General features: G+C 51.1%; 60 protein-coding genes and 1 tRNA gene. 28 read left to right on the top strand and 33 right to left on the bottom strand.

What is annotated here, in order from left to right; translation table 11 throughout:
• Positions 1 to 55 precede the first annotated feature (55 nt).
• Entirely contained in the window at positions 56 to 406 is a 351-nt protein-coding gene (locus tag HAP95_RS13915; protein WP_215884756.1) for a hypothetical protein, read from the top strand.
• A 160-nt stretch (positions 407 to 566) separates the two neighbouring features.
• Positions 567 to 779 (top strand): AbrB/MazE/SpoVT family DNA-binding domain-containing protein, encoded by a 213-nt coding sequence (locus tag HAP95_RS13920; protein WP_215884757.1) that lies wholly within the window; start codon positions 567 to 569, stop codon positions 777 to 779.
• A gap of 147 nt (positions 780 to 926) precedes the next feature.
• Here HAP95_RS13920 and HAP95_RS13925 read toward each other — a convergent pair whose 3' ends face one another.
• The 5 genes from HAP95_RS13925 to HAP95_RS17560 form a co-directional block, all read right to left on the bottom strand.
• The gene (locus HAP95_RS13925; protein WP_215884758.1) at positions 927 to 1136 is read right to left on the bottom strand and encodes a hypothetical protein; all 210 of its coding nucleotides are present in this window, start codon (positions 1134 to 1136) and stop codon (positions 927 to 929) included.
• Between the two features lie 353 nt (positions 1137 to 1489).
• On the bottom strand, positions 1490 to 2038 hold the full coding sequence (locus HAP95_RS13930; protein WP_215884759.1) for a DUF4158 domain-containing protein: 549 nt from the start codon (positions 2036 to 2038) through the stop codon (positions 1490 to 1492).
• 36 nt (positions 2039 to 2074) lie between these two features.
• Entirely contained in the window at positions 2075 to 2407 is a 333-nt protein-coding gene (locus tag HAP95_RS13935) for a type II toxin-antitoxin system RelE/ParE family toxin (protein ID WP_215884760.1), read from the bottom strand.
• Entirely contained in the window at positions 2400 to 2660 is a 261-nt protein-coding gene (locus HAP95_RS13940) for a type II toxin-antitoxin system Phd/YefM family antitoxin (protein WP_215884761.1), read from the bottom strand. The genes HAP95_RS13935 and HAP95_RS13940 overlap by 8 nt, the downstream gene beginning before the upstream one ends.
• A 33-nt stretch (positions 2661 to 2693) precedes the next feature.
• The gene (locus HAP95_RS17560; RefSeq protein ID WP_215884762.1) at positions 2694 to 3047 is read right to left on the bottom strand and encodes a cupin domain-containing protein; all 354 of its coding nucleotides are present in this window, start codon (positions 3045 to 3047) and stop codon (positions 2694 to 2696) included.
• A 355-nt stretch (positions 3048 to 3402) separates the two neighbouring features.
• On the opposite strand from HAP95_RS17560, the gene HAP95_RS13950 reads away from it, so the two are divergent.
• The 12 genes from HAP95_RS13950 to HAP95_RS14005 all read left to right on the top strand — a co-directional run bounded on the left by HAP95_RS13950 (position 3403) and on the right by HAP95_RS14005 (position 11260).
• Positions 3403 to 4617 (top strand): tyrosine-type recombinase/integrase, encoded by a 1215-nt coding sequence (locus HAP95_RS13950; RefSeq protein WP_215884763.1) that lies wholly within the window; start codon positions 3403 to 3405, stop codon positions 4615 to 4617.
• Positions 4610 to 4864: a DUF4258 domain-containing protein gene (locus HAP95_RS13955; protein ID WP_215884764.1), complete on the top strand. Its 255-nt coding sequence runs from the start codon at positions 4610 to 4612 to the stop codon at positions 4862 to 4864. Before HAP95_RS13950 ends, HAP95_RS13955 begins: the two co-directional genes overlap by 8 nt.
• The gene (locus tag HAP95_RS13960; protein ID WP_215884765.1) at positions 4861 to 5049 is read left to right on the top strand and encodes a DUF2283 domain-containing protein; all 189 of its coding nucleotides are present in this window, start codon (positions 4861 to 4863) and stop codon (positions 5047 to 5049) included. Before HAP95_RS13955 ends, HAP95_RS13960 begins: the two co-directional genes overlap by 4 nt.
• A gap of 39 nt (positions 5050 to 5088) precedes the next feature.
• A complete protein-coding gene (locus HAP95_RS13965; RefSeq protein ID WP_215884766.1) occupies positions 5089 to 5289 on the top strand; it encodes a hypothetical protein in 201 nt (66 codons plus the stop codon).
• Positions 5290 to 5393: 104 nt separating this feature from the next.
• Positions 5394 to 6224 carry a hypothetical protein gene (locus HAP95_RS13970; RefSeq protein WP_215884767.1) on the top strand — a complete coding sequence of 277 codons (831 nt, stop codon included), beginning with the start codon at positions 5394 to 5396 and terminating at the stop codon, positions 6222 to 6224.
• 104 nt (positions 6225 to 6328) lie between these two features.
• A complete protein-coding gene (locus tag HAP95_RS13975) occupies positions 6329 to 6589 on the top strand; it encodes a helix-turn-helix domain-containing protein (protein WP_215884768.1) in 261 nt (86 codons plus the stop codon).
• 3 nt (positions 6590 to 6592) lie between these two features.
• Entirely contained in the window at positions 6593 to 7564 is a 972-nt protein-coding gene (locus HAP95_RS13980) for a hypothetical protein (RefSeq protein WP_215884769.1), read from the top strand.
• Complete coding sequence (locus HAP95_RS13985; protein WP_215884770.1) at positions 7557 to 9380, top strand: AICE element replication initiation protein; 1824 nt, start codon at positions 7557 to 7559, stop codon at positions 9378 to 9380. The genes HAP95_RS13980 and HAP95_RS13985 overlap by 8 nt, the downstream gene beginning before the upstream one ends.
• Before the next feature lie 155 nt (positions 9381 to 9535).
• Entirely contained in the window at positions 9536 to 10054 is a 519-nt protein-coding gene (locus HAP95_RS13990; RefSeq protein WP_215884771.1) for a hypothetical protein, read from the top strand.
• Positions 10051 to 10452 carry a single-stranded DNA-binding protein gene (locus HAP95_RS13995; RefSeq protein ID WP_215884772.1) on the top strand — a complete coding sequence of 134 codons (402 nt, stop codon included), beginning with the start codon at positions 10051 to 10053 and terminating at the stop codon, positions 10450 to 10452. Before HAP95_RS13990 ends, HAP95_RS13995 begins: the two co-directional genes overlap by 4 nt.
• Complete coding sequence (locus tag HAP95_RS14000; protein WP_215884773.1) at positions 10449 to 10757, top strand: hypothetical protein; 309 nt, start codon at positions 10449 to 10451, stop codon at positions 10755 to 10757. Before HAP95_RS13995 ends, HAP95_RS14000 begins: the two co-directional genes overlap by 4 nt.
• Complete coding sequence (locus HAP95_RS14005) at positions 10754 to 11260, top strand: hypothetical protein (protein ID WP_215884774.1); 507 nt, start codon at positions 10754 to 10756, stop codon at positions 11258 to 11260. Before HAP95_RS14000 ends, HAP95_RS14005 begins: the two co-directional genes overlap by 4 nt.
• A gap of 582 nt (positions 11261 to 11842) precedes the next feature.
• On the opposite strand, the gene HAP95_RS14010 is transcribed toward HAP95_RS14005, so the two are convergent.
• The 11 genes from HAP95_RS14010 to HAP95_RS14060 all read right to left on the bottom strand — a co-directional run bounded on the left by HAP95_RS14010 (position 11843) and on the right by HAP95_RS14060 (position 23478).
• Positions 11843 to 11918 (bottom strand) — tRNA-Lys (locus HAP95_RS14010).
• A 55-nt stretch (positions 11919 to 11973) separates the two neighbouring features.
• A complete protein-coding gene (locus tag HAP95_RS14015; RefSeq protein WP_010639029.1) occupies positions 11974 to 12399 on the bottom strand; it encodes a Fur family transcriptional regulator in 426 nt (141 codons plus the stop codon).
• A gap of 53 nt (positions 12400 to 12452) precedes the next feature.
• On the bottom strand, positions 12453 to 13556 hold the full coding sequence (locus HAP95_RS14020; RefSeq protein ID WP_215884775.1) for an NAD(P)/FAD-dependent oxidoreductase: 1104 nt from the start codon (positions 13554 to 13556) through the stop codon (positions 12453 to 12455).
• 20 nt (positions 13557 to 13576) lie between these two features.
• A complete protein-coding gene (locus HAP95_RS14025) occupies positions 13577 to 17128 on the bottom strand; it encodes a translocation/assembly module TamB domain-containing protein (RefSeq protein ID WP_226832801.1) in 3552 nt (1183 codons plus the stop codon).
• Positions 17128 to 18780 (bottom strand): autotransporter assembly complex protein TamA, encoded by a 1653-nt coding sequence (locus tag HAP95_RS14030; RefSeq protein ID WP_215884776.1) that lies wholly within the window; start codon positions 18778 to 18780, stop codon positions 17128 to 17130. The genes HAP95_RS14025 and HAP95_RS14030 overlap by 1 nt, the downstream gene beginning before the upstream one ends.
• Before the next feature lie 260 nt (positions 18781 to 19040).
• Positions 19041 to 19301: a hypothetical protein gene (locus tag HAP95_RS14035; RefSeq protein WP_215884777.1), complete on the bottom strand. Its 261-nt coding sequence runs from the start codon at positions 19299 to 19301 to the stop codon at positions 19041 to 19043.
• Between the two features lie 102 nt (positions 19302 to 19403).
• On the bottom strand, positions 19404 to 19751 hold the full coding sequence (locus HAP95_RS17565; protein WP_215884778.1) for a DUF3293 domain-containing protein: 348 nt from the start codon (positions 19749 to 19751) through the stop codon (positions 19404 to 19406).
• Between the two features lie 16 nt (positions 19752 to 19767).
• On the bottom strand, positions 19768 to 21291 hold the full coding sequence (dacB, locus tag HAP95_RS14045; RefSeq protein WP_215884779.1) for a D-alanyl-D-alanine carboxypeptidase/D-alanyl-D-alanine endopeptidase: 1524 nt from the start codon (positions 21289 to 21291) through the stop codon (positions 19768 to 19770).
• Positions 21292 to 21315: 24 nt separating this feature from the next.
• Complete coding sequence (locus HAP95_RS14050; RefSeq protein WP_215884780.1) at positions 21316 to 22539, bottom strand: MFS transporter; 1224 nt, start codon at positions 22537 to 22539, stop codon at positions 21316 to 21318.
• A gap of 46 nt (positions 22540 to 22585) precedes the next feature.
• Positions 22586 to 23140 carry a c-type cytochrome gene (locus HAP95_RS17200; RefSeq protein ID WP_226832793.1) on the bottom strand — a complete coding sequence of 185 codons (555 nt, stop codon included), beginning with the start codon at positions 23138 to 23140 and terminating at the stop codon, positions 22586 to 22588.
• Between the two features lie 47 nt (positions 23141 to 23187).
• On the bottom strand, positions 23188 to 23478 hold the full coding sequence (locus tag HAP95_RS14060; protein ID WP_215884781.1) for a hypothetical protein: 291 nt from the start codon (positions 23476 to 23478) through the stop codon (positions 23188 to 23190).
• 233 nt (positions 23479 to 23711) lie between these two features.
• Here HAP95_RS14060 and HAP95_RS14065 point away from each other — a divergent pair, with 233 nt between their 5' ends.
• Positions 23712 to 24824, top strand: coding sequence for a fatty acid desaturase (locus HAP95_RS14065; protein ID WP_215884782.1), 1113 nt, complete (start codon positions 23712 to 23714; stop codon positions 24822 to 24824).
• Here HAP95_RS14065 and HAP95_RS14070 read toward each other — a convergent pair whose 3' ends face one another.
• Genes HAP95_RS14070 through rfaD form a run of 3 tightly spaced genes read right to left on the bottom strand, consistent with a single transcriptional unit; the run spans position 24825 to position 27221 of the window.
• Positions 24825 to 25232 carry a hypothetical protein gene (locus tag HAP95_RS14070; protein WP_215884783.1) on the bottom strand — a complete coding sequence of 136 codons (408 nt, stop codon included), beginning with the start codon at positions 25230 to 25232 and terminating at the stop codon, positions 24825 to 24827.
• A complete protein-coding gene (locus HAP95_RS14075) occupies positions 25222 to 26232 on the bottom strand; it encodes an NAD-dependent epimerase (RefSeq protein WP_215884784.1) in 1011 nt (336 codons plus the stop codon). The genes HAP95_RS14070 and HAP95_RS14075 overlap by 11 nt, the downstream gene beginning before the upstream one ends.
• Positions 26232 to 27221, bottom strand: coding sequence for an ADP-glyceromanno-heptose 6-epimerase (rfaD, locus tag HAP95_RS14080; RefSeq protein WP_215884785.1), 990 nt, complete (start codon positions 27219 to 27221; stop codon positions 26232 to 26234). The genes HAP95_RS14075 and rfaD overlap by 1 nt, the downstream gene beginning before the upstream one ends.
• A gap of 158 nt (positions 27222 to 27379) precedes the next feature.
• Here rfaD and HAP95_RS14085 point away from each other — a divergent pair, with 158 nt between their 5' ends.
• The gene (locus HAP95_RS14085) at positions 27380 to 29368 is read left to right on the top strand and encodes a monovalent cation:proton antiporter family protein (RefSeq protein WP_215884786.1); all 1989 of its coding nucleotides are present in this window, start codon (positions 27380 to 27382) and stop codon (positions 29366 to 29368) included.
• A 106-nt stretch (positions 29369 to 29474) separates the two neighbouring features.
• A complete protein-coding gene (acs, locus tag HAP95_RS14090) occupies positions 29475 to 31445 on the top strand; it encodes an acetate--CoA ligase (RefSeq protein WP_215884787.1) in 1971 nt (656 codons plus the stop codon).
• Positions 31446 to 31642: 197 nt separating this feature from the next.
• Here acs and HAP95_RS14095 read toward each other — a convergent pair whose 3' ends face one another.
• From HAP95_RS14095 to xseB, 11 genes are all read right to left on the bottom strand, one after another.
• Positions 31643 to 32005, bottom strand: a complete 363-nt coding sequence (locus HAP95_RS14095; RefSeq protein ID WP_215884788.1) for an SdpI family protein — start codon at positions 32003 to 32005, stop codon at positions 31643 to 31645.
• 23 nt (positions 32006 to 32028) lie between these two features.
• Entirely contained in the window at positions 32029 to 33738 is a 1710-nt protein-coding gene (locus tag HAP95_RS14100) for an alpha/beta hydrolase (protein ID WP_215884789.1), read from the bottom strand.
• A gap of 54 nt (positions 33739 to 33792) precedes the next feature.
• Positions 33793 to 34452 carry an SdpI family protein gene (locus HAP95_RS14105; RefSeq protein ID WP_215884790.1) on the bottom strand — a complete coding sequence of 220 codons (660 nt, stop codon included), beginning with the start codon at positions 34450 to 34452 and terminating at the stop codon, positions 33793 to 33795.
• On the bottom strand, positions 34449 to 34799 hold the full coding sequence (locus HAP95_RS17570) for a metalloregulator ArsR/SmtB family transcription factor (RefSeq protein ID WP_215884791.1): 351 nt from the start codon (positions 34797 to 34799) through the stop codon (positions 34449 to 34451). Before HAP95_RS17570 ends, HAP95_RS14105 begins: the two co-directional genes overlap by 4 nt.
• 439 nt (positions 34800 to 35238) lie before the next feature.
• Entirely contained in the window at positions 35239 to 37836 is a 2598-nt protein-coding gene (gene clpB, locus HAP95_RS14115; protein WP_215884792.1) for an ATP-dependent chaperone ClpB, read from the bottom strand.
• Between the two features lie 40 nt (positions 37837 to 37876).
• Entirely contained in the window at positions 37877 to 39043 is a 1167-nt protein-coding gene (locus HAP95_RS14120; RefSeq protein ID WP_215884793.1) for an MFS transporter, read from the bottom strand.
• A gap of 3 nt (positions 39044 to 39046) precedes the next feature.
• A complete protein-coding gene (gene aroC / locus HAP95_RS14125; protein ID WP_215884794.1) occupies positions 39047 to 40138 on the bottom strand; it encodes a chorismate synthase in 1092 nt (363 codons plus the stop codon).
• 3 nt (positions 40139 to 40141) lie between these two features.
• Positions 40142 to 40936, bottom strand: coding sequence for a GTP cyclohydrolase FolE2 (gene folE2, locus HAP95_RS14130; protein ID WP_215884795.1), 795 nt, complete (start codon positions 40934 to 40936; stop codon positions 40142 to 40144).
• 40 nt (positions 40937 to 40976) lie between these two features.
• The gene (gene dxs / locus HAP95_RS14135) at positions 40977 to 42851 is read right to left on the bottom strand and encodes a 1-deoxy-D-xylulose-5-phosphate synthase (RefSeq protein ID WP_215884796.1); all 1875 of its coding nucleotides are present in this window, start codon (positions 42849 to 42851) and stop codon (positions 40977 to 40979) included.
• The gene (locus HAP95_RS14140; RefSeq protein WP_215884797.1) at positions 42848 to 43768 is read right to left on the bottom strand and encodes a polyprenyl synthetase family protein; all 921 of its coding nucleotides are present in this window, start codon (positions 43766 to 43768) and stop codon (positions 42848 to 42850) included. Before HAP95_RS14140 ends, dxs begins: the two co-directional genes overlap by 4 nt.
• A 3-nt stretch (positions 43769 to 43771) precedes the next feature.
• Positions 43772 to 44008 carry an exodeoxyribonuclease VII small subunit gene (xseB, locus tag HAP95_RS14145; protein WP_215884798.1) on the bottom strand — a complete coding sequence of 79 codons (237 nt, stop codon included), beginning with the start codon at positions 44006 to 44008 and terminating at the stop codon, positions 43772 to 43774.
• Between the two features lie 137 nt (positions 44009 to 44145).
• Between xseB and HAP95_RS14150 the strand changes: the two genes are divergently transcribed.
• The 3 genes from HAP95_RS14150 (at position 44146) to HAP95_RS14160 (ending at position 46496) form a co-directional block, all read left to right on the top strand.
• Positions 44146 to 45366 carry an MFS transporter gene (locus tag HAP95_RS14150; protein WP_215884799.1) on the top strand — a complete coding sequence of 407 codons (1221 nt, stop codon included), beginning with the start codon at positions 44146 to 44148 and terminating at the stop codon, positions 45364 to 45366.
• 68 nt (positions 45367 to 45434) lie between these two features.
• Positions 45435 to 46301, top strand: coding sequence for an energy transducer TonB family protein (locus HAP95_RS14155; protein WP_226832794.1), 867 nt, complete (start codon positions 45435 to 45437; stop codon positions 46299 to 46301).
• A 21-nt stretch (positions 46302 to 46322) separates the two neighbouring features.
• Positions 46323 to 46496: a hypothetical protein gene (locus HAP95_RS14160; protein WP_215884800.1), complete on the top strand. Its 174-nt coding sequence runs from the start codon at positions 46323 to 46325 to the stop codon at positions 46494 to 46496.
• 191 nt (positions 46497 to 46687) lie between these two features.
• Here the strand turns inward: HAP95_RS14160 and trxA are convergent, their stop codons facing one another.
• Complete coding sequence (gene trxA, locus HAP95_RS14165) at positions 46688 to 47065, bottom strand: thioredoxin (protein WP_193649340.1); 378 nt, start codon at positions 47063 to 47065, stop codon at positions 46688 to 46690.
• A 130-nt stretch (positions 47066 to 47195) separates the two neighbouring features.
• Here trxA and xseA point away from each other — a divergent pair, with 130 nt between their 5' ends.
• Positions 47196 to 48545 (top strand): exodeoxyribonuclease VII large subunit, encoded by a 1350-nt coding sequence (xseA, locus tag HAP95_RS14170; RefSeq protein WP_215884801.1) that lies wholly within the window; start codon positions 47196 to 47198, stop codon positions 48543 to 48545.
• 44 nt (positions 48546 to 48589) lie between these two features.
• Here xseA and HAP95_RS14175 read toward each other — a convergent pair whose 3' ends face one another.
• On the bottom strand, positions 48590 to 48883 hold the full coding sequence (locus HAP95_RS14175; RefSeq protein WP_215884802.1) for a BrnA antitoxin family protein: 294 nt from the start codon (positions 48881 to 48883) through the stop codon (positions 48590 to 48592).
• Positions 48884 to 49223: 340 nt separating this feature from the next.
• Here HAP95_RS14175 and HAP95_RS14180 point away from each other — a divergent pair, with 340 nt between their 5' ends.
• From HAP95_RS14180 to HAP95_RS14210, 7 genes are all read left to right on the top strand, one after another.
• A complete protein-coding gene (locus HAP95_RS14180) occupies positions 49224 to 49736 on the top strand; it encodes a peptidylprolyl isomerase (RefSeq protein WP_215884803.1) in 513 nt (170 codons plus the stop codon).
• Between the two features lies 1 nt (position 49737).
• Positions 49738 to 50514, top strand: a complete 777-nt coding sequence (locus HAP95_RS14185; protein WP_215884804.1) for a UDP-2,3-diacylglucosamine diphosphatase — start codon at positions 49738 to 49740, stop codon at positions 50512 to 50514.
• A gap of 33 nt (positions 50515 to 50547) precedes the next feature.
• Positions 50548 to 53001 carry a cation-translocating P-type ATPase gene (locus HAP95_RS14190; RefSeq protein ID WP_215884805.1) on the top strand — a complete coding sequence of 818 codons (2454 nt, stop codon included), beginning with the start codon at positions 50548 to 50550 and terminating at the stop codon, positions 52999 to 53001.
• Positions 53002 to 53066: 65 nt separating this feature from the next.
• Positions 53067 to 53285 carry a hypothetical protein gene (locus HAP95_RS14195; protein WP_215884806.1) on the top strand — a complete coding sequence of 73 codons (219 nt, stop codon included), beginning with the start codon at positions 53067 to 53069 and terminating at the stop codon, positions 53283 to 53285.
• Positions 53269 to 54102 (top strand): hypothetical protein, encoded by an 834-nt coding sequence (locus HAP95_RS14200; protein WP_215884807.1) that lies wholly within the window; start codon positions 53269 to 53271, stop codon positions 54100 to 54102. The genes HAP95_RS14195 and HAP95_RS14200 overlap by 17 nt, the downstream gene beginning before the upstream one ends.
• A 33-nt stretch (positions 54103 to 54135) precedes the next feature.
• The gene (locus tag HAP95_RS14205; RefSeq protein ID WP_215884808.1) at positions 54136 to 54909 is read left to right on the top strand and encodes a TSUP family transporter; all 774 of its coding nucleotides are present in this window, start codon (positions 54136 to 54138) and stop codon (positions 54907 to 54909) included.
• Positions 54910 to 55093: 184 nt separating this feature from the next.
• On the top strand, positions 55094 to 56659 hold the full coding sequence (locus tag HAP95_RS14210; RefSeq protein WP_215884809.1) for a DHA2 family efflux MFS transporter permease subunit: 1566 nt from the start codon (positions 55094 to 55096) through the stop codon (positions 56657 to 56659).
• On the opposite strand, the gene HAP95_RS14215 is transcribed toward HAP95_RS14210, so the two are convergent.
• Positions 56604 to 57290 carry an ArsR/SmtB family transcription factor gene (locus HAP95_RS14215; RefSeq protein ID WP_215884810.1) on the bottom strand — a complete coding sequence of 229 codons (687 nt, stop codon included), beginning with the start codon at positions 57288 to 57290 and terminating at the stop codon, positions 56604 to 56606. The two genes, HAP95_RS14210 and HAP95_RS14215, sit on opposite strands and share 56 nt — an antisense overlap.
• Positions 57291 to 57407 lie beyond the last annotated feature (117 nt).

Genomic DNA, 57407 nt, shown 5'->3' on the forward strand with positions numbered 1-57407 from the left:
TAACTTGTCATATAATATGAGGTGTTAAAAAACTAAAAAAAAAGAATATACTTCATTGATTAATCCGCATCAAAATGAAAATTTTACCTCTATTAATATTATGAGTATTTACTCACTTTTAATTTTATTTGGGGATATTTTCATGAGTAAACCACTAAAAGTTTATTGTTGTCGTGATTGCGTTGAGCGTATGCCGCTCTACTACAAAAAAGATCAACATTGTCGTGATGATGATTGGCAATTTTGTTTTCCTGTAAGAGTCGGAATATTTTTTCAGAAAGAAGTCTGGGACTACAAGCGGGAGCAGGCTACTAAGAATGCTTATACCTTAGAGCAAAAAAACTCTGTGCTAAAATCAGCCAAACTCTGGGGTAACTTTCAGTGCGGAGTGAGTGAGGATTGGTGAGGTATTGTACGTTGACTGAGATGACACTTGCCAAAGGAGTGGCGACCCAGGCAGGGTGGCACTGTGGATGCCCCTGCTTGATCGTTGAATTTGCGTGGTATTGCGATTTGATATTAGGTATTCTTACTAGAAGTTGATCGATCAGCACGGAGTATGAACCATGAATGCCACAGCTACTTTATCGAGCAAGTTCCAGATTTCCATTCCCAGGGCCTTGCGTGATGAACAGCATTGGGAAGACGGACAAGAGTTCGTCTTCATCCCCAAAGGTAAGGGCGTCCTGGTGCTATCCGTGCCCGAGAAAGAACAGTTGGTCGGCATTGCTAAGGGGGCTCGCATTGAAGATTTTCGTGATCGCAACGATCGATTCTGATGGATTTAGTGCCTTGCGTGGTCGATACCTCAGCATGGATTGAATGGCTTGCTGACATTCCCACCGGGAGATGCCTGGCAGATCACTTCCCGGAAAAAATCTCAATGTATCGTCCCCACCATCGTGCAACTGGAACTATCGAAGTGGTTAGTGCGTGAAGTTGGCGAGGAACAGGCCGATCAATTCGCCGATATAGCTGTTTTCCTTGTAGTACTCCAGCTTCACCGTTGTAAATATCGGGCGCAGGTACAACGAGAATATGCGAGACGATTTTCCTTCCAGAAATTCTGCCATAGCGGAAAACTGTTTTTTGGGTAGCAGTCTGTAGGCCGTTTCATTCAGTTCGTCCTGGCTCATGTTAGGGCTCCGGTTCGGAAACCACTTTAAAAACTTCGCCAGTTTGGGAAAGTCTGTGACCACCTGGGAGCTGTGCTCCATGTGCGCCATCGGGACGCGGCATATTGCTCAGCAATTTCAGCGTAGTAATGAACGGCATTTTTTGATAAGCCCAGTGACGGAATGAAGCCCTTGGCAAACTCATAAAGCTCCTCGATGCGTAGAGCTTTGTCCACTTCCGTTTTGACTGCCGTGTACTGAAAATCTTTCTGATCAGCGCGAATGATATTGAGCGCTGTGATGCCATCATTCCGATGCACTAAAGCCGCAAGCTGTTCTGAAATTGATGCAGGTAACGTGGAGACAGCGACATCTCATCGATTTTCCTCCTCGGCATATCCACGACTGAATATATCCTGAAGCGTGGTATAGGAAGGAATAACAATTCCTTTATGATCAAGATAGACCAACAACTGACGAAATGCGCTATGGCCTTTGGGGTAGTAGCGAAGCAAATCACCGATATGAGTTGTAATCTCGGGGACAAAGTCAGACGTCCAATTGCGATAATTGAACATTGGTAGTATTATTTGCCTCTTGATTCGCACATAGTCACGAGAAATTCGTCCCGTGAAAGGCATTCCTGCTGATTCGGTATAATAGGTATCCACGATGAATTTAACATCGCTATTGACCTCATCAAGCGTGAAGTTGAAAAACTGCTGTTTGGCTTTGAAATAGCCCAACTGAAGAATGAAGAAAATGCGCGTTTTCGTTTGGCTGAATTGCGTTAAGGCTTCGCGCTCCAATGGCGTCAGAGCGAAATAAAGATACTGTTCGTGGGTATTGAAATCAGGACGAGCATATAACTCTTCAACTTCCGTGCTGGATAACAGTTGAATACGCTTGATATTTTCCATCATCTGTACCAATTTAATGAGGCCGAACTGTCAGCCACATCAAATCACCTCGCGTCCATCTAAGTGATTTGCCGGTTCCATGCGTTTGTGTAGCAAACCAAACACGACCAATTGCCGTTCATGAACCAAATAGTAAATGACGTGACTGACATGAGGAAAACTCAAAACGTCCTCGCCAACGTCCGGCCTGGACTTACCCAGGGAAGGCGTTTCGGTCAGCAAGCGAATAGTCTGCCGGAGTTCGGACAGGTATTTTTGCGATTGAGTCGCCCCCCATTGCTTGAGGGTATACCGGCGAATGTCGATGAAATCAGACTGTGCGTCCGGTGTTAAGCGATAATTTAACATTGGCGGGATAACGTGGTCAGTCATGCTCGCCTTTTTCAAGCGCATCAAAAAAGGACTCGCCATCGACAGTGTTGCCTGCTTTGATGTCAGTCATTGCCTGGGCCACCCTCGATTGCAATAGTCTCAGCTTGAGCGTCTCAATACTCTCGTACTCGTCCATTGAGATAACTACGGCAACAGGTTTGCCATTCCTATTAATCTGGACCGGGGCGCGCTGCGCTTTTAGCAGCATGTCTCCAAATTGTGTTTTGGCTTCATTGGCAGAAAGTGCGTCCATTGATTGTTACCTCTTCAATATCGTTCGATTCGTTCAGTGTATACGATTCAATCCATACCCGTCAAAATTATTATCCATCTCCAACGGAGCGCCCTTGTAAAAATGCCAGAGTTCAGTTGATTGGATCACATGCCAGCGGGACAAATGATTTTTTGCTAACAGGTAAAAAATGCTGGTTAGGGTAGGGCGGTGTCCCTGTAGCGTGGACAGCATTGCTGGCGACGTAGAGGTACGCCGATACCAGCCACCTTCTGGGTGGGGTTGAAGATCAAGCTGGTGGATGATTTTCTGGGCTGACATTATGTATGAGGGGATATTGCCAGAGATGTTTCTGAAATCACCAAGGCAGAAAACCACTGCTTTGGTCAAACTGGTAGAACGTAACATGGATAAAAGGCAGCCAGTTGAACCACACTTTTCCACGCCAAGACCCCACCTATAGGCACAAGGGGTATTATTTTTGATTGTTACCCAGAATGTTACCCAGAAAATAAAAAATGTTCAAAGGCAATATCTAGGTAGTTGTTTTATTTGGTGGGTTGTGAGGGGATCGAACCAACGACCCGCTGATTAAGAGTCTCAAAGTCGGGCATTTATGGCGTTTTATCTACCCCCATGTATCTTGACGCATCAAACACTTAGGCAGATACTACCTTTACCGATATTCACCGATTTACCGGAAATAGGTTAGCCCAGGGTTAGCCCGGCTAACTGGAGTCTCAAGGCCCAAAGGGAGCACGCCATGCCCGAAAAGATGCAATTCACCAAGGCCCGCCTAGCGGCGCTGGAGCCGGTCCCCGGCAAACGGATCACCGTCTATGACCTGGAACAGAAGGGACTCTGTATCCGCGTTACACCAGCCGGAGCCAAGACGTTCTATTGTGTCCGTAAGGTGGAGGGAAAAGTGGAGTGGGTACGCATAGGCGATGCCGCCGCCGTGACCATTGAGACAGCACGAACCACCGCCGCCGGGATCATCAACGACATTGCCAGAGGAACCAACCCCGCCGAGCAGAAGCGTATCAAGAAAGCGGAGATGACATTCTCTGATTTGTTCGCTGAGTGGGTACAGGAATGTAAAGCCAAGGGCAAAAAGAGCCTGGGCAACGACGAGCGCAACTACCGTCTGCACCTGGGCACCCTGGCGAAAAAGAAGCTATCCGATATAGAGCGCCAGCATATCCGCACGTTACACCGGAAGATCGGCACCGCGTCCGGTATCTACCAGGCCAACAGGGTTTTAGCCCTCACCCGCGCCGTGTTCAACTTCGGGATCAAGACGCTGGATATACCGGGACTGACCAACCCCGCAGCCGGGTTGAAGATGAATCGAGAGGAAAGCCGGGATCGTCGCCTGCACCCCGACGAAATGCCCAAGTTCTTCGAGGCGCTGGCCGCCGAGGAAAACCCCGATATGCGGGATTACGTCATGCTCTCACTGCTGACCGGAGCGCGTCGCTCCAATGTGCAAGCGATGACCTGGGAGGAAATCCACCTGGACCGCAGGACGTGGACCATCCCCGGCTCAAAGGCGAAGGCTAAGGACAATATCACCGTACCGCTGACCACCGCCGCCATAGAGGTGCTACAGGCCCGCGCAGAGGCCAATGGAGCGCAAGGGTGGGTATTCCCCGGCGCAGGCAAGACAGGCCACCTTGTAGAGCCTAAAAAGGGCTGGCAACGGCTATTGCAGCGGGCAGGCATCGAGGACTTGCGCTTGCATGACCTGAGACGTTCCCTGGCGTCATTCCAGATCGACGCGGGGGTGTCTCTGGCCGTCATAGGCAAGGGGCTAGGGCACCACTCCCAGCAAACCACCGCCGTGTATGCAAGGCTGGCGCAAGACCCTGTTGCCGACGCCTGGCAGAAGGGTACCGATGCCATTCTGGTGGCCGCTGGTGTTAAGCCCACTGCTGAGGTTGTGCCGATGGGCAAAAAAGGCAAGCGCAGTGCATAGCCGCCGCTTTGAACGCCCGGTTGTGCTGACTCACCATGCCCGGAACAGGATGCAGGAGCGCAATATCAGTGACGCTGAGATCATGGAAATTGTCGAGACAGGCACTATCCGCGCCAAGGATGAGCGCCGCGCATGGATATACCGAGAGTTCCCGGATCGGCAAGACAATTTATTGTGCGTGGCTGCTCTGCTGGATGACGTTATCATCATCAAAACCATCATGACCTTTTGGGAGGTATCCCCATGAAAACCGACTATGACCCGACCGATGACATTCTGGTGTTGCACTTCACCGACAAGCCCGTCACTCGTGAGGTGTCGCAAGACTGGAACCTGAATATTGCCTATGCCCATGACGGAAGTATTGTGGAGATCGTGATCCTGGACGCCAAGGCATCCGGCGCATGGCCGATACCACAGCACGCCGCCTGATGATTTGAGTTGTACCGCCATAAAGTTTAAGGAGGATGTATGAACGCTGAAGATCTGATCGAGGCAATACGCGATGCAGGAGCAAGTACCGATGAAGACGTAAAGGCTGCTCTGGAGGATGGGGAAGCCTTGGGACATATCATGGGCCTTGCGCCTTTGGACCCAGACGATGCCGCGAGTGTAGCCGCCCATGCCGAAGCACAAGGCATTGTCGAGGAAGCTCACGCTTCAATGATTTGAGTTGTACCGCCATGCTCTAGGCTGATCCCCGAAAAGGTGGGCACCCTTCCCACTCTGAGCATGGCACCTATTTTTGAGGGGGCGCAGATAGGGAGCGCGATGTTATGGCTATAGATTCCGATATTACGTGGAGCGGATACCGCATTAAATCTGTAATAGAGTGGCTTAATGTTTCGTATGCTGAACTAATGAAGCATGGACACAATGGGGAGTTAAAATTAGGAATAGAGGCATTCCAGATGCCACAGTTAATCATCTTCCGTGAAGTAGATGGGGATGACTGCGAAGTATCCGAAGAAGAATTAAAGCGCAAAGGAATTGAGCAGCCTAAAAACATTGGCGTTATGGATGCGGTTGTGACGAAAAGAAAGTTACTCATTCACCCGCGTGACATCCCTGTTCTCGACACCCCAAGCCTGCTGCCAACACGCAAGGGGTATTTGATAGATGATCGTTTCTACCCAGCAACCAAGCCCTTTTATCCATTACGGTTCCTTCCTTGGCCGCCTGATGAATTACCTGAAGGTTGGTACTATATGCCACTCAAGGAATTACAGTCTGCCGGACCTGAGGAGCCTGTAACGCTTACGGACATTTTAGCCGGAGCGCCCGCCAGACGCCGACCAATTCCTGTAAGGCTTGACGGTTTAATTATACCAAGGGCAGAAATTGAAAAGATTAAAAATCGAAATTATGCCACGAAAGAAAAACCTGCCGACGACGATGACCTGAATACCAAAACAGAAGAAAAATATCAGGCCATGATCGCAGCTATGGTTCAGATCATCGCCAGTAAATTCCCCGGCTACAACAATGGAAGCACACCCAACGCCGCACAGATTGCCAAGGCAATAAATGACACCAAGCTAGTGGATCGCCAGCCTGGAACCATAGAAAAAACAATCAGCGCAGCATGGGATAAGTTCGGGAAGTAGTCTGCATTTTCTGTAATTGCAATCTGCATTTTGCATTTCCCCGACTTCCCCGAAATACCCCCGCAACATAAGCGCCATCATCCATCACCGATAGGCGCTTAACCATGTATCCCGAAACCGAAACGGTACACCAGATCATCGCGGAGATTGGCCGCACCCTGGGCTGCCCCGCCGATGCCATCCCCACACAGGTTGATGAACAGAAAGCTTCCATTGTTCTGGACGTGAAGCCCGCGACCCTCTGTAACTGGCGCTGTACTGGCCGCTATAACTTGCCCTATGTGAAGACTGGCCGCCTTGTCCGTTACCGCGTCGCTGACCTGGCCGAATGGATCGCCAAGCGTCGCACTGGCATGGAGGGGTAAGCCATGCAGACACAAAAAAGCCGCCCCGGAGCAGGGACGGCATACGCAAGATCGAACGTCTCCAATCATATCACCATCGGCGTGGTGCGTAATGCCCATGATCCCCGGATCACCCCCCGCGCTTTGCCCTGGAGCGAGTTCTGCCAATACCTGAGCAGGGCAGAGGTACGGGAGACGAAAGACGGCACCGGCTTTGTGCTGGCGCAGTTCAACACCATGCACCGCGCTGGCAAGAATGTTGCCGCAGTCTTGGCGCTGGGCTTCGATGTGGATGGCAAGGATCAGGCCCCGCTGCCGCCTCTTGTCGCGCATGAAGAGCTATCCCGTAAGGGCTGGGCGCATGTGGTTTATTCCACCTGGAGCCATAGCGCCAAGTCTCCCCGGTATCGGATCATCCTTGCTCTGGATGCCCCGCTGCACCCCGACGCGCTGAGGGACGCGCAATCCTATGTGGTGGACCAGTTGCCCGGAGCCATCGCACAGGCCATTGATCGCGCCTGTCTGGGGGATCGCGCCCGGCTTTTCTATGCACCAGCCACTCCACCAGATCGCGCAGGAGAGTATGAGTTCTACGCTGGAGGATCAGCCCCGCTGAGTGCCCGGACGTTGACCCTAATCGCCGCCGCCATGCAGCGCAAAAGAGAGACCCAGAAGGAACAGGCCAAGGCGATGGCAACACGGATCGCGGCGCGTGGTGGCGTCTCGGTCATCGCACAATTCAATGAACAGCACACCATCGAGGAAGTGCTGGAAAATGGAGGCTATACCAGAAAGGGCAAACGCTGGGTATCACCCCATAGTCATAGTGGTACGCCTGGGATCGTGGAGATCGAGGGGCGCATCTTCTGCCACCATGCCGATGACCCCATGCACAACGGACATGCGCTGGATGCCTTTGACGCCTATGCAGCGATATACCACAACGGAAGCCTGAGCGCCGCTGCCGCTGCTGTTCGTGGGGCGCACCATGATTGACCTGACCGGCGTTATCGACCCACGGGAAGCATTGGAAGCCGTCGCGGGCGCAGCTACAGAGCAGCACACGGAGCAGGAAAACGCCCCGGCTAATGCAATGGCCGAACTGCTGGAGATGGCACAGGCTGGAGACGCGCCGGCATTTTGGCGAGCACTCAAGACCAAGACCGATTTGCTCAGACCTATAATGGATGATGACCCTGCCGAATATCAGGCGTGGCGTGCAGAGATCAAGGGCGCATGTTCTAAGATCAACATTCAAAGTTTGGACGGGTTTATCAGTCCTTCCGGTGGTGATGGTGGCGAAGTATCGAGTGCCGCCACAGAGTTGGCAGATTTGGCCGCATCCCGTTGTGAACTCTGGCACGATACCGAGAATAACGCCTATGCCACCATCAACGGCGATGAGCACCGCGAGCACTGGCGCATAGACTCTACAGGCTTTAAGGATTGGTTATCCTGGCTGGCGCATAGAGAACTGCAATCGGCACCATCGGCGGAAACGATCAAGGCCACATGCAACGCTCTGGCCGGACAGGGCAAGTTCGACGGTGAAGAGCATGAACCCCGCCGCCGCGTCGCCAAGGATGAGGCCGGTTATTGGCTGGATTTTGGGGACAACCTCTGGCGAGCGATTTTGATAACGCCTACTGGCTGGCGCGTTATGAACAAGCCACCTGTGCGGCTGATACGGACCAAGGCGACCAGGCCTCTCCCTGAGCCTGTATCTGGTGGCAGTGTGGATGCTCTCTGGAATCTGGTGAATGTGCCGGAGCAGGAAAGGCTACTGGTGCTGACATGGGTTATCGAGTGCTTCCGGCCAGATACGCCCTTTGCGCTCCTGGAATTGACAGGCGAACAGGGGGCGGCGAAGTCCTCAGCGCAGCGCATATTCCGGCGCTTTATTGACCCCAATCAGGTGGAACTCAGAGGCAAACCAAAGACGGTGGAGGATATCTTTGTTGGAGCCGCCAACGCGCACTTGTTGAGTTACGAAAATCTCTCTGGTTTATCTAATGACCAGTCAGACGCGCTTTGTACCTGCTGCACCGGGGGCGGTTACGCAGCCCGGCAACTCTACACAAACGGCGAAGAATCCATCCTGACCGTGCATTGTCCGGTTGTGCTGAATGGTATCAGTCCCGTTGTACTTAGGCCGGACCTGCTGGATCGAGCCGTATCGGTGACATTGCCGGAGATTGCACGGCGTAAGACTGATACCGAAGTCAGAGAGGCTACCGAAGCCGCAGCCCCGGCCATCATGGGCGCATTGCTGGAGCTGTTTAGCAATGCCTTGGCCATTCTGCCATCGGTGACAATGCCACCGGATCGCCGCCCGCGTATGGCTGACTTTGCGATGTTGGGTGAGGCCATCGCCAGAACTCAGGGATACCCCGAAGGCCACTTCCTGAATCTCTACGACGAACACCGCCGCACGGCCATAGGGCGCACTATTGATGCCAGTCCGGTGGCCACGGCAATGGTGGAGTATGTCAGCCGTGGCAATGCCTACACTGGCACCGTCAAAGGATTGCTGACCGAGTTGAGCGCAACCAAGCCGGATCATGAAAGAGATGACTACTGGCCGAGGACGCCCAGAGGGCTGGGCGATGCTATCCGGCGCTACTCTCCCGCCCTTCGTCAGCTTGGCATTAAGGCCACCGTAGAGCAGAAATCCCGGCGAGATGGCATCCATTGTGAACTTGCTCGGCAGGATACGGACTATTCGCGTCAGCACCCTGGCAGTGGGAAACCACCTTCACAACGTTCACATGTTCACAGAGACGAGGATGTAACCGTGGATGGTGAGGTATGACCCCCGCCGAGATCATCACCGAGATCGAGCAGGTCGGTGGCGAAATCTGGATCGAGGGGGACCGGCTCAAGTTCCGAGATACCCCGGCCCGTCTGGTCCCTGAACTACGTTTGCATAAGGCCGCGCTGCTGGCCGAGCTCCAAAAGTGTGAACATGTGAACGTTGTGAACATGGATTCCGGCTTATACCCCCCGGACGCGAATAGTCCACAGCCCGGAGATGATGTTCACACCGACGACTACGCCATTGAGGAACGTCTGGCAATTCAGTCTGAGGATGACCTACCCCTGGATCGAGGCTTCGACGATGTTCCTGGCTTCGAGGGTATGCCGGACCTAACCCCGGCGCAGCATGGCGCGATTCTCCACCGGATCATGTATCCGGCACCGGATATGGGGCCTTACGGAGCGGGTGTAGCCACCGAGCACCCCGACGGCTCTATGACAATCCGGTATCTCCCCGCCATGGAAATCACCCGGCCACCTGTGCAGCCACCAGCACCCGCCACCGTCACATGCGGAGCGTGCGCCGAGTTCGAGCCCGGTAAAACCCCACTCGGCATAGGCACCTGTTCCCGAACGGCGAACGGACTGCCACCCGTCGCCAGTCGTGGTTATGGCGCTTGCTTTCCGATCGCACCCAGATCCTGTCCCGACCACAAGGAACTCACATGACCATCACCGCAGCTTGCGTTATCACGTTGAAGAAGTCCCCGTCCTTCAAACTGGTGAAGGATGGAACGATGCCCGTCTGGTCCGGCTTCGGGATGGCGGGCACCGACGCCCTGGGCATCACCGCTTTCAAGTCTCTGGCCGAGGAGTTGGATGCACTTCACCTTGGCGAAGGCGATGCAGTCTCTGTTATTGGGGTGCTCTCGTTGAACACCTGGACCGGCAAAGACGGCACTGAGCACAGCGGCTTGAAGATGATCGCATCCAAGGCCGAGGCCATCACCGCACCGGCACCGAAGCGCGGGGCATCCAGTCCACGGCGGAGCACTGCACCTGCACCCGCCGCATCACCGGCGTCTACATACGATGATTTTGACGACTATGGGAGGTTCCAGCCATGACCACGAAACCAAAGGCACCAGCACCAGCAACCAACGTGCGGCCAATCGCGCCAACCAAAACGCTGCAAGTTATCGAAACACCGGAAATAAACAGGCACCCCTCCCCCCGGCTGGGCACTGCTGCCGAAGTACGCATGGAGATGGCCCGGCTATACCGCGATGCCCGCACCGGGCAGATGGAAGTGGGGGACGCCACAAAGCTTGCGTATCTCCTCACTCAGCTTGCAACGCTCATGCGTATTGATGACCTGGAGCAGCGCACCGCCGCGCTGGAGCGTGTCCTAAAAGCTGAGGTGAAGCGATGAAGGGCATATCGGATCACCTCTTGAGCAATCTCAATCCCGCGCAGCGATGCAGTGTTATTTTCTCGGCGCTCTGCCGGGAGGACTTCACCGAAGCCAACCGCCTGGCTGATACCGCCCCGACCGCGATATATACCGCTGGCGATTTTTACAATCCATTCACTCGCGCCATGCTGACCGCTGCCCTTGCGCGTGGCGATATAGAACAGGCAACCGCGCAGGTGTGGGCTAATCGCTGTTTTTGGGCAACGAGACTGCACAGCGAGGGGATAGACGATCCCAGCCTGGATGTATTCTGGAGTGCCGCCACCGAGAGCAGGGACCGCGCTAGATCGTTATGGTCAGCGTTTGCCGAAGCTGTTACCGATGCAGGTATGGAACCCGGCGAAGTCATGGCGTCTATGGGTGGGCTGTCCAAGCTGGCGCAAGAGTCCGTTGATGCCAGCGCAGGAGCAGAGCCGTGCCCCGATGCCGTGGCGCTCTATGCCGCGATGCTATCACCGTGACCGAGGCGTCATGAATGAAATTCACCGGGAACGGAATCCGCTAGTAGTAATGCAAGTCTTGTGCCCATGAATTTTGTTCATGCTGACCGAGAGACGCGGGCAGAAATGTCCCTGAAGGCGCGTAAACAGGCCAGAGTCACCGTACGCCAGTTGCGCCATAGGATGCAGTACAGGGCAGATATGACGCATTCCTGATTGTTTGCGAAACACCCCATGTATGACGCCTTATCACCGAGGTGAACTGGCTCTGGGCCGCAGGTATAACCGTGTGAAGCGGCAAGACGGCGGTCATGGCAATCAAAAATCGGGGGATCAAATTGAACCCCCGAAAACCGCCGACCGCCTGGCTGCCGAATATGGCGAGGCAGGCCACCAGCACTGGCGGAGCAGTACCGCAGCTTGTGCAGAATTCTGCACCACAAACGGAAGGCGAAACCCGAGATGCTGGTGTTACGGCGTAACGGGTGGATGCAGGGGTTTTTTTTTGGGTGGTGCTGTTGCGTTTTTCCTCCTGAGGTTAGCCCTGGGTTAGCCCGGAAAAATAAAGGCACCTAGCAAGTTGCGCTAAGTGCCTGTTTTATTTGGTGGGTTGTGAGGGGATCGAACCCACGACCCGCTGATTAAGAGTCAGCTGCTCTACCAACTGAGCTAACAACCCAAGGATCATGCATTATAAGGATTTAGAAAAGGAAGGCAAGAGGCGTTTAATCAATCTAATGGGCTACGCGTTGACGGAGCCGGATGACGACCTCAACATTTTCCACTTCGGTTTCAGCGGGTATGTCAGGAAGCTTGCTGATTTGCAGGGAACTTGCAGGAATATCCTGTAATTGGCCGGTATCCACATGATAAAAGTGGTGGTGCATGGAAACATTGGGGTCGTAGAAGACTTTGCCTGGTTCTACAATGACTTCACGAACCAATGAGTGATCTGCAAATAAACCTAGCGTATTGTACACCGTAGCCTTGGAGACCACGGGATAATCAGCATTGACACGCTGCATGATTTCTTCAGCAGAAAGATGGGCACACGATGAGAAGAGAGCATAGCCAATCTCCACACGCTGACTGGTGGGATTAACACCTGCATCTCGTAACGTTTCCAAAACACGCTGCTTATTCCAATCCTGGTTGTCCATGTATAGTCCCTCTATAATTCTAAACTAGGTATAATTGTAGCTCTATCCAGTGATCAGGGGAAGACCTGCCTCTGCTTCTGATAATGTGTTACCGGATTATAAGGTGTGATATCCAAGGGTGGTGCCTTGTCGGTGAGCAGGCAAGTGAGTATTTCTGCCGTTGCCGGCGCATTGGTGAGGCCATAACGAAAATGACCGGCAGCAACATACAGGCCGTTCCAGCCGGGGAGGGGGCCTATATAGGGAACACTTTCATGGCTGCCCGGTCGCAGTCCCGACCATTGTCTGATGATGCTGGAACTTTTCAGGCCAGGAAGCTGGTCACGTGCAAAATTCCACAATATTTGCCGTGCTAACGGCGTAACGGACTTGTCAAATTGCACGTTCTCACTGGTGCTGCCTGCTAGAATGAGACCATCCTGTCTTTGCACCAAGTAATGATTATCTTGCATCAACATGGAATCAAGCATTCCTGGAGACCCCTGCAGCAACAGCATTTGGCCGCGTACCGGATAAATTTGCAGATGAATATCAATTTGGTCAAGTAATTTTCCGGTCCATGCGCCTGCTGTCACTATAGCCTTGCCTGTAGCTAGAAACCCCTGTTTACTTTCCACGCCGAGCAGTTGTTCGTTTTTATGTTTAAAGCCTGTAATTTCAGTGTGTTCAAGTAGTTTTATATCAAGCTGTCGGCAGCGTTCAGCCAAAGCGGATAGAAGACGGGGATTACGCACTTGTGCTACTTCAGGGCACCAGAGAGTTTTTTTAGTTGTAGCTTTGCAGTCAGAGACTTGCCAGTTCAGGCCCCAATTTTGTCCCCAATGTCTGACATCATTTGGAAAAACTTCATTTTCTCCTTCAATAATGCGTAATCCAGATAAGGTCCACTGAGGATCAATACTCGTGAGAGAGGCTAACTCCGAAGAAAGAGCATGATGAAGCGACATGCTATAAAATGACAATCGAAGTAATTCTGAAGGATAATGCCAAGGATAAAGAGGACTGAGAATTCCACCACCAGCCCAGGATGCCTCCCGGCCAATTTGTCCCTGATCCACAATGGTTATGGCAAAACCTGCCTCAGCAAGCCGAACTGCGGCAAGCATTCCAATAACTCCAGCCCCGATCAGGACAATGCTTTCTCGTTTTTTCAGCACCTGAAAGGCTCCATGGTGAGTTAAAAATCGATCCGATAAAATATGTTCGCACCATTCTGGGTGCCATTTTCAGTTTGTAATTCTATATGCTTACTCACTCGATAACGCAACCTGGCAACCGTTCCGTTTCCCATTACCGATTGGCCTACACTCAGATATAAATCCGGTGTCAGATAATGGCCCAAGGTAACCATGGCTCCAGACAAACCTTGTTGACCATTAGAGGTTACGCCAACATCAATGCCAGTATTGCTAAGACTATTTCCGAAAAGCGCTGCACGACTCGCAGAAAAGAGAGTGCCTGCTGCAGCCGAAAGTAATTCATCTTGATTGCCCAGACTACTTGAAGGCGTGCCGAGAACCAGATAAGACAAAATATCAGCCTGAGACATGGAAGGGTTGGAATACAGATTAACTTGCGGGACCTGTAAAGTCCCTGTTACCTGAACGCCTGCTTTCACTGGCGTATTATCCACAGCAAAACTGTCGGAGTTCTTGATAGTGCGTACCGCGAGTACATCCAGATTAGCCTGACTGGCTTCCCCATGGAAGTTAATGGAGCCTCGTTCAAAATCCAGGCTATGGCCATAAATATCATAATGACCATTTACCATGCGCAATATTCCTTTTACAACAGGACTATTTCCATCCTGCATCCTGACATCCAGAGCCCCTACCAAATCAGCTCGTAAGCCACTGATGAAGACTTTGGCATCATTACCCAGAGTGACCTGCAAATTCACGCTTAGAGCAGGACCTGCATTATTTTTCTTGATATTTTTAACAAAAATCACATCACTGGAAGGTTTTGGTCCGTTAAAATCCGTACCAAGAATGCGCAGACGATTAGTATGAATGGCACCACCAATATTTATTTTCTGTAAGGTTCCACTAATATGAAGATCGGGACTGACAGCCGCCTGTACCTGAGGAAGATTCAAGGCTGTAAATTCATGACCGGTAATCTTCAAAGCAAAATGTGTTTCGGGCCGCAGGTAGATGGTACCATTTCCTGAAATACGGCCTGTTCCCGAAGTTGCGTGCATGTCACTAATTTGCAGTTCTTGACCATTACCTAGCAGTTTGGCCCCGACCCCTTGTAAATCGAGCCCAGCTTGCGGAACATACAAGCCAAGTCCCTGTAATTCAGCAGTGCCATGCCATTTTGGATCTGCCCAAGTTCCAGTGAGATTTCCTTCTATATTACCACTACCTTGGGCACGCATTTTCAGGGTTCCAATGGGCAAAGCCGCAAAAAGAGGAGCACCTAATTTTGCTTGAACGGTCGCTTGAAGTGTTGCTTGCTGATTCCAACGCCAGGGCAGGGCGAGGGTAACCGGACTATGCAGGTGAATTTGCGCAGAGCCCCAATTTTTTGGCAATTCCAGATGGGACGTTAAGGTCAGATTTTTAGGTTCCCAACGCACTTGGCCGCTGAACTGCTGCAAATCAATAGATTGAGGCACATCATCGGATAACCAGTGCAATTGGGTTTTCTCGGAATCCCAATTGCCCTCGGCATGACAGACACCATGACATTGCGCCTGTAAATGGGCATTCAAATATCCCTCAAGAGATATATCGTTATTTTTTTTGTTAAAATCCAGTGGAAGAGATAAAATATTCAAATTTAAACTGGCCAGGTTTTGCGCTGGGTTATAAAATCCTTGAACGCTGATCTTTGCTCCATGAGTATCATTGAATACGAGAGGACTGATTCGAATGACACCGGAATTCCAGGATAATGTCGAAGCATTCTCTAGTTGCCAAAGTCCGAGACTCTTGCTTTGAAAATGGCTTCGATTTAATAATAGAATCCATGCTGAATGAGAATGTTTGATCAAACTATGCAGAGTAAATTCATTACCATCTGATTGCGCTTCAATATCCATTCCAAATTGCGCCAGGGTACCATGAGCCTGTGAATGTAGGTTGATCAGATACTGTTTGTATTCTGCGCCTTCAATCTGCAGATTGGCTTGCAGGTTATCATGAGTAAGCAGTGAGGCCTGGGCATTAACTTTGTGGATTGCAATCCCTGCATAGAGCAGTTTTTGAGCATGAGCGTTTATACTACCTACCCAGTTCTGATTGGTCCGTGCAATCCAGCCATGGGCATTAGTAGAACCACGGGCATCAGGTGATAACATTTGCAATTTTGCTATATTAAAAGAAAATGACAGATGTTTCTGCAAATTTCCAGAAGCATTGATGGTCAACCCTGGCCCACGAAAATTCGCGTTTTGCAAATCCCACTGATTTCCAGCGAATCTCAGATCTGCATTACCTATCAGATTGGTTTTATATATTTGACTAGGTAACAGCTGCAATTGGAGGCGTCCATTCATACTTTTTGCTGCTTGTGCAGCATTTAGGGTCATATTACAGGACAACTGGCCGGGAATAGTAGAAAAAATGCGTTGGTTTTGTAAACCTCTAATTCGTAATTCACCCTGAACATTCATCAGTGGTTGCCAATCAATTTTTATTTTTGCAGGTAGCAGTTTCGCACCGAGCATGTCACCCGCGTAATCATATTCTAAGCCTGTTTCGCTACCTTTAATACTCCCTTGAATGCCACCAAATTTTGGTGATCCATTCATCGCAAACGCACCAATATAATGATGAAAATTCCCATGCAGGTGTATTTTCAATGACAAAGGACCGGTCGGCACAGACTTCGGAATGTCTTTGACAACGATGTTACTCAGTTTTCCGTACACCGTGAAGTCACCAGCGCTATTCTCTGGAAGGTCTATTTTCCAGAAGCCATTGGTAGTATTACTGAGAGATGGATTTTTTAAGTCCATAGAATTCAATACAATTTGGTGCGGAGCAATCTGAATCAGGCCGCTGATACTACTCAGTGAATTTTTCTGATTCAGTATCAGGTTAATTGGGCCACCAAATGTATTGTTGCCCATGTCATGCCATGCCACACTCCAATGGAGGCTAGTATGAGCAGGGGAGGGCTCAATCCAGTCTCCCTTAGTGGCGACACTGCGTTTTTCCATTTGGACTTGTGCAGAAAATTTTAACTTACCAGCGAAAAGATTTGCTATTAGTTCGTCAATATGGATATTTCCATGATTCCAGGAGATATTTTTAAATGTGCTACTCGTTAATTTAAAGGCAGTTTTCTGTCCTTGCCATACCCGTAATTTTTCAATGGTGGTTGGTCCAATATGTATTGCGATAAATCGTGACCACAGCGGTAAGGCCGGCCATGTAAGATTTAGTTTGCTCGGCTTTGAGGAAGATTTTGGTAGATATAGTTGACCATTAACAATTTTAAGGTCTGCAACATCTAGCTCTCCCCATAATAAATGGCTAGGATGCAATACCCACTGCAAATTTTGAGCGGTAAAGCGAGAAGCTCCGCTGGACCAGTTCAACTCGGATATTTTTAAACCATCAATCAAAGTTCCACTGATTTTTTTTGCACTTAAATGCGGAACTTGAGCCAGTGCCCAGCGTGCACCGTTATTGGTACTCAATAACCAAAATAGTGCAGAAAAAATAACCCCTAAAGTACATATAAAAAATAAAATAACCAGGTTTCTGAAGCGCATCACAGGCTAAATCCTACTGAAAAAGCAATCCGCACAGCAGGAGTCTTAGGATTCACCAAGGGATGTGCCAGGTCAAAACGAATGGGCCCCACTGGAGAATACCAGCGGAAACCAATTCCTACATCCTGAAGTATGTGCAAATTTGAGAAACTGTTAAAAGCATTGCCCGCATCATAAAAAGCGACAACCGCCCAATTTTTGCTGACAAAACGTTGAATATTGAAGCCAGCCACAGCCAGTAATCTGCCACCCTCCACCGCTCCATCGCTATCTACAGGACCTTGTGACTGAAAGGCGTAACCGGGAAGACTGTTTTGTCCACCTGCAAAAAAACGCAAGTTAGGCGGTAAGACACTAATGGGGCCATTTAACCACATCGCACCCACTTTTGCTCTTGTGCCTATGACCCACTGCCGGTTAATACGTACATTCCAGCTGCCTCGTGCACTGAACCGAACAAAATTAGCGGTGCTCCCCCATATTTTACTGGCCCCCTCGGCGCGAGCAGTTAGCGAATATCCGGATATAGGTCGTAATACATTGCGAAAATCCTGGATTGTATATTGTAGAGAAGGGTAAATATAAAAACTGTTATTGACTTCATCTGCTACCGTGTAGTTAGCTTGCTCAAAATTAACCAAGGCTTCCAGTGTGGTGGTTTTGTTGCGGCTATTGTCATCGCGCAATGACCACTGTCGCCCAACACTCGCCAGTATCTCATTACTATCGTAAGCAGTGAGCGTTTGATTCTGATAGCTGGCTTGTGCGACATATTCGGATCCTATATTTTTTCCGATAGGCCATTTATAAAGTATGCTGGTGCTTCGGTTAAGCTGAGCCGCCAAAATAGAAACACGTACATGCTGAGCTTCATCAAAGGCATTGTAATTATCATAAATCAATGCTGCATTAGGACCAATATCGGTACTATAACCAGCACCAATCTTGATATGTTGTGCTGGCATACTTTTCAAATTAATGCTGACAGGAACGATGTTGTGTTTTTCTGCATTCAACTCGCCATGAACTGAAATATCTGAAAAACGATCCGCATTACGCAGATTACTTTGAGTAACTGCTAGTGCTGCAGGTGCGTACCAGTCTCCTTCTTTGAAAGAAACATAACGTTCCACAAACCACCGAGGATAATGCTCCGCACCATGGACAGTGATAGAACCAAAACGAAAACGAGGTCCGGTATTTAACCATAGATAAATATCCGACCAAAATTCTTTTTTATCAATTAATATTTCATGGCGAGTATATTCTGCTTTGGCGTACCCTTGCCTATTTAACACCTCTAGCGCTTTACCTTTCCACTCTTCATAATCGATTTGATTAAGTACAGCCCCATCTTTTAATGGAAAAACCTTGAAAAAATGGATTATTTGCGGGGTATTCCTGCCTGTTCCAGATTTTTGGAGGTCTACTTTTCGAACGATAATTGGCTTAGCTAGTGAAATTGAAAATTGCAGCAGATAATTTTTGGGACTACTAAGTTTTTTACTGATTTTCCATGTTGCGTCGTAGTATCCATAGGCCTGTAATGCATTTTTGAGACGAAGGCTGGCGGACATTTCTGCTTCTTCAAGGCGGTCTGCCTTGTCGCTAATGGTCACGGGGGGTAAAGCTTTGTTCAGCTTATCCACCATGGAAGTAGGGAGATCCTCAAATCCAAAATGAACGGTGTCGGCCAGTGCGGGGACCGAAAAAAATCCCAGCGATAGGACGCATGCCCCCCCAAATCTTAACGAGGCACGACTTTTACCTTTTAAGTAACATGCTGTTCGTGAATGAATTTTTTTCAGAAGCTCCCCCGCATCTCCATGTGCTGGACTCATCTTGTCGATCGTAATGATTCTAACATGATTTTCAGCAAATGCAGGGGAGCGGAAACACGCTCAGAATAGAACTATTTCTCTCTATCGAAAGGAGAGGTGTTTTGGTGGATTTCCCGATACTGGGTGACCACAATGTCCTGACTGGGGCTTTTGCGCATCTTGCGTTTTTGCCACCAGAGGAAAACCATGCCGCTTGCACCCAAGATCGCCACCGCAATAAATGCGAAAATTGCGAAAAAAAACAAACCAATCAATAAAACCATGCCGACCATGACGGTCAACAAACGCACCCACCAAGGTGCCCGATTGCCGGAAAAAGAGTAGTGTGTCATCGTGCTCCCTCTGAAATCACTCTTGTTACAGAGTGGGACCATGATCCCTGGTCGAAGTTCATTTCCTGATTTAACATAATAAACATTATGCGAACCAAATAATCAAGCATACACCAGCCATACACGTCTCCCATCCAGATAGACAAAAGCCTTTTGTCCAAATTGTCGGACAAGCTTGACAGCCACTGACTCGTTCATAGTAAACACAATCAGACTTTCCTCCCACCATGCATTAACACCGCAACAGGATCGTAAAAATCGATAGCCGTTGGCATCCAATATCCTGAATAAACGACGTTGTCTTTTTCTGTTTTGCCATGGACTCAATTGCTCTGACTGGGGATTCCAGGCTGTAATAATTGCAGCACGTACACCATAAGCCGGCCCACCGATATGGAGTTTAAGCTGACCGGGAACCAGATAATGGCTTTTTCGGTAGGTTGAATCCAAAGCATTTGCGGCAAACCTATGTGTCTCTTGAATGCGATAATTGGCTTTTCCCCAGGATGATGTCGCGCACGACTTGGTCCACCCGGGCTCTGGCCTCAGCCTCGGAGCCCCGGAAATGATCGACCATAATCGCGAAGGCATAAGCTTCTCCTGATTTATTGCGGAGTAATCCGGCGAGCGTGACTGCATTGCGTAAAGTACCTGTCTTGGCCCTTATGGAGCCCTTTGGCAGATCACGGAAACGATGCCTTAAAGTGCCATCTACTGCCGCAACGGGTAAAGAATCACGCCAGATCTTGCCCCAGGGTTGCTGATAAGAATACACCAATGCCGACACCAACTCTTTGGCACTAAGGCGATCTAGCCGTGACAAACCGGAGCCATCCACGAGTTGTGATGACTCGTTATTCAATATTCCTGATTGTATTAACCAGTCATGCAATCCCTGCATGGCAGAGGCACGACTGCCGTCACCCCCTCGACGCAAATCCGCATCTCTCAGTAAAACCTCTACATGCGTATTTTCACTGACTTTGTTAGCTACCGTTATCTCTTCTGCAAGCGACGGTGACACTCTTTCGGCAAGAACTGTAGCGCCTGGATATCTGGCACGCCAGGCATCCGAACTGGGGTGACGATCAACACTGATTGTCGGTCCAACCACTATCCCCTCCTCTTCTGCAGCTTGCTGCAGGGCTAATGCCGCAAGATAGGGTGGATTTGGTTGTGCCAACAGTGCTGAAAAACCTCCAGCATTGGCGCATATGGCACCAATAAGCTGATATTGGTTTCCGGATTGAATGAGCTGAACAGCCCTTTCTTCTCCTTGCCAATCAACTGTCTCCACCTTATTAATGATGATATTCAGTGGATTAGGCGTAATTTTTACTGTGGCGAGTCTACCCGCCCGTCGTGCGGGAAGCAGATCAATACTAACCATGGCGTCATTGAACATCAATGCGCTGACCGGCGCTCCATACCAGAAACGCTGATCATCTGCCGTCCAACCCGGTATATGGTGATCTTCTGGAAACTTTCCAGCATCCACGACAATACCGTCAGGAACATAACGAACGCCCCGTGCGTAGAGACTTTTGGCGATGCTCCGCATCGGCAGCATAGGGTCACCGCGCTCGGTTTTTTCTATAAACGGAAAGTGTCGACTGGAAATATCGGGATCTCCATCGCCCAGCACAATCAGTGGTCCAGTGACTGTGCCGGTCGGTTCAACTGTTCCCAAAACCAGAGTATGTTGCCTGGCCTCCGCCCCTAATACCTGCAAAATATAGGCTGTGGTCAATAACTTGGCCGTAGATGCAGGCAATTGACTATGCGTTGCTTCCTGATTGAGCAAAAGGCGGGCATCATGAATGTTGCGCAGTGCAATACTCCAATGCTCGCCATTGGCGTTGGACTCGTGAGTACCATTGGTTGCCGCCCAGCTGACTCCGCACAGTCCCAGCATCCCCAACAATAAGCACAAACTAATAACATTTATCAACCAGTCTGATATTTTTTTCTTCGACACATTAAGCAACATGTCTAACGCTCCTTTTTGATTATTTTATACCGGGGATTTCTTGTCCTGATAGAGCTTGTCCGGCATCCCTATTGCTAAGAAAAGGCTGGGTATCGCGGCCACAAAAGCCAAAAGAAAAAAATCGACGAATCCAACTTTCGCTGCGAGAAAGCCACTAAAGCCACCTACTACGGTGGCAGCCACAGACATCAAAGCCGAACCGATGGCAAAATGGGTGGCTTGATAGTTTTCCTGACAGCGTTGCATTAAAAAAACCATAAGTACAGCCGTGCCCAATCCGGCTGAACCTTGTTCAAAGGCGATGGTAACACCCACCCACCAGATGGATGGATCTGCCCAGGCCAGCCAGGCATAGGCCGGTATGGCCAGAGACTGAATTAAGGTAAGCGGAAAAAGGGCTCTTTTTAAACCCCAACGCGAAATAATGAGACCACCCAGTAATGCCCCTCCAATACCAGTCACCGTACCCACACTGCCAGTTAGAATCCCGCGCGCAATTAATCCATAACCCAGATGATTCAGGAAAGGGGTACCCATGGCGAACATCATGGCATCCCCGGCTCTAAATAAGAGAATGAAGGCCAATGCCCAAACGATGCCGGGCTGCGCCAAATAGGTTTGAAAAGCTTCACGTACTGCTGCCCAACGATGACCGTGATGCTGGGTACTGGCGGGTGGTGGTGCTGGCAGTATCCATTTATGAAAACCGGCCAGTCCCCACATCATGGCTGCAGCAGTCAAAAAACAGGCTGTCCATGATATCCATCCTGCTAAAATGACCAGTGCGCCATTACCTACCAGCATCGCCACCCGATAAGCGGCGACCCTAAGTCCTGAAAACCCCGCCTGATCAGCCGTATCAAGGGTCTGAATATAATAACCATCGACTGACATATCGTGTGTTGCTGACATAAAGGCCATCAGAATAAAAATCTTGGCAGCCAGATCCAGATTAAGATGCTGTGCGGGCCAAATCAGCAAGGCGGCTACAACCCCTAAAATCAACTCCATGACTACCAGCCAGCGTTTTTTATTCCCGAATAAATCAATGACCGGGCTCCAGAATAGTTTCAGATTCCAGGGCAGCCCAAAAAATGAGAGCAAGCCAATAACCTGAAGACTGGCACCAGCATAAGTAAAAAACTGCACAGAAACCTGTTGCACCAAAGAATAAGGCAGTCCTTCGGCGTAGTAAGTACTGGCAATCCAGGAAAGTTTTTTAAATTTTATACCCACAGCATTTTCCATATAAAAAACCCCCGCTGGGCGGGGGTTTTAACGGGCCTGAAAAATGTCAGGCTGATTTTGGCGGAGCAATAGGCTTTTGGGCCAGTACCCAGGCCGCCAATTCTTTAGCCTGAGCCGGTGTCACGCTTTGTGCTGGCATCGGCATTCCACCCCATACACCCGATACACCGTGTTCAATGGCATGACTCAGCGTATCAACTGCCTTGGGATTACCCTTGTATTTATAGGCAACCCAAGCAAAAGCCGGCCCAACAACCTTGACTTCAACCTGATGACAGGCAAAACAGCCCTTGGCTTCTGCCAAGGATTTTGCTTTAGCCATCTGATCCGTATTCATAGTGGCCGCTGATGCAGCCACTTTCACAAAGTGCCCGCTCCCTCCCTGCACATCAAAACTAGATGGCGAGGTGGTTGATCCAGTGCTGTCATCACTTTGGGTAGATCCAGAACCCTGGTCACTACTCATGGCCGAGCTGGTAGCAGAGCTATCACTGGGCGCGGTGGTGGACTCTTCCTTCTTGGCACAGGCAGCAGCGAGAGTTACCACGCTGGCGAGTACCAGAAGACGCATGACCGGACTGATGTTACGTACGTTCATCATAAATACGCCTCCTCCTTTTTCTGGTTATGGACTACCCTTGCAACAACTTAGTCTGTAGATGCACCGGAGCTGTCGCTGGCAGCCGTATCCGAAGAATCGGCACTGCTGGTGTCAGCCGCAGCACTGGTATCGGGCGCAGCTGATTCCATAGGCGCAGCGGCAGCACTGGTGTCGGTGCTGGTCGTGGTCGCCGGAGCAGCAGATTCTGTCGTGGTGGTTGCACTACTATCCGCAGCAGCGGTGGTGTCTTCTTTCTTGGCACAGGCCGATGCCAGAGCAATGGCGCCAGCAACCAGAACAATACGAGCAACAGGTTTGATCTTAGCGATATCCAACATTTCTTTCACTCTCCTAATAGTTAATACAGGATGACAGCTTCAGTTACGCATCATTTATAGCGCAAATGACCGTATCATGTTAGCACTAATTTTTCCCATGCCAAATACCGGCCCTGCCTGCTGGTCTGGCAGTGAGTTCCAAGACCGGCTCGACCAGGCATTCAAAAATACTTGGTGATCGCGGTTTAATATGTATAATGATGTACTATTATATTTATATAGGGGCGACTCAGATGGAAGCAGATCCAGCAAAGCACTTTGAAGCATTGAAATCGCTGAAAATTCAGACTGTTCGCCAGGCTATTCGTCCGGAATGTTATCAACGCGATATCAGCAAGGCTTTGTTCAGCTATGCTTTTGACGCAGTGCTTTATCTAGCGGCGATTACTGGCATATTGTTGATTCCCCATTGGTGGGCACAGCTACTGCTCGGCTTGTTGGCAGGATCTGCTGTCGCTTTCATGTTTGTCTGGGCCCACGATGCCGCACATGGCGCCTTATTTGAAAATCGGCATCTGGCCGAAGTATTGGGCACGCTGTTCATGTTGCCTTCCTTCAATATGTATCGCCTATGGGCTTTTGGACATAATCGCGTACATCATGGGTTTACCAGTCTGAGCCCCATTGACTGGATCTGGAAACCATTAACACCCCAGGAATATCGCCAAAAAAGCACCTTTCAAAAACTGATATATCGTCTGGAGCGGAGCCCTTATACCTGTGCCTTGCATTATCTGCTGCGCGTATGGTGGCCCGGAATGGTGCGTTTCAAAGCAGACCAGAAAAACAGGCGTGCTTTTACCTTAAGTAAAATCATTACCGCACTGTTTTTCTTGGTTTTTTCTGCATTCTCTTGGTGGGCGGCAGGTCCGATGGGCTTTGTTGCAGCAGTACTGCTCCCCTTTCTGGTTTTCAATTACTACATTGCCCTTTTTGTTTACCTTCATCACACCCATCCTGACATCCCCTTTTTTATGGAAAAAGAAGAATGGAGTCAGAGTGTTGGCCAACTATATTGCAGTACAGTCGTGCGTTGTTCAAAAATCAGCGAGATGCTTATTCATAACATCCTGATTCATGCGCCTCATCATGTAGATCCGCGCATCCCGTATTATCATCTTGAAGCAGCTTATGAAGACCTGCGCTCGGCCTATGGTATATATCTACATGAAATGCGTTTTAGTTTTAGAGCCGTGCGCCGAATATTCAGCACCTGCAAACTCTATGATTATGACGCAAAGCAATGGATGAGTTTTCGTTCCGGCCGCAGTTGGGTGGAACAAAAAACCTCTGAGAGGAGTGTTTCAGCAGGTGCCGGCATTTACTCCGGGAAAACAGCCTGCTGATTATTCATCATCTTCATAGACGTTCGGCTTTGAATGCAAATTATCCGAAGCGGTGTTAAGGGCCTGAAGATGTAAAGTCTTCAGGAGCCTCGTGACGATCGGGTAAAGAAGAACAGCAGAAACTGCCAGATAGACAATGCCCGAATATAGAGCGTAGGCGCTGGCAAAAAGCTTAGCGACAGACCCATGCAGACTGGACACCGGCCCCATACCACTCAGAATCATGCTGGCATTGAGCAGGCTGTTGATCCAGTTGATCTGCCCCAGAAAATGATAGCCCAGGATACCGACCCCCAAAGAGATGGCCATAAAACCCAGCCCAATGGCGGTATAACGCAGTTGATGCCAAATAAATTCCGTGTGGCTGCGTAAATGAATGGATTGAAGATGAAGTGGCTTATTGGGCATTGCCATAATACCGACGGTACCAGTCCACAAAGTGTTGCAATCCTGTGCGCAAGGGCGTGTCCGGAGCAAAAGCGACGGCCTCCTGAAGCGCAGAGACATCCGCGTAAGTAGCCACCACATCTCCATCCTGCATGGGCAGCCATTCGATTTCTGCTTTTTTATCCAGGCACTCTTCCAGCGTTTGAATGAAGTCCGTCAGGGCTACCGGTGTATGATTGCCGATATTGTGTATCTGAAAAGGCGCGGCACTTGATGCCGGATCTGCAGGCCAGAAGGCCTGAGGGCCGGGTATTTTCGGAACAAGACGGGTAACACCTTCTATGATGTCGTCAATATAAGTAAAATCCCGCTGCATTTTTCCATGATTGAATACCGGAATTTTTTCACCGCCAAGAATTTTTTGGGTGAAGCTAAAATACGCCATGTCCGGCCTTCCCCAGGGACCATATACGGTAAAAAAACGCAAACCCGTACAAGGAATGCCATACAGGTGCGCATAACTATGCGCCATCAACTCCCCTGCCCGCTTGGTGGCCGCATAGAGGCTGACTGGATGATCCACCGGATCGTGAACGCTGTAAGGAAGTTGACTGTTGGCACCATACACAGAGCTGGAAGACGCAAAAAGTAAATGCCCGACCTTTTGCGCCCGACATCCCTCAAGGATGTGCAAGAAACCGGTCACATTACTGTCCACATAACTGTGCGGAGCCTGCAATGAATAACGCACACCAGCCTGAGCGGCCAGATGAATCACCACATCAAAATGGGGTCCCGCAAAAAGCGTTTCCATGGCGGAGCGATCTGCCAGATCGATTTTTTTAAACTGAAAAGCCGGATGTCCTTCCAGTTGAGCGAGACGATCTTTTTTGAGGTTAGGATCATAATAGTCGTTAAGATTATCAAGGCCCTGCACAATCCATCCATCGGCCAGCAAGCGCCGCGCCAGGTGAAATCCAATGAATCCGGCAACGCCGGTGATGAGTACCCGCGTATCCATTATTGATCCCGTTCAGCCAGCCAGTCGATGTAACGCTCCACTCCCTGTTCTACGGAGAGAAAGGTTTTGCTGTAACCGGCAGCGCGTAATTGACGAATGTCTGCCTGAGTGAAACTTTGATATTTACCATGGAGTGCTTCAGGCATGCTGATATAGCGGATGGTTTGGGATTTTTGCAGGCCAGGTAAATCGTGCGTTTCCTCACCAGCCATACGCCGCATGCTGTTGACCACTGTAACAGCCACATCATTGAAGCTCTGAGCCTGCCCCGTGCCCACGTTATAAATACCGCAGCGTGGATGATCCAGAAAGTGCATATTGACGGACACTACGTCATCTACGTGAATAAAATCTCGACGTTGCTCCCCATCCTCATAACCTGCACTGCCCGCGAACAGATGCACATGCCCATCCAACCGATATTGCTTGTAAAAATGCATAGCCACAGAAGCCATGCGACCCTTATGAAACTCCCGGGGGCCATAGACATTGAAGTAGCGAAAACCATGTACTGGGGCCTTCAACTCATTCCACATGCGCCGTAAATACTGATCAAACTGAAACTTGCTGAAACCATAAATATTCAGGGGAGACTCAGCCTGGCGTTCTTCCGTAAAACTGCCGGTCATGCCGTAAACAGAAGCACTGGATGCATACAGAAAAGGAACATTGTGCCGTTGACACCAATGCAGTAACGCCTTGCTGAAAGCATAATTATTTTCCATGACATAACGACCATCCGTGGCCATGGTATCGGAACAGGCACCTTCATGAAAAACGGCTTCCACGCCTTGCAGCTGATCACGCTCAATCAACTCCAGAAGACGCTCAGCTTCCATGTAGTCGGCAATTTCCAGATCGGTGAGGTTGAGAAACTTGTCTGCGCGGGTCAGGTGGTCGACCACGAGAATATCTGAAATACCCTGTTTATTCAGTGAATTAACAATATTGGAGCCGATGAATCCAACTCCGCCCGTGACAATATACATGCGCGATTCTCCTTTTCCGGTTATGATAACAGAAAGTGGGCAGCTGCCGAACATAAGCCCATATCCCTTTCGGGGAGTGAAAATACTCAGTCGACCCTACCTATGAAAACCACGCAAGCGCCATGACTTAGATTCTGGCGTTTTTGCTGAGGAGACCTATGCACGATCAGGGACTGCTAATCATCATCTTGCTACTCGCTACGGGCGTGATCCTGGTGGGGGTGCTGCGCTTTTTGCAGTTGCCCGCAGTATTCGCTTATCTGCTGACCGGCGTCATTCTCGGACCGCATGCCCTTGCTGTCGTGCCCGATCTGGCCAGCACCCGTCAACTGGCAGAATTTGGTGTGGTGTTTCTGATGTTCAGCATTGGGCTGGAATTCAGTCTTTCACAATTCATGAGCATGCGACGACTGATCTTTGGTATGGGCGCTGCTCAGGTTTTGCTCACCAGCGTTATTTTTGTGGGTATTGCCCTGATTATTCCCCTTTCCTGGAAAACCGGCGTGATTCTCGGCGGCATTCTGGCGATGTCATCGACGGCCATGGTAATCCGTGCACTGGCCGAGAAAATGGAAATGCAGTCTCGTCATGGTCGTATAGCGGTCAGTGTGCTGCTGTTTCAGGATTTGGCCGTAGTACCCTTGCTGATTCTGATTCCAGCGCTGGCAGGATCCGCCAAAAACCTTCCTCATGATCTCGCCATGGCCGGACTGAAAGCGGTGATAGTTTTACTGGTGTTGCTGGTCATTGGCCGGCCAATAATGCGGCCCTGGTTTCAGTTGGTTGCCAACCGCAAATCTACCGAGCTGTTCATGCTCAATGTGTTACTGGTGACCCTGGCTCTGGCGTGGATTACAGAACAGGCCGGGCTTTCTTTGGCTTTGGGCGCATTTGTAGCGGGCATGCTGATTTCCGAAACCGCTTATCGCTATCAGGTAGAAGCAGATATTGCGCCCTTTCGCGATATTCTGCTGGGGCTGTTTTTTGTCACCATCGGTATGTTAGTGGATTTGCCCGCCTGGTGGGCGAATATTGCCTGGGTGCTCACTGTGTTGTTGCTGATTGTGTTTCTAAAAGGCTTTCTGGTTTGGGGGCTGAGTCGATTATTCGGTTATGAATCCGGAGTGGCATTGCGCTCTGCCATTGTCCTCGCGCAGGCAGGAGAATTTGGTTTTGTATTGCTGGCACTGGCCAATCAATACCAATTGTTACCCGCGCATGTGTTGCAGCCTGTGTTGGGCGGTATGTTGTTGTCCATGATGTTGGCACCCATTCTGGTAGAACGTAATGGCTGGATTGCGCGCAAATTGGTGGGAAGTTACCGCAATCATCGTGATCAGCAACTCACTGAAATACGCGCTGCTGATCTCAAGGCCCACGTGGTGCTTTGTGGATATGGTCGGGTTGGTCAAAGTGTAGGCCGGGTACTCGAAGAAGAAGCTATTCCTTTTATTGCCCTGGATCTGGATCCGGTGCGGGTCCGTCAAGCGCAGTCTGCGGGAGAGTCCATATTTTATGGGGATGCCAGTCGGCGTGACGTTTTGCAGGCAGCGGGGATATTCTCGGCGCGGGCGGTGGTGATCACCTATGCCAATGTGGCGTCCAGTCAGCGGGTTCTTTCCATAATCAAAGAGTTGAGACCAGAATTGCCGGTGGTGGTCCGTGCTCATGACGACAGCCAACTGGAAAAACTGGAAGCCGCCGGAGCCGATGAAGTGGTGCCGGAAGTAAACGAAGGGGCCTTGATGCTCGCCTCTCAGACCTTATTACTCATCGGTTTCCCCATCAGCACGGTATTACGTCGGGTCAGACGTTTTCGTCAGGAGCGCTACCAGTTCTTCCGGGGCGCATTCTGGGGCGGTTCTGAACCCGGCGAAGACCAGGCTTCGGCGCGACTGGCTTCTATCCCTTTGGGTGAAACCGCTTTTGGCTTGCACCTTAGCCTTCGCGAGTTGAATTTAACCAGTTTTGGCGTGTCTGTGGTGGCCGTGCGGCGGCACGGTATTCGCGGGCGCGATCCGGCCCCGGACACCGTATTGAAAACAGGAGACGTACTGGTTTTATTTGGTAGCCCCGCAGCACTGACCAAAGCCGAACTGTATGTTCTTGAAGGCAACACGGCACAGGAAACTGCAGTCACTGCATAAGTTTTCAAGCCGACCAGTAGCCGAATAGTCCAAGAACGCTTTTCCTTATGCTATGTTAAAGCATTATCTGAACATGCGGACCACACAAAAAAATTGAGAGTGATTTATGACTAATGCCATTGATTCCAGTCTGACCGAAAACCGCCTTTTCGCAGTACCCGCAGATTTTGCCGCCCAGGCAAACCTGACCGCAGAGGAGTTTGCAGAACTCCAGCAAAAAGCCGCACGCGATCCTCAGCAATTTTGGGCTGATCTGGCGCGCCAGCATCTGGACTGGGACACCGAGTTCAAAACGGTATTGGACTCAAGCGACGCGCCGTTTTATCGCTGGTTCAGCGACGGCAAGCTCAATGTGACCCATAACTGCCTGGATCGTCATCTGCATGGAGCACAGCGCCATAAAGCGGCACTGATTTGGGAGGGTGAAGCCGGAGAAGTCCGCACCTATACTTATGCGCAGTTGCACCGGGAGGTCAGCATTTTCACCAATGCACTCACTCATCAAGGTGTCAAAAAAGGTGATCGGGTCGCCATTTACATGCCCATGGTCCCGGAAGCCGTCGTGGCCATGCTGGCCTGTGCCCGTCTTGGTGCCATTCATACGGTAGTATTTGGCGGCTTTTCTGCCGAGGCGCTTAAAAATCGTCTTGAAGATACGTCTGCCGTGATGCTTATTACCGCAGATGAGGCCTGGCGTGCTGGCAAAAAAGTGCCTCTCAAACATCACGCCGATCAGGCATTGCTGCGCGAACACGAACATTCCGTGAAACGGGTCATTGTCCTGCGCCGGACCGGTGCGGACATCGACATGCAGGAAGGACGCGACATCTGGTGGGAGGAAGCTGTTGCCGGACAAAGCGCCGCCTGCCCCGCTCAGCCCATGGCTGCAGAAGACCCGCTGTTTATTCTCTATACCTCTGGTAGTACCGGCAAACCCAAGGGCGTTTTTCACAGTAGCGCCGGTTATTTGCTCTGGACTATGCTGACCACCCGCTGGGCTTTTGATCTTAAGCCCGAAGATGTGTACTGGTGTACGGCAGATGTTGGCTGGATTACCGGACATAGTTATGTGGTGTATGGCCCCCTCGCCAATGGCGCAACCATTTTCATGTACGAAGGCGCGCCCATGTATCCCCAGCCCGACCGTTTCTGGGAAATGATAGCCCGCCATGGAATCAGCGTGCTTTACACGGCCCCTACTGCCGTCCGGGCTTTCATGAAAATGGGCGATGAATGGCCGGCCAGGCATGACTTATCGAGTTTGCGTCTGCTGGGTACCGTTGGCGAGCCCATGAATCCTGAAGCGTGGATGTGGTATTCCCAACAAATTGGTGCGGGGCGCTGCCCTATTGTGGATACCTGGTGGCAAACCGAGACTGGCGGCCATATGATCGCGCCGCTTCCTGGCGTCACCGCCAACAAACCCGGCTCCTGCGCCCTCCCCTTACCCGGTATCAGTGCCCGGATTGTGGATGACCAGGGAGATCCTGTTGACGCTCCCGACGCCGGGGGTTATCTGGTGATTGATCAACCTTGGCCAGGCATGTTGCGTGGAGTCTGGGGGAATCCGGAGCGTTACATCGAAAGTTATTGGGCCAAATTCAATAATCGTTACTATGTAGCCGGTGACAGCGCACGTAGGGATCAGGACGGTTATTTCTGGGTCATGGGTCGGATTGACGATGTCCTCAATGTATCCGGGCATCGCCTGGGCACGGCCGAAATAGAATCGGCCCTGGTTGCCCATCCGGCGGTAGCAGAAGCTGCTGTAGTAGGTATTCCCCATGAAATCAAGGGAGAAGCCGTTTGTGCTTTTGTTATACTGAAACATCAACATCAAGGGGATGATCGGGATGAGCTCAGCGCGGCATTGCGGGTGCAGGTTACTGAATTGATTGGCGCCATTGCCCGGCCGGATGATATTCGCTTTACCGACGCCCTGCCCAAGACCCGCTCGGGCAAAATCATGCGCCGATTGTTACGCTCTATTGCCCGGGGCGAGGATGTAACGCAGGACATCAGCACCCTGGAAGATGCGGGTACCCTGCAGCAACTGGGGGGTCAGGACAAACGCTGAGTTCTGCGTAAGCCTGAACACGGCGGTGGGCCGGGAAGCTTTGCAGCGACTTTGGCCTGCCCATTTGACAACTTTCGCAGGAATGGCCTTTTGAGGCCGATTTTCGTCATCCCCCTTCCTGTCAAAGAGATACTGCCAATTCAGAAGAATTCAAAACATAGAAATTATGAACTATAGAGATGTTACCCCGGGGATGGTCATTGCTCTTTTTTATTGCTTTTTGTAGGGATTGTAATTCCAATAATTACACCAATAGAAACAATACCAAGGAAAAGCAAAACATTTTCTTGGCGGTCATAATGATGAAATATTTGCGGGGAAAAAATCAAAATAAACGCTAACATAATAAAGCAAATACCAGCCACAACAATTCTTTTACCGCCGACATGATTGATAGCATACCATGACTCTTCACTTTCTAATGCTTTGGGAATACGGATGCCATAAAATGGGTTGGAAGGAATTTGATTCCAATACAAAGGTAGTCCGACTCCAATGGAAACGACGCCAAGAAGAAATAGTAAAACCGAGGGTAATATGTTGTGTAGATCATTAAACATGATTGAAATTCCCAGCAGTAAGACTAATTCTCTAAGTAACTGATAACACTTTTAATCATGACAGGATCCAGACGGCGACCGGGGGGCGCAGGATGCAAAATGTCACTACTGCTCACCGTAGTAAGGTTATGACTCATTTTGCTTATGTATAATAGTGTAGCATGTTCTGGGTTGGCATCCTCTAATCGTTTCCCATTCCACGGAAGTACCTGCACATCTCTGTCCCCTTGAATTATTAGAGTCGGAATATTTATTCCTGTGATGAGATGCTCTGGATTCGCTAAAAATTGGCTTTTAAACAATGGTAGGAAACTTGGTTGCATAAAAATTTCTGCTAATGGGAACTGCCTTAAAAATTCATCGTTGAAGTGTATTGTATCGCCTTTGGCTTTTCGAATGTGGTTCGCCAGAATAGCAACATTTTTATTTATTTGATGAATTATCGAAGTGTTTTCGCCCCTTAATATTGCTTGATAAGTCATTTGTGATGAAAGAACTTTACGAAGAGGTGCTCCTGGACATTCCAATAACACCATCCTCTGTGGGTCGATTAAACCATGATGCACTGCGTACAAGGCAACCAACCCTCCCTCAGAGTGTCCCATCAACACCATTGGTAAGCGATGTAAGCTACTTTGCTTTTCCATAAGGGAAAACCATGCAGCTGCGTCTTCAGCATAAATTTGCAAGGTTAGTGCAGGAGGATTTATCCCAACGGCAGGGCTGATACTTGCTTTATTATAACGCAACATGGCGTAACCATTTGCCGCAAAGTCGTAGGCTAACTGCTTATAAATATAATCATGCAATCCTAGTGGATTATTACCGTCCATATTGGTTGGACCACTACCGCCGATCAGGAGGATGGCACCATATATTGGTCCGAAACGGGGAATTGTCAATACACCCGCCATGTCGCGACCCATTGAGGTTAAGTGCAAATGTATAGATTTTACATTGCGAGAGCGCGAGGGAAAAAAGGAAGTTAAGGGATTTTCCTGAGTATCTATTTTCTGAGCAAAAGGCGCCAGACCGGCACGCATAATGGATACGTTGCCTTGTGTCAAACCTAGGAGCTTATGGCGATGGGGAGTGCACCATAGTGTTTGCACAACAACTGGCTTTCCTCCTTTGTTGAGGGTCAGGCGCACTGATAATGCCGTGATGTGTTGCTTACCATATAACCACTGCTGCTTCCCAGATTGGAGAACTGCATCTAACCAGAGATCTTTTAATGGGAAGAACACGGTTTCATGCGTGTTTTTTCCTTTCAGGCCATAGAGCATGGCTTGAAGCCCGTTCACCAAATTATTCCCGATCATATATACTTTCGGCGATATTGACGTGATATGGTAGTTAAGTTCTTTTGTTTGCCCATTCATTTGGAGCTTTCCAGATATATTGCGCTTCTGTACTTTTAACTGCAGCCGATAGGCTCTTTGTCCATGTTCCGCACTACCATCTGAAGCATAATCTATGGTGCTTCCGTCATGGCGGGTTCGGATAGTGCTGTGCAGATGTGCAAGAATAAGTAAACCCTGCTTGATTGTCGTGTTTGCATTGATTTCCCAACCGCTGATGAGCCGCTTTTGGACAAGCACCTCAGTACCCCGGACTGAATCAGGGCCATACAGTTGGAAGCTCCAGTGATTCGAAGTTTCGGCCTGTGCAGTGGTGGAAATCAATACACAAAATATGAAAAGTGCAATCCAAGATGCGGTAGGTTTTAACATTAGACAGCCCCATGCATTCGATCGAACGAATAGCCTTCTTATGAAATATTTGCGTCAGGGGATCATCTCCGGTGGTTCCGCTTCATTCTTCTTCGCGACCAGATAGGAGTAACCAATTAGAATAATTATAAAAATTGCCAGAACGATTTGCGGAACCCATAAAGGTAACACTCTGACTCCCTCTCCGATGAATGTGAGTCCGGACATGGCTAAAAACCAGGCCCCAAGCCGGTGAGTCTTGAACCATGCGGTATCGTTGGAAAGGGTCCATGGTGTCCGTATACCCACGAAAAAATTCTTGCGAAGCTTTCCCATAAAATTGCTCAACCAGATGAATAAAACTCCAATAATAATCGGGATGACCTGTGCCAGATTGACTGGAAATCCTGACGCCTTAAGCAAAGCGATGGTTTCAACCAAAAACGTGCAACCCAGGATCATCGTGATTATTATCCGCCAGGTTTTAATGAAACTGTCCATACGAAAACCGCGAGGGGATATGATCGGCAGTAAGTACAGGAAAACCCACAAAACCGTAACAGTCAAAGGCACCCAGAGAGCTCCCCACGGTTTATCCATCGCGCCATTGATATGGTCAGAACTATTCCAATGAATCGGCACAGGGTTTGGCAAGTGATTGTAAAATATAAAGACTAAGCCCCAACTCGCGACCACAAAAATGACGTTGGCAAACGAAAGTGACGGAAATTTCATCTGGACTCTCCTGAGGTGATGGCCGACTCACCAGATGTGATTTCCAATAACTCTATGATCAGTCGGTACAAATCTTCAGTAATTGATGTATTCAGAAAGTAAAAAATTTGTTGTCCCCTACGTTCTGTGCGCACGAGGTCGGCGGACCGAAGGATTGAGAGGTGGTGAGATAGTGATGCCAGGGAAAACGTAAAATGCCGGGCCAGATCCCCAACCGAAAAAGGCTCCTTCTCAAGAATTCTGAGAATCTGCCTACGGCTAGGATCAGCTAAAGCCTGAAAAAGAGGTTGAGCATTCATATATAGAAGATTATCTAAATATCTAATAACAATCAAGCGTTCTGGCATCAAGGCTCAAAAAAACTATTATGAAATAAAACAAATTATTGGAGAATTAACATAAACCACAAGATTGATAAAATATTTTAACATTATGATATTAAGGTAATTATCATGATATATAGCTTGCCGGATGTTCTGCCACCATATGATTGGGCATCTGAGTGAATGATTTGTGAAGGAATTGACAGCGGTTGGCCAGAGCCCCAGAAAATGGTTGAAGACGGCTTCGGCTACAACCATTTTGCAGACATCAGAGAAGCCCTGACTTGTCTGTACAAGCTACAGACACGCCCCCCTGACCTGCTCGCCTCCGAGCCTGGACTGAATCGACTTTGTCGCCACTGGGGTGGTGATTTTTCAGTTGGCCGAGCGGCAATTGCATCTGCTCGAACTCCGTAACGTTGGCGCAAAAAGCCGCCCAGCCAACCGCCGTGTTCAGAATAAATCAGTGCAGCCGACGCGGGGTGAAGGTGAAATTATCGCCTTCAAGCATCACTTCAATGATTTCACCCGGACTGAAATCCCCGCGCAGTAAACGCTGGGCAAGAGGGTTTTCGATTTCCCGCTGAATGACTCGCTTCAGGGGACGGGCTCCGTAAACCGGGTCATAACCCACTTCGGCAAGACGATCTAACGCCCCCTCACTTAACAACAAATCCATATCCCGCTCTTTCAGGCGGGCTCGCAAAGCGTCCATCTGGAGACTGGTAATTTCCCGAAGTTGCACAGCCGTCAGTGGATGGAAAATGACCATCTCATCAATACGATTTAGGAATTCCGGACGAAAATGATCCTGAACCACATCCATTACGGCGACCCGCATGGCGTCATAATTGCCGCTTCGACTGAATTCCTGAATCCGGTCCGAACCAAGATTGGAAGTCATGACAATGACCGTATTCCGAAAATCCACCGTGCGACCCTGCCCATCCGTCAAGCGACCATCATCGAGCACCTGCAAAAGGACATTGAACACATCGGCATGGGCTTTTTCCACTTCATCGAGCAGAACTACCGAGTAGGGTTTACGTCGCACCGCTTCGGTCAAATAGCCGCCTTCTTCATAGCCGACATATCCGGGCGGGGCACCAATTAATCGCGCTACCGAGTGCTTCTCCATAAATTCACTCATATCAATACGGACCAGCAGATCTTCACTGTCGAACAGAAATTCTGCCAATGCCTTGGTCAATTCGGTCTTGCCCACCCCGGTAGGCCCGAGAAACAAAAATGAACCGTTGGGACGGCGTGGATCAGAAAGCCCTGCACGGGAACGGCGAATGGCATTGGCAACTGCAGCCACTGCCTCACTTTGTCCCACTACCCGCGCCTGCAGGCGTTCTTCCATTTTCAACAGCTTTTCTTTTTCACCTTCGAGCATTTTCGAAACGGGAATACCTGTCCAGCGGGCCACGACCTCAGCTATTTCTTCTTCGCCGACTTCAGTGCGGAGCAGCGTCAGCTTTTTTTGCTTTGCGCCTTCGCCTTGAGTTTCAGCCGCTTTGATCTGGGCTTCGAGGGCAGGAATGACGCTATATTGTAATTCTGCCATGCGCTCCAGATCATTGGCGCGGCGCGCTGTATCCAGATCCACACGTTTGCGGTCCAGTTCTTTCTGAATTTGCGAAGTGCCTTCGATAGTCAGTTTTTCACCTTTCCAGACTTCTTCCAGGTCCTGATATTTTTTATCCAGCTCCTTGATTTGCGTCTGTAAAATATCCAGACGCTTCAAGCTTGCTTCATCTTTTTCCTTTTCCAGCGCGACCCGCTCAATATTCAACTGAATGATACGTCGTTCCAGTTCATCCAGTTCCTGAGGTTTGGAATCAATTTCCATTTTGATGCGCGATGCTGCTTCATCCATCAGGTCAATGGCTTTATCGGGAAGGTTTCGATCTGGAATATAACGATGCGATAACTGGGCAGCCGCCACCAACGCCGGATCGGTAATGCGTACCCCATGATGTGCCTCATAACGCTCCTTGAGACCCCGCAAAATGGCAATACTGTCTTCGACACTGGGTTCATCGACCAGTACCCGCTGAAAACGGCGTTCCAGCGCCGCATCTTTTTCAATGTATTTGCGATATTCATCCAGAGTAGTGGCGCCAATACAGTGCAGTTCACCCCGCGCCAACGCCGGTTTGAGCATATTGCCCGCATCCATGGAACCTTCAGCCTTACCAGCCCCTACCAAGGTATGAATTTCATCAATGAAAAGAATGATTTTCCCTTCACTTTTTTCAAGATCTGTTAAGAGAGCCTTAAGACGTTCTTCAAATTCACCCCGAAACTTGGCACCCGCAATCAAGGCCCCCAAATCCAGACCCAGCAGGCGCTTGTCGCGCAGGGATTCCGGCACTTCGCCATTGACTATACGCAAAGCCAGCCCCTCAACGATGGCCGTTTTGCCGACGCCGGGTTCACCAATCAACACCGGATTATTTTTGCTGCGTCGCAACAATACCTGAATGGTGCGGCGAATTTCATCGTCGCGCCCAATGACCGGATCCAGCTTGCCCTGTCTGGCCCTTTCGGTGTAATCAGTGGTGTATTTTTCCAGCGCCTGACGCTGTTCTTCGGCATTGGCGTCGTTGATTTTTTCGCCGCCATGGAGATCATGAACGGCCTGCTCAAGATCCTTGCTGGTGGCCCCTGCAGCTTTCAGCAAGCGTCCGGCCTCGCCCTTGTCTTCCAGCAGGGCGAGCAGAAAATGCTCGGTAGAAATAAAGCTGTCGCCGCGTTTCTGGCTGATTTTATCGGCCAGATTGAACATGTTGGTCAAGTCACGACTCACCTGCACTTCGCCTGGCTGACCATGCACCTTGGGCATGCCTTCCAGTGCGCGATTCAGCTGATTGCGCAGGGCATCAACCTGCACGCCAGCTTTGGCAAGAACCGGCCGGGCAATCCCCCCCTCCTGATCCAGAAAAGCGATCAAAAAATGGATGGGTTCAATTTGTTGATGATCCTGAGCGAGAGCAAGGCTTTGAGCATCCTGAAAAGCCTGTTGAAATTTAGTGGTCAATTTATCGGTGCGCATGCTAAAGCTCCATGGAATAAACGTTGACCATCACATGGGATCAGCTGGTCTTTTTTTCAAGGGCAGGTGATCCCCGCAATCCTTTGATCAGAAAAACACTGGCCAGCAAGGCTACCAGACCGGCAGCAGCAAAAGTCAGCTGTCCACCCCAATGGGCCCAGGACCAGCCCGCAGCAAGGGCACCAATGCCGCCGCCCAGGCCATACACCATACTGGCATAAAGCGCCATGCCCCGGGCCCGCAAGGCTCCGGGAAAACGATCAGATACCCAGTGTACAGCGGCCAGATGAAAAGCTGCATAACTGGCTGCATGCAGGCTCTGGACAAGAACGATCCAGAGTAAACCCGGCCACCAGGCAATCACTCCCCAGCGCAGCGCGGTCAGAAAAAAGGAGGCCGTAAAAACCAGTGGCACACCAAAGCGACGGGTAAAACGATCTCCCCACCAGAAAAAGGCTACTTCGCAAAGCACGGCAAAACCCCAAAGCATGCCAACACTACTACTGCTAAGCCCATGCGCCTCGGCATAAATCGAATAAAATGCATAATATACGCCGTGACTGGCCTGTTCGAGCAGGCCCGCCAACAAAAAAAACCAGAGCCCGGCATCCCGCAACACCGGACTCATGCGCGGGCGCAGCTGATGCGAAGGATGGGTATGGGTTGCGTAGGGCAAATGACGGCTTACCCACCAGGCAAGCACTAAAAACACCAGAATACCGGGTAAAAATGCGCGCATTCCCCAGTTGCTGATGAACACTCCCATTCCCAGGGATAGCACAATAAAGCCTAATGAACCCCACAAGCGGATGCGGCCATAAGAGGCCGAGCGGCGCTGCGTCCAGTCCATAGTGGCCGCATCCACCAATGGCAACGTTGCGGCCCAGAAAAAAGAAAATGCCAAGGTGATGAGCAGAATGACCAGGAAATGACCGGCGCTGAATTCCAGTGCCAGAAATCCGGCAGCGGTGAGCAAAGTCCCCAGCATCACAATCCGGCGGCTCCCCCAGAAGTGGGATAACCATCCCCAGAGATTGGGCGCCAGAACTTTACTGAATTGTACGGCAGCGGTGAGGATGCCAATAGCCATAGGGGTCTGACCCTGAGCATGCAACCAGGGTCCCCAGTAGGGCATAAACGCACCCAAGGCGCAGAAATAAACAAAATAGAAGGTGGCGAGCCAGCCCCCTTCCCGTTCAATGCCCATTATTTATGCAGAAATAGGGGGAAGTGGAGACTGTACATCTCCATTCTGGGCGCGGTGGCGCATCCAGTGATCCATCAAAGTCAAAGCCAGCATGGCTTCAACAATGGGTACCGCACGAATACCCACACAGGGGTCATGGCGACCGGTGGTTATCACTTCCTGGGACAGACCATGAATATCAATACTTTGACGGGGAATACGGATACTGGAGGTAGGTTTGATGGCAACCGAAAGCGTCAGATCCTGACCAGAAGATATTCCGCCCAACACCCCGCCGGCATGATTACTCAGAAAACCGTCCGGGGTCATCGCATCGCCGTGCTGACTGCCGCGCTGCTCGACTACGGCAAAACCATCTCCCATAGCTACGGCCTTCACCGCGTTAATACTCATCATGGCTTTGGCAATGTCTGCTTCCAGGCGATCAAAAACGGGTTCACCCAGTCCTGTCGGCATGCCCGTAACCCGGGCATCGACCCGGGCACCGATGGAATCACCTTCTTTACGTAATGCATCCAGAAACTCTGCCATTTGTGCTGCGGCGCTGGCATCGGGACAAAAAAAGTCATTTTGAAAAATTTCAGCAGCATCAAACGACTGGACCTTTACAGTCCCCATCTGCGCCATCCAGGCAAGGATTTCCATGCCCAGCCGATCTTTGAGAAATTTACGAGCGACGGCACCCGCCGCAACTCGCGTCGCGGTTTCGCGAGCCGATGAGCGCCCCCCTCCCCGATAATCCCGTAATCCGTATTTTTGCAGATACGTATAATCTGCATGACCAGGACGGAACAGATCCTTGATTTTACTGTAATCCTGAGAGCGTTGGTCGGTATTGCGAATCAGCAGGCCGATGGGTGTTCCAGTGGTCACCCCTTCGAACACACCCGAAAGTATTTCTACCTGATCTTTTTCCTGGCGCTGGGTGGTGTGGCGTGACTGCCCCGGACGGCGCCGATCCAGATCACCCTGTATATCTTCCGGTGCCAGGGGCATTCCCGGTGGACAGCCGTCAATAATACAGCCAATAGCCGGTCCATGACTTTCGCCAAAGGTGCTCACCCGGAAACACTCCCCAAAACTGCTGCCAGCCATGAATTATTTTTCCATTTCAATCATGGCGTAAGCCGAATGGTTATGAATGGATTCAAAGTTTTCCGATGACACCGAAAACCAGCGCACACACGGATCTTCCTGCAGGCGCAGGGCTACATCCCGGACCATGTCTTCGACGAATTTGGGATGATCATAAGCATATTCCGTCACATGCTTTTCATCGGGACGCTTCAGTAAACCATACAATTCACAGGAAGCTTCTGCCTCAATTAAATCAATAATATCCCGAATCCAGATAGTGTCCTGGCTGCGGACATGCACCCAAACATGAGCGCGCTGGTTGTGCGCCCCGTATTCTGAAATGCTTTTTGAACAGGGACAGAGGCTGGTTACCGGCACCATGACCCCCAAGGTTAACTGATAGCCTTTCGGGGTGATTTCGCCAATCAACTCCACCTCGTAATCCAGCATGCTTTTGACACCGGAAACGGGCGCCGCTTTTTGCACGAAAAACGGTAAGCGCATTTCGAGTCGTGCCGAATCGGCTTCGAGGCGTGTGCACATCTGCTCAACAATACCCCGAAAACCTTCGACACTGATGGGTGCTTCCTGGTTATTGAGTATTTCCATGAAGCGCGACATGTGCGTGCCCTTAAGATGAGCAGGCAGGCTGACATACATGTTACACAAGGCAACACTGGGTTGGACCGCTGCACCTCTATCCACAATCTGCAGAGGGTGCCTGACGGCACGAATACCCACCTGCTGAATGGGAATGGCACGGGGATCTACCCGACCCTGCACATCTTCGAGAACTTCCGTAGCGCAATTCCTCACGCGCACCTCACTTTGAATAGTGGACCAATTTAGTCAGATATTACGCGTGACCCGGCTTCCGGGCAAGGGAGTCCAGCAAAGCATGACCGGCTGCTGTGATTCCAGAAGCATCCAGCCCCAGCTCTGCAAGCCACTGGTTAGCATCTCCCTGCTCAATAAACTGATCGGGAAGCCCGAGAATGCGCATGGGAACAATTTGTCCCTGGTTCAGCAGATATTCCGCCACAGCAGAACCCGCGCCACCGGCAATTACCCCCTCCTCTACGGTCAGCAAAGCCTGATGGGTCTGAGCCAACTCCTGGAGCAACGCATGATCTAATGGTTTGACGAAGCGCATGTTAATAACCGTCGCATCTAAGGCTTCTCCAGCCTGCAAAGCTGCTGCAGCCCGTGTACCAAAAGCCAATATGGCCAGTTTTTTTCCGGAGCGGAGTACTTCAGCCTTGCCGAGTGCTACGGTACGCTCCAGGTTTTTATCCAGTTCCAGCCCTACGCCATTCCCACGAGGATAGCGAACCAACGCCGGACCGGGATAAGCAAACCCGGTATTGAGCATGTCGCGCAGTTCCTGTTCATCTTTGGGTGCCATGATCACCAGATTGGGAATGCAACGCGAATAGGCCATATCGAAGGCACCCTGATGGGTAGCCCCATCGGCGCCCACCAAACCGGCCCGATCAATGGCAAACAGTACGGGCAGATTCTGAATGGCGACATCATGCAACAATTGATCATAGGCGCGCTGCAAAAAGGTCGAATAAATGGCCACGACCGGATGCATGCCATCACAGGCCATGCCTGCAGCAAAAGTCACTGCATGTTGTTCGGCAATGCCCACATCATAGTAGCGTTCGGGATAAAGCTGCTCAAAACGTACCAGACCCGAACCTTCGCGCATGGCCGGGGTAATGGCGACCAAACTGGATTCTGTGGCCCCTTTGTCGCACAGCCAATCGCCAAAAATTTTGGTGTAACTGGGCGGTCCACCCGCCTTTTTGGCCATTTTCCCGTCACTCTGATTGAACGGGGTGACACCATGATAGCCGCAGGGATCTTCTTCGGCTGGTCCGTAGCCTTTGCCTTTTTTGGTCATCACATGCAAAAGACGCGGCCCTTTAATTTTTTTGAGGTTTTCCAGGGTAGGAATGAGGGCGTCCAGATCATGACCGTCGATAGGCCCGAAATAATTGAAGCCCATTTCCTCAAAAAGAGTTCCCGGAGTGACCAATCCCTTGACGCCTTCCTCAGCCTTTTTGGCCAGCTCGCGCAGTGGCGGGACCAGACTTAATGCCTGCCCGGCACTATCACGCACGGTATTGTACAAGCGCCCGGAAAGGATGCGGGTGAGATACTGGGAAACCGCACCGACGTTGGGAGAAATGGACATTTCATTATCATTCAGAACTACCAGCAGGTTGGCGTCCAGTACACCGCCATTATTGAGGGCTTCATAAGCCATTCCGGCGGTCATGGCACCATCGCCAATAATTGCAACGACTTCCCGGTCATGTTTTTCCAGTTTTGCGGCAACCGCCATTCCCAGTCCGGCGCTGATTGAGGTGCTGGAATGACCAGCCCCAAAACTGTCGTAAGGGCTTTCATCACGCTTGAGAAAACCGGAAAGCCCGTCTTTCATGCGCAGCTGGGTAAAGCGGGATCCTCGCCCAGTCAGAATTTTATGCGGATAGGCTTGATGACCTACGTCCCAGACCAAGCGATCATCGGGTGTGTTGAAAACCGTATGCAAGGCAACCGCCAGTTCCACCGTACCCAGACAGGACGATAAATGTCCTCCGGTCTGACTCACGGATTCCAAAAGAAATTGGCGCAACGCCTTGGCGACACCTTTTAACTCAGTGCGGGACATTCTCCGCAGCTCTTCGGGCATGGGAATGCCCTTCAACAAGTCCGTCATTTATTCCGCTCTACAATAAGGCGCGCCAGTGCGCGCAGATGATCCGCCTCATGCTGCCAGGACTGCAAGGCAGCAAGAGCCTCTTCCAGAAGCCGTTGGGCGTAATTCTGGGCTTCTTTCAAGCCCAGCAAGGTCACAAAACTCGGTTTGTTACGACTGCGATCTGCGCCCTGCAGGGCTTTACCGGTTTGTTGCAGATCACCGATTTCATCCAGAATGTCATCCTGAACCTGAAAGGCCAGCCCGACCCGATCCGCATATTGTAGCAGCATGCCGCCCTGCTCCGAATTTTCTACAACACCTGCCGCACAAAGAGCCAGCTGAATGGCGCAACGAATCAGCATTCCGGTTTTATGCAGGTGCATTTGCTCAAGGGCTGGCAAAGCCAGCTCATGGCCGACCGCCGCCAGATCAATGGCTTGCCCGCCGACCATACCCCGAGAACCGGCTGCCTGGGCCAGTGCCGCCAGCATACGGACTTGCCATTCAGGATCAACGCCCCAACCCGGCTCGGACAGGGCGATAAAAGCCTGGGCCTGCAAGCCATCACCTACCAAAATAGCGGTGGCTTCGTCGTAAGCTTTGTGACAGGTTGGTAACCCCCGCCGCAAATCATCATTATCCATGGCCGGGAGATCATCATGAACCAGCGAATAGGCATGAATCATTTCCAGGGCAGCAGCAGGGCGATCGAGTTTTTCTGGGGCAATGTCCAGACAAAGTCCGGTAGCATATACCAGCAGCGGCCGTATGCGCTTGCCGCCACCCAAGGTGCTGTAACGCATGGCGCCGTGCAAACGGGCTGGTAAAATATGTTCATTGGGCAGCAAACTTTGCAAAACAGCTTCTATGCGTTGCACAGCATGCTGACGAAATAAAGCAAAATTCTGAGTGGTCTCCAGGGCTTCCAGGGTCATTGATTATTCATCCTGAGTCATTGGGGTGGCATTCTCTCCCAGCAGTATTTCCACGGTCTGGCGCGCCTGTAGTAGTTGTGATTCGGCGCGTTTGGCAAGATCCATACCCTGCTTGAACAGGGCTACCGAATCTTCAAGGCCCATCTGACCACCTTCCAGACGGCGGACCGTTGCTTCTAGGGCATCGAGGGTGCTGGCGAAGTCCGCAGGCGTGTCCGCAGAAGAGAGTTCGTTATTCATGTCTTTTTCCATGTTTGCCAATTAAACACTAGGCCCCGTCCTCGGGGCAAGCGCAAAAATTTAATTTCATACTGGACGGTCGGTTAATTGGACACTAATATTTCGTCTGTTCACCATTCCGAAAGGTTCTTCTCCCCATGTCCATACAAAAGACAGCGCAGATAAACACCCTATCAAAGCAGGAAGGCACCCGCTTTGACGTGCTTGGTGCCATCAGCGTGTCACATTTCCTCAATGATAGCATTCAATCGTTGATGTTGGCGGTATACCCATTATTCAAAAGTAATTTTGACTTGAGTTTTGCCCAGATCGGGTTGATTACCCTGGCTTACCAGCTGACGGCATCCATTATTCAACCCCTGGTCGGGCGTTATACGGATGGACATCCTCTGCCTTTTTCGTTGCCTATTGGAATGGTATCCACCTTTGCGGGTTTATTGTTACTCTCCATTGCACCCAATTATCTGATACTCCTGCTCGCTGCCGCACTGGTGGGTCTGGGTTCGTCGGTGTTTCACCCGGAATCCTCGCGGGTGGCGCGAATGGCTTCGGGTGGCCGGCATGGCCTCGCCCAGTCCATTTTTCAGGTGGGGGGTAACGTTGGCACCGCCGTTGGTCCGCTGTTGGCGGCATTTATTGTCATGCCCAATGGTCAGCATAGTTTGTCCTGGTTTTCCCTGGCAGCCCTGTTGGCCATTGTGATCCTGACTTTTGTGGGACGTTGGTACCAGCATCAGCATCGTCTTCCGAAAAAACACCGTACCGAAGTGCGCGAAGCAGTACTTCCGGCAAAACTGGTCAAACGCAGCATTATCATTCTGGTCGCCCTGATGTTTTCCAAATTTCTTTATCTGACCAGTATCAGCAGCTATCTGATTTTTTATCTGATGCAGCGTTTCCATATTGCCACCCAGGAAGCCCAGTTGCATTTGTTTATTTTTCTGGCAGCGGTTGCCGCCGGAACATTGATGGGAGGACCCATTGGTGACCGCATTGGTCGCAAGAAGGTCATCTGGGTTTCCCTTTTGGGAATCGCGCCTTTTACCCTGGCCCTGCCCTACGTCGGCTTAACCATGAGTGCTCTATTAACGGTGGTCATTGGTTTTCTGCTGGCTTCAGCCTTTCCGGCCATGGTGGTTTATGCCCAGGAGCTGGTCCCCGGTAAGGTTGGCACCATTTCCGGATTGTTTTTTGGCCTGGCTTTCGGTCTGGGTGGGGTGGGTGCCGCCGTTCTTGGTGAGCTCGCGGATGTCTGGAGTATTCAGGTGGTCTACCAGATTTGTGCGTTTCTGCCGCTGCTGGGCTTGCTTGCAGCATTTCTTCCGCATATTCCAGCACCGCGCAAAAGCGCGCATTAACCGGCTTTACTCGTGGCGGTTGATAGGACAAGCTAAGCATTGCCGCCCGCCTTGCGCGGGCATATTTCATGAGCGGCACTGCCGCGAGGTTAGGACGATTGGCCTTCGCTGAACAAAAGTTTTACTTTTTGATTCCTGATGAGAAACCCCATTGGAGTGAAAGCCTGGCTCCGTGGTTGGCTATTTCAGCCATTTTGGTGGCCCTCGCCCTGTTTTTGCTGATCCATGTCCAGAAGCCCAAACTGCAGGCGATGCATAACCAGACTGAAGTCAATAAAACTTTTCATATCATGCCCTTGCCCAATAAAGCCGTGACACCCAGCCCGGTAAAACCGCAGGTGATCCCTCATCCTCGACCGGTGGTGAAACCACACCCGGTGAAGCCGCAGCTGCGACCTGTACCAGTACCCCGACCGGTGCCACGCCCCGTACCGCACCCGGAATTTCATCCCCATGCTCTGCCGCAAAAACCGCAGCCAGCCGTTTCTCCTGCGCCATCAACCCTGCAAAGCATCCAGCCCGCAGGTCCACCCCATATCAATTTGGGAAGGCTGCAGGAACAAATGGATCAGGCCGCGCGTGAAGCCACCTCCAGCCCATCTTTACCCAAATTCGAGAACCCCAAAGGACCGGTAGCCGATTTTTACATTGCGGGCTGGATTCAGAAACTGGAACGTATTGGTGATCTCAATTATCCCGGCTCTATGGTGGGTCAGCTGAAAGTCAAAGTGGTGCTCAATCCCCAGGGAGGACTGGAACGCATCATCATGGTAGATCCTTCCGGTAACAAGGAACTTGATGCAGCAGCTGAGCGCATTATTCGACTGTCATTTCCCTATATGCCTTTTTCCAAGCAACTGGCAGCCCAAACCCGGAAAATTGAAATTCCCCTGAATATGCATTTCATGGGTGTGCGGCGGGTCAATGCCTGGTGATTTACTCATGAGGAGAACACCTTGAAAAAACGTAAAACAGGTCCACTGTTATTCGCGCTGTTTCTGGTGCTGTGGGCCGCCGCCATGATCGCTCTTGTGGTGATCGGATTTACCAACATTCAACCGGCAGGTATTGGTACCGCAGCGACTGCTTCCAGTGCCTCATCTTCAGTCAAGGACGGCCATCATGGATAGTATGCGCATGGCGAGAATACTCGGTTGGGCAGGAATTATCCCCCTTATTCTTGCCAATCTGAGATTCTGGAAAGGTTACGGTGTGGTGGCTTTGATCTTGGGTAACCTGTACGCCGCCATTATTCTCGGTTTTCTGGGTGCGATTACTGCTACTGCAGTTATACGCCGGTTTTTAGGCCGGCGTGAATGCCTCAATGACTGGTATTTTCGCCCTGTTGACTGGCGATTTCCTCACGGACTTTATCCATATCAAGTGCGAGTGCCTGCTGGATAACTTCTTCCAGCGCACTGGCAGGTAACGAACCAGCCTGGGAAAAAATACCAATTTGCTGACGAAAAATGGTCAATGTTGGAATGGAACGAATCTGGAAGGAAGCACCCAGTTCCTGTTCTACATCCGTATTCACCTTGCCAAAAACAATATCCGGATACTTTTCGGCAGCAGCCTCAAAAGTTGGGGCAAAAGCCTTGCAAGGTGCACACCAAGGGGCCCAGAAATCGACAATAACCATGTCATTTCCGGTAACCATTTGTTCAAAGTTTTCCTGGGTAAGTTCCACTACAGCCATGCTATGTCCTCTCGTAAACAGGATTGCGCAGAATCGCGCGCGGCAGACGGGACCATCCCGAATGACAGTAAAATGTTATATGCTGACCTTAAAGCGCAGGACAGATGGGGTCAAGGGATGAGGTCGAGGCATGCGTATTTCTGAAGAATCTATTCCGGTGTTGTCAGTCAGTGCACTGAATAGTACCGCCCGGGAAATTATTGAAGGCAATTTTCCGTTGTTACGCGTTGAGGGTGAAATTTCCAATTTCAGTGCGCCGGGCTCTGGTCATTGGTATTTTTCTCTGAAGGACAGTCGTGCCCAGGTCCGTTGCGCCATGTTTCGGCAACGTAATTTATATAGTCGGGTGCAACCACGCAACGGCTTGCAAATTCAGGTGCTGGCACAACCTACGCTTTATGAGGGGCGGGGTGAATTTCAGCTGATTATTGAGCAATTGCTGGAAGCCGGTGAAGGTGACTTGCAGGCGCGTTTTCTGGCATTAAAAGAAAAACTCGCAGCCGAAGGGCTTTTTGAAGCGCATCTCAAGCGTCCGCTGCCCACATGGCCACAACGGGTGGCAGTGATCACTTCGGCAACCGGCGCAGCCCTGCAGGATATCCGGGCAACCCTGGCCAGGCGCTGGCCATTACTCAGCATACTGGTTTATCCGGTACTGGTTCAGGGGGATCAGGCTGCCGGCCAGATTGTCGAAGCGTTACGTCGTGCCAATGCGCGCAGCACGGAAGATGTGCTGATCCTCGCTCGTGGTGGTGGCAGTACGGAAGATCTGTGGTGCTTTAATGAAGAGAGCGTAGCTCGCGCCATTCGCGCCTCGCGCATTCCGGTAGTCACCGGAATTGGTCACGAAATTGATTTTACCATTGCGGACTTTGCCAGTGATCTGCGAGCGGCCACTCCCACCGCCGCTGCAGAAGCGGTCAGTCCTGATCGGAGCGAGTGGCTTCCCAAAGTTCAGGCTCAACATCATCAGATTGAAAAACTCATGTTCAGAAAGCTGCAGGATGAATCCCAGCGCCTCGATTTTTTGCGGATGCGCCTTCGCCATCCCGGAGAGGGTTTGGATGCGGCCCAACGACGCCTGAAACTCGCTCGTGAAAACTTATCTCGGGCCATGACCTTGCAGCTGTCATCCCGGGCGCAGCAACTCGCCTATCTCCAGGGGCGACGAGCGCGCCAGGATCCCAGACAACGTCTGCAAATTCTGGAAAAGCAAGTGCGCGAAAGCCAAAAAAATCTGGGAGCCGTCATGCTCGATATTTTGCAGCGTGCGCGCCTTCGCCAGCAACAATCTGCGTCTGCACTGCGCTTGCTGGATCCTCTGGCAGTATTGCAAAGAGGCTTTGCGGTATTGCGGGATGCATCCGGAAAAGTTATTTTCGACAGTCAGAGCACCCATCCCGGTGAACAACTGGTGGCTACCCTGGCGAAGGGCAGTATCAGTTGCGAAGTCACGAAATGTGAATATGAAAATCTATGAGTTTTCACGTGATTTTTACCGAATGAGCCTTCTAACTGCCGACGTTAGGACAAAGAAATAGTCTCTTCTTTTACGGCCTCATCCAGCAGTTCTTGAGGAACTCCGCGCTTTCGCAGTGCTGAGAGTAGTCGAGCCGTAGCCCCAAAGCTGAAATGTGCTTCATCTTTCCGCAGTCCCTCACTGACATAGGCTTTAAGTAAGGGTTGATAGCCGCTAAACCCTTTCTGTGGAGCTATTTCCTTGAGAGACTGCACCACATCTACCGGAATCCGCAGAGTTACCGTAGTCATGGGACGGTCTTTGTTTAACCGAGTTTTGATGCGCTCAGGAATACTCATAACTTTGCCTCTCTTCATTACAAAGGGTCGAAAAATACAGTTGCCGCCTCTTCGAAGGTTACTCCGTCATGCTTTCTGGAGTTGATGACGGCCTTCCTGTCGTCCCAGACAAAAGATAACCCAAGCAATTCGTATTTAACGTCCATGCCATGGATTTTATGGCGATGATTTACTTTGTCAATACACTTTCCCGGATTCTGAGGGCTGGTTTCACTTGGATACCGTATGCGAGCTATCGACAAAAGCGGGGCTAACGCTTTACTCTTCTCACTCGCTGCCGCTGACCCAGTGGTGAATTTATTCTGAACAGGGTGGATCCCTGCAATTCCGAGGAGTCTTCATGACCAATCCACAAGTCGTACTACACAGCAACAAGGGTGATATTGTCATCGAACTGGATGCCGAAAAGGCGCCCAATACGGTCGAAAACTTTTTGAGCTATGTTGATGAAGGTTTTTTTGATGAAACCATTTTTCATCGGGTCATTCCCGGTTTCATGATTCAGGGCGGCGGTTTTACCGCAGATATGCAGCAGAAAAAAACCCATGCGCCCATTCAAAATGAGGCAGAAAACGGTCTGAAAAACCTGCGCGGGACCCTGGCCATGGCCCGTACCAACGATCCCCATTCAGCCACTGCCCAGTTTTTCATCAATCTGACCGACAATGATTTCCTCAATTTCAAAGCCGCTTCGGGTACCGGTTGGGGTTATGCGGTATTTGCAAAGGTAATCAGTGGCATGGAAGTGGTAGACGAAATCGCCAAAGTGCCTACCGGCAATAAAGGCATGCACCAGGATGTACCCAAAGATACCGTCACCATCGACAAGGGCGAGCGTATCGCTACGGCCTGACATGCCCTTTCTGGATGTGGATTTTGCAGAAGGACCGATCTGGTTCATTTCTGATCTGCACCTGAGCCCCCAGCAGCCTGCCCTGACCCGGCTTTTTCGGCAGTTTTGCGAAACCCGAGCCAAAGAAGGACAGGCTCTTTTTATTCTCGGGGACTTGTTTGACTACTGGGTCCATCCCGATCAATCCCGGGAAAGTGTCTACGCCGAAGTGTTTGCGAACCTGCAGCAATTGGTTGCGGCGGGTATTCGGGTCTATGTGATGGTTGGCAACCGGGATTTTGCCTTGAACAAAACCCTGCTCGCATCCTTTGGCCTTCTGCCTATTCCCGACCCTGTGGCCTTGCGCCTGGGTACCCAAAATATTCTGCTCACCCATGGTGATCTGCTCTGTACGGATGACCGTCGTTATCAGATTTTTCGTCGGGTGATTCGCCATCCCTTGATTCGCCTCAGCGTCGGCAATCTCCCCTACTCCTGGTTGCAAAAACTGGCGGCGGGTTTGCGGCGGGGAAGTACCCGCGCAGTCCAGAAAAAATCCCTGAATATCACCGACGCCCATCCTCTGGCCATCCACACGACTCTGCATCACGGAATTGCAGATCAGCACCTGGAGCATGGTTTTGATGTGCTGGTACATGGGCATACGCATCGCCCCGTCTGGGAACACACGGACGATGGCTGGCGGATGGTGCTGGGTGCCTGGAACCCGGATGCGGCCTGCATTGGACGTTGGGCGGCTGGTCAGTGGTCACTGGAAAAAATAACGCCCATCCCTTAGGCTTCAGAAAAACCGAGCGAGGGCAGAAATGCCATGGAAAAACGCGGACTCAGTAGTGAAGAAGCGGTTTTACTGCAGCGGCAGTTTGGTCTTAATCAATTACCTGCCCAAACCCCAGCGCGCTGGTGGCGAAAACTTCTGCAACAATTTAATAACTCTCTGATTTTCATACTCAGCATCGCCGCCATTTTTTCAGCAGCCCTTGGTCATTGGGTGGATAGCGGCATCATCGCCGCCGTTATTCTGGTCAATACCGTGCTGGGTTTTATTCAGGAAAATCGCGCAGAACAAGCCGTTGCTGCCCTGCAAACGTACCTGGTGGAATATTCGCTGGTACTACGCGATGGTCATTGGCAAAAATTGCCCTCTGAAAATCTGCTGCCGGGCGATTGGGTGCGGATTGAAAACGGGGAGAGAATAGCGGCAGACCTGCACATTCGTGAAGCGCATCAGCTTCAGGTCGATGAATCCTTGCTGACCGGCGAATCGGTTCCTGTGGATAAACAGCTGACTGAAGACAATGAGCAAGGCGTTTTGCATGCCGGGACGATGGTCACGCGGGGGTCCGGTGTGGGCGAAGTTTTTGCAACGGGTGCCGCGACATCCATCGGCCATATTCAGAAGTTGCTGGCGCAAACCAAGGCGAGTAAATCGCCCTTGCTGATGCGCATCAATCAGTTATCCCGATGGCTGGCTCTGGGCGTATTCCTCCTGGCTATTATCGCTTCCCTCATCGCCTGGACGCATGGTGACAGTCTCGAATTTGCGATCCTTGCAGCTATCAGTCTGGCGGTGGCTATTATTCCGGAAGGTCTTCCCGCAGTGATCAGCATTACTCTGGCCCTGGGTGTCCAGCGTATGGCGCAAAAGGGATCCATCATTCGTCAGTTACCCGCCGTAGAAACTCTCGGAGCAGTGACGGTCATTTGTACGGATAAAACCGGCACTCTGACCGAAAACCGCATGGCCGTAGAAGACTTGCGCCTGGCCCAGGATAATCCTGACAGCCTGCTCAGGGCGCTGGAAAATATGCTGCTCTGTAATGACGCAGAAATATCTGACGCTGGACAGGGTAGTGGCGATCCGTTGGAACAGGCGCTGATACGCTATGCACACGGCGAGGATGGCGCATTGATGCATTATCAAAAGCGCAATCCCCGCCTGGATACGCGCCCTTTTGACCATGAAAGCCCTTACATGGCGACCCTGCATGCTGACCGTATCGCCATCAAGGGAGCACCGGAATTTGTTTTGCAACACTGCTTTCAAGAGCAGGAACAGACGGTCAGTTTCTGGGAGGGGGTTATTTCGGAGATGGCCAATCTGGGCCTGCGTACTATTGCCCTTGCCGAAGCGGATATGTCTCGCTGGTCTTCTCTGGATCAGGGGGGCTGGCGCTGGCTGGGCGTCGTTGCTCTGCTCGATCCGCCTCGACAGGCAGTGCCGGCGGCTATTGCCGCCTGTCGAGGAGCCGGTATCCGGGTGGTTATGGTAACTGGGGATCATCCCCGCACCGCAGCGACAATTGCCCGACAAATAGGTCTTGTGGAGGCCGGGTCTGTTCGGGTGGTTGATCATGCGCAGTGGTTGGCCGCTTCGCCTGCAGAACGTCAACAATTAGCGCGTGAAGTGAATGTCTTTGCCCGGGTGCAGCCTGCTGACAAGCTGGAACTGGTAGAAACCCTGCAAGACAATGGGGAAATTGTAGCGATGACGGGAGATGGCGTTAATGATGCGCCGGCATTGCGCCGTGCCCAGATTGGGGTGGCCATGGGGCTTTCGGGTAGTACCGTTGCCCGCGAAGCCGCCGCCATGATTCTTGCCGATGATGATTTTGCGCATATTGCCAGCGCTGTGGCAGAAGGCCGGCATATTTATAACAACATCCAGCGTACCGTGCTGTTCATGCTGCCCACCAATTTTGCCCAGGGAATGGTGATTTTTCTGGCGGTTATTTTCAGATTGACTTTGCCCATTACGCCCTTGCAAATTTTGTGGATCAATACGGTGACTGCCATTACTTTGGCGCTTGTTTTTGCTTTTATGGGCGCTGATAAGGCCCTGATGCAGCAATTGCCAAGACCCGTTGCTCAGTCTCTGGTTCCCGGGATTCTTTGGCGTCGCATTACCTTAATGACTGTTTTTTTGCTGCTTATGGTCTTTGCGATTTTTGAAACAGGCAGTGCTTTTTATGGCGTTGTGCATGCCCGCACATTGGCCGTGAATGGATTAATGGCCATGGAAGGGGCTGTACTTCTGGCGATGTATGGATCCTGGCGGAATGATCGAGGTGACTGGATATTGATTGGCAGCCTCGTAGCCATGATCCTGCTCCAGGCTCTATTTTCGCAGTCAACATTTTTGCAGCTTGTTTTTCAGACAACATCCATGTCGTTAAACGATATCGGTATTATATTTCTCACAGCCCTGCTGGCCTGGCTGGCGGCACGCCTGATTATGCACCCGCAGCAAACTTTGAAAAGCTGAAATCTTCATCCTTGCCCGGATCATGCTAGACTAGTTCCAGTTTCTGGTGAATTCAGGAGATATTGATGAAAATAGAAAGACTACATGGCCAGGCCAAACGGCCAAAGCCGCGTCTGGGTGTCCACCCCACACGTATCGAGAAAGACCGGACGGTTTACAACCGCAAAGTCAAACACCGTGGCAATAATGGTCATCAGGGAGAGGGGCATACCGTGACGATGCGTCATCGTCAGCGTATGCCCCTTTCTGCTTCCACACTATCGAATAATGGCTGCATCACTTAAACCTCAGCCCGTTGAATCTGGCTGGCTGCTGCGTTGGTGGCGGGATTCTTTGATTCTGCTGCGCGCGTCCCCTCGGTCCTTTGCGCTGCTTTATCTGGTATTATTGTTACTGAATATCGCCTGGCAGCCGCTTATCCTGAGTATTCCCATCTCCTGCGTGGTCATGGCGATTATATTTGCCGTCGCCATGGCGATTCATCAGGGCAGTACGCAGTTGGCCGACGTCGGCCGCAGTATTCGCGATGTAGCCTGGTGGCCCCTCTTGCGGCTCATACTGGAAATCGCCCTGCTGGTTGCGGCACTGCTGATGCTGATGCTGATATTCCGGCATTATTTGCAGGGTATATTCAGTCAGGATCATATTTCCTCAGCGGCGACCTTGCACAATCTGAAATCTGCCGACTGGCAAAAGCTGCCGGACTGGTTACGTTCGCTCATCACCAATGCCCTTGGTACCGCACAGACCATGCTGGGTAATGCATTTTTGCTGCTGTCTGTTGGCGTCATTGTCACTGGTATCACCCAGAGAGGCTATCTGGCCCTGTTGGCAGGATTTCAGGCCGTGCTGGCCAATGTTCGGGTCTGGCTGACTTTCTTGCTGGCCAGCCTGCTGCTACAGGGTGTGATCACCTTCATTTCGGCACGCTTACATACGTATGCTGCTGCGCTACTGGTATCCCTGGCAGGGGTTGCCTTATTGATATTGGTTGGGCTGTACGGCTGGTGTTTTGTGCGCGAGACTTTCGGACTGCCCGGCGCTCAGGTCGCCAAACAGGCAACAGCCCTGGCCCGAAAAAATGCGGCGGCGCATGCCTGAAAATTTTCTGCTGATTATATAAAAACCATCCTCATGATGTTTCTGAATGTTGCAGATATGGGCCTTGGACTGGCCGCAGGACTCGCAGGCTTTGTCGATGCCATTGTGGGTGGAGGAGGACTGATCCTGCTGCCCGCTCTATTTGCGACCTTTCCGCAAGCTGCACCGGCAACGCTGCTCGGTACCAATAAAGCGGGCGCCATCTGGGGTACTGGTGCCGCCTTCCTGTCTTACGTCCGGCGAGTGCGTATCCCCTGGAAAACCGTAATCCCAACCGCGTTGGCGGCGTTGACGGGTTCATTAATCGGGGCGGATATGGTCACGCGTATCAATGGGGACGACTTTCGTCGCGCCCTGCCCTTTGTACTTGTTGCCGTATTGATATACACCCTCATGAACCGACAACTGGGTCAGGTGCATCAACCCCGCTTTTCCCAAAAGACCGCCACCTTTCTGGGCATAGGTGGTGGCTTGATCATCGGTTTTTATGACGGCTTTCTGGGTCCTGGAACCGGTAATTTTCTGGTTTTTGTATTCATTCTCGTATTTGGTTTTGATTTTTTGCATGCCAGCGCCAGTGCCAAAATAGTTAATTTCTCGTCAAATTTTGCGGCACTGGTTCTGTTTGCCAGCAAAAATCATGTGCTCTGGCATCTCGCCTTGTTTCTGGCCATGTGCAACATGCTGGGTAGTCTCATGGGTACCCGCATGGCAATGACTCATGGAACTACTTTTGTACGCCGCCTGTTTATTGTTGTCGTGCTGCTCCTGATTGCCAGAACTGCCTGGGAGGCATTTGGCAGATAGACACCGGCTGAGCCGATTTTTATCGCGGGAAAACGGTGAAACTTCATTTTGAAAATACTGAATCATGAATCCAGAAGACTGGTATGGTGGCCCTTTATCATCGGCCCACACGGTTCGATGAGAGCGAGGGTTTGTTCACTAACCAATGAAACGTTGACCACTATGCGACCAGTAGCATGCGCGTATGTCAACAAACCTTTCTCCAGCAAAAGGCAACACCGTCGCGCCGGACGCGTCGGCATCACCTTCTTATCGATTCTGGCTCAGTGTGGCGCTGCTGGCTGCCACCGTCATGCAGGTGCTGGACATTACTATCGTCAGCGTGGCTCTGCCCTATATGGCCGGGAGCCTGTCTGCCAACACCTCCCAGATAAGCTGGGTAGTGACCAGTTATCTGGTCGCGGCAGCCATTTCCACGCCGTTGACCGGATTTCTGGCGGCGCGATTTGGCCGGCGCCAGTTACTCTTGGCCAGTCTCGGCGGCTTTGTCGTGGTTTCCGGGCTCTGCGGGGTCAGTCAGGATCTGATGGAGATCGTCTTTCTGCGTCTACTTCAGGGTTTGGTTGGGGCGCCGCTCCCCTCTTTGGCGCAGGCCATGCTGATAGAGGCGTATCCCCCGGAAATGCGGGGGCGGATCACGGCGCGCTGGAGCCTTGCCGTTGTTGCGGGTCCCATTCTGGGGCCGGTGATTGGCGGTATCCTCGTTACCCATCTGGACTGGCGTTGGGTATTTTACGTGAACTTGCCCGCCGGCTTGCTGGCCTGGATACTGGCCTACCGTTTCAGTAGCGCCTCCACCACAATCGAAAAACGCAGCATTGATCTTTTGGGCTTCGCCAGCATGGCCATCGGTCTGGGTGCCCTACAGGTCGTGCTGGACCAAGGCAATACGATGGGTTGGTTCAGTTCGCAGCGGATCGTGATTCTGACCATGCTGGTCGTGTTTGCGCTCGGCTTTTTCCTCTGGCGGGCACTGACTCGGGGCGACAGTATCGTTCATCTCCGTTTGCTGAGGAATCGAGATTTTGGAATCGCCTCACTCGCATCAATCACCTTTGGCGCGGGTTTCTACGGCATCGTGACCTATCAGCCGATATTTCTGGAACATCTGCTCGGCTATCCGCCAGAAACGGCAGGGTGGATTTCCGCAGCACGCGGGATTACGGCTATGTTGGGGATGCTGATCACTGGGCGGCTCATTCATCGCACCGGGCCCCTGGTCTGGGCGTTAACGGGATGCGTGATCAGTGCGGTCGGTGGATATGCCATGACGGGGTATGATCTCCATATCGGGCTGTCGGCGGCTTTGTGGCCTGGAATCCTTCAAGGGATCGGTTTGGGAATGGCTTTTACCGCCATCGCCACGCTCGCCTTTCGCTCTCTCCCCAAAACCGCAACAGCGGATGCCGCTGGCCTCTTTGGCGTGATGCGGGTATTGGGCGGTGCCATTGGGGTCTCCCTGATGGCTACGCTGTTGAGCCATTGCACACAAAGCGCCTGGAATCATCTGGGAGGCTTTGTGACTGCTTTCAATCCGGCTCTCCATGATTATTTAAATGCACTGCCAACGGCCTCGCTGCCAGCACAGTTCACATTGCTTCAGCAGGTTCTGCTGCGACATGCGGAAATGCAGGCCTATCTCAACGGATTCTACGCGCTTGCCGCGATATTCCTGCTCAGCACTATCATCCTGCTTATCGCCATTCGATTTCGAGGTGGCGCCACAATTCGGTCTGACCCGCGTGGGTAATGCGCAAAGCCCGACGGTGCGAACTGCTGCGTGCCAGCCATCCAGCGTCCAGAAAAGTTTCCAGCATGGCCGCACCCAGTACGCCCCCGAGGTGGTAACGCCGTTCGCTCCAGTCCAGGCATTTACGGGTAAACGCCCGGCGGCTCCGGGGGTCTGGCTGAATATTTACACCGAGATCGCAGAACCAGCTCGCGCCCGATGTGGTGACCCTGTAGTCGCGTTCATTTTCGATAAGGTAGCCCTTCCGGACCAGGGCGTCCGTCATGGCCACACCAAGCTGCCCGGCCACATGATCATAGCAGGACCGAGCTTTTTGAAGGGGCTGGGCAGGTTTCGGATACGGTAAAGATCGCGCAGAGCGGGCCAGCGGCATGAGCGCTTCGATCGCCTGCGCCACTTCCGGACTAGCCAGCCGATAGTAGCGATGCCTTCCTGATGGCACCAAGGTCAGTAAACCTCCGGAAACCAGTTTTTTGAGATGCGCAGTCGCTGCCTGGGGAGACAGTCCAGCAAAGCGGGCCAATTCACCGGCTGGTCGAGACTGGCCGTGCATGAGTGCAAGCAGAATCTCCGCTCTGGCGGGAACCGCCATCAGCCCTGCCACAGAAGCGACGTCCGGATCTTCAATCATATTTCCACCGTTCATGAAACATTTCGCCGGTCGCTAGCAGCTTGTCGGACTTTCATTTTGCCTAAAATTATCGTATAATTACTTACGATTCAATGTGATGAGTGATTTTATGGCCCA

Source organism: Acidithiobacillus sulfurivorans (assembly GCF_018853815.1).
Lineage (GTDB): Bacteria > Pseudomonadota > Gammaproteobacteria > Acidithiobacillales > Acidithiobacillaceae > Acidithiobacillus > Acidithiobacillus sulfurivorans.

Coding starts and splice junctions, on each gene's coding strand:
- HAP95_RS14035 (WP_215884777.1), bottom strand. CDS start 19,301: ATGACACACTACTCTTTTTCCGGCAATCGGGCACCTTGGTGGGTGCGT.
- HAP95_RS13980 (WP_215884769.1), top strand. CDS start 6,593: ATGCAGACACAAAAAAGCCGCCCCGGAGCAGGGACGGCATACGCAAGA.
- HAP95_RS13930 (WP_215884759.1), bottom strand. CDS start 2,038: ATGATGGAAAATATCAAGCGTATTCAACTGTTATCCAGCACGGAAGTT.
- HAP95_RS13935 (WP_215884760.1), bottom strand. CDS start 2,407: ATGACTGACCACGTTATCCCGCCAATGTTAAATTATCGCTTAACACCG.
- HAP95_RS13950 (WP_215884763.1), top strand. CDS start 3,403: ATGCCCGAAAAGATGCAATTCACCAAGGCCCGCCTAGCGGCGCTGGAG.
- HAP95_RS14065 (WP_215884782.1), top strand. CDS start 23,712: ATGGAAGCAGATCCAGCAAAGCACTTTGAAGCATTGAAATCGCTGAAA.
- HAP95_RS14210 (WP_215884809.1), top strand. CDS start 55,094: ATGTCAACAAACCTTTCTCCAGCAAAAGGCAACACCGTCGCGCCGGAC.
- HAP95_RS13995 (WP_215884772.1), top strand. CDS start 10,051: ATGACCATCACCGCAGCTTGCGTTATCACGTTGAAGAAGTCCCCGTCC.
- aroC (WP_215884794.1), bottom strand. CDS start 40,138: ATGGCTGGCAGCAGTTTTGGGGAGTGTTTCCGGGTGAGCACCTTTGGC.
- HAP95_RS13920 (WP_215884757.1), top strand. CDS start 567: ATGAATGCCACAGCTACTTTATCGAGCAAGTTCCAGATTTCCATTCCC.
- HAP95_RS14195 (WP_215884806.1), top strand. CDS start 53,067: ATGAAAATAGAAAGACTACATGGCCAGGCCAAACGGCCAAAGCCGCGT.
- xseB (WP_215884798.1), bottom strand. CDS start 44,008: ATGAATAACGAACTCTCTTCTGCGGACACGCCTGCGGACTTCGCCAGC.
- HAP95_RS17570 (WP_215884791.1), bottom strand. CDS start 34,799: ATGCCAGAACGCTTGATTGTTATTAGATATTTAGATAATCTTCTATAT.
- HAP95_RS14200 (WP_215884807.1), top strand. CDS start 53,269: ATGGCTGCATCACTTAAACCTCAGCCCGTTGAATCTGGCTGGCTGCTG.
- HAP95_RS14215 (WP_215884810.1), bottom strand. CDS start 57,290: ATGATTGAAGATCCGGACGTCGCTTCTGTGGCAGGGCTGATGGCGGTT.
- HAP95_RS17560 (WP_215884762.1), bottom strand. CDS start 3,047: ATGTTACGTTCTACCAGTTTGACCAAAGCAGTGGTTTTCTGCCTTGGT.
- clpB (WP_215884792.1), bottom strand. CDS start 37,836: ATGCGCACCGATAAATTGACCACTAAATTTCAACAGGCTTTTCAGGAT.
- HAP95_RS13925 (WP_215884758.1), bottom strand. CDS start 1,136: ATGAGCCAGGACGAACTGAATGAAACGGCCTACAGACTGCTACCCAAA.
- HAP95_RS14030 (WP_215884776.1), bottom strand. CDS start 18,780: ATGGTGGATAAGCTGAACAAAGCTTTACCCCCCGTGACCATTAGCGAC.
- HAP95_RS13965 (WP_215884766.1), top strand. CDS start 5,089: ATGAACGCTGAAGATCTGATCGAGGCAATACGCGATGCAGGAGCAAGT.
- HAP95_RS14180 (WP_215884803.1), top strand. CDS start 49,224: ATGACCAATCCACAAGTCGTACTACACAGCAACAAGGGTGATATTGTC.
- HAP95_RS14050 (WP_215884780.1), bottom strand. CDS start 22,539: ATGGAAAATGCTGTGGGTATAAAATTTAAAAAACTTTCCTGGATTGCC.
- HAP95_RS14150 (WP_215884799.1), top strand. CDS start 44,146: ATGTCCATACAAAAGACAGCGCAGATAAACACCCTATCAAAGCAGGAA.
- HAP95_RS13970 (WP_215884767.1), top strand. CDS start 5,394: ATGGCTATAGATTCCGATATTACGTGGAGCGGATACCGCATTAAATCT.
- rfaD (WP_215884785.1), bottom strand. CDS start 27,221: ATGTATATTGTCACGGGCGGAGTTGGATTCATCGGCTCCAATATTGTT.
- HAP95_RS14085 (WP_215884786.1), top strand. CDS start 27,380: ATGCACGATCAGGGACTGCTAATCATCATCTTGCTACTCGCTACGGGC.
- HAP95_RS14205 (WP_215884808.1), top strand. CDS start 54,136: ATGATGTTTCTGAATGTTGCAGATATGGGCCTTGGACTGGCCGCAGGA.
- HAP95_RS14175 (WP_215884802.1), bottom strand. CDS start 48,883: ATGAGTATTCCTGAGCGCATCAAAACTCGGTTAAACAAAGACCGTCCC.
- acs (WP_215884787.1), top strand. CDS start 29,475: ATGACTAATGCCATTGATTCCAGTCTGACCGAAAACCGCCTTTTCGCA.
- HAP95_RS13975 (WP_215884768.1), top strand. CDS start 6,329: ATGTATCCCGAAACCGAAACGGTACACCAGATCATCGCGGAGATTGGC.
- dxs (WP_215884796.1), bottom strand. CDS start 42,851: ATGACGGACTTGTTGAAGGGCATTCCCATGCCCGAAGAGCTGCGGAGA.
- HAP95_RS14060 (WP_215884781.1), bottom strand. CDS start 23,478: ATGTTGGATATCGCTAAGATCAAACCTGTTGCTCGTATTGTTCTGGTT.
- HAP95_RS14005 (WP_215884774.1), top strand. CDS start 10,754: ATGAAGGGCATATCGGATCACCTCTTGAGCAATCTCAATCCCGCGCAG.
- HAP95_RS14155 (WP_226832794.1), top strand. CDS start 45,435: ATGAGCGGCACTGCCGCGAGGTTAGGACGATTGGCCTTCGCTGAACAA.
- HAP95_RS14140 (WP_215884797.1), bottom strand. CDS start 43,768: ATGACCCTGGAAGCCCTGGAGACCACTCAGAATTTTGCTTTATTTCGT.
- HAP95_RS14075 (WP_215884784.1), bottom strand. CDS start 26,232: ATGGATACGCGGGTACTCATCACCGGCGTTGCCGGATTCATTGGATTT.
- HAP95_RS14190 (WP_215884805.1), top strand. CDS start 50,548: ATGGAAAAACGCGGACTCAGTAGTGAAGAAGCGGTTTTACTGCAGCGG.
- HAP95_RS14095 (WP_215884788.1), bottom strand. CDS start 32,005: ATGTTTAATGATCTACACAACATATTACCCTCGGTTTTACTATTTCTT.
- HAP95_RS14100 (WP_215884789.1), bottom strand. CDS start 33,738: ATGTTAAAACCTACCGCATCTTGGATTGCACTTTTCATATTTTGTGTA.
- HAP95_RS14185 (WP_215884804.1), top strand. CDS start 49,738: ATGCCCTTTCTGGATGTGGATTTTGCAGAAGGACCGATCTGGTTCATT.
- xseA (WP_215884801.1), top strand. CDS start 47,196: ATGCGTATTTCTGAAGAATCTATTCCGGTGTTGTCAGTCAGTGCACTG.
- HAP95_RS13960 (WP_215884765.1), top strand. CDS start 4,861: ATGAAAACCGACTATGACCCGACCGATGACATTCTGGTGTTGCACTTC.
- HAP95_RS14120 (WP_215884793.1), bottom strand. CDS start 39,043: ATGGGCATTGAACGGGAAGGGGGCTGGCTCGCCACCTTCTATTTTGTT.
- dacB (WP_215884779.1), bottom strand. CDS start 21,291: ATGTTGCTTAATGTGTCGAAGAAAAAAATATCAGACTGGTTGATAAAT.
- HAP95_RS14025 (WP_226832801.1), bottom strand. CDS start 17,128: ATGCGCTTCAGAAACCTGGTTATTTTATTTTTTATATGTACTTTAGGG.
- HAP95_RS17200 (WP_226832793.1), bottom strand. CDS start 23,140: ATGATGAACGTACGTAACATCAGTCCGGTCATGCGTCTTCTGGTACTC.
- trxA (WP_193649340.1), bottom strand. CDS start 47,065: ATGGCTGTAGTGGAACTTACCCAGGAAAACTTTGAACAAATGGTTACC.
- HAP95_RS14015 (WP_010639029.1), bottom strand. CDS start 12,399: ATGGACAACCAGGATTGGAATAAGCAGCGTGTTTTGGAAACGTTACGA.
- HAP95_RS13940 (WP_215884761.1), bottom strand. CDS start 2,660: ATGGACGCACTTTCTGCCAATGAAGCCAAAACACAATTTGGAGACATG.
- HAP95_RS14070 (WP_215884783.1), bottom strand. CDS start 25,232: ATGCCCAATAAGCCACTTCATCTTCAATCCATTCATTTACGCAGCCAC.
- HAP95_RS13985 (WP_215884770.1), top strand. CDS start 7,557: ATGATTGACCTGACCGGCGTTATCGACCCACGGGAAGCATTGGAAGCC.
- HAP95_RS14000 (WP_215884773.1), top strand. CDS start 10,449: ATGACCACGAAACCAAAGGCACCAGCACCAGCAACCAACGTGCGGCCA.
- HAP95_RS14105 (WP_215884790.1), bottom strand. CDS start 34,452: ATGAAATTTCCGTCACTTTCGTTTGCCAACGTCATTTTTGTGGTCGCG.